The following is a 48,491-nucleotide window of genomic DNA, read 5'->3' on the forward strand; positions in this document are numbered from 1 at the left end:
CGACTCCACCGCCCACCCCGCCAAAATGCTGCCCGCCGTCGCCGCCACCGCCATCACCGCCTACACCCAGCCCGGCGAACTCGTGCTGGACCCGATGTGCGGCATCGGCACCACGCTCGTCGAAGCCGTTCACGCCGGCCGCGACGCGATCGGGATCGAACTCGAACCCCGGTGGGCCGCACTGGCGCGCGACAACCTCGACCACGCCCAAGAGCAGGGCGCCACCGGTAGCGGCGCCGTCATCATCGGCGACGCCCGACACGCCCACTCCCTGGTCACCGACCCACAGCTGGCCGGGCGGGTCGCGCTGCTGCTCACCTCACCGCCCTACGGACAATCCGTCCACGGGCAGGTCCGCTCCACCCGCGACTCCGGCCAACCCGGCGTCCACAAGTCCGACTACTCCTACGGCAAGACACCCGGGAATCTGGCCCGCGGCAGCCACCAGCGGCTGCTGACGGGCTTCGCCGACATCCTGGCCGGCTGCGTGCCGCTGCTGCGGCCCGGCGGCATCGTGGCCATCACCACCCGCCCGTTCCGCCGCCACGGGCACCTGGTCGACTTCCCCGGCCAAATCTGGGCCGCCGCCCAAGACGCCGGGCTGGAACCCGTGCAGCGGCTGGTGGCGCTGCTGTGTGGCATCAAGGACGAGCGGCTGGTCACCCGGGCGTCGTTCTTCGCCGCCCACGAGACCCGCAAGGCCCGCGCCGCCGGGCTCCCTCTCCACGTCACCGCCCACGAAGACGTGCTCGTCCTTCGCAAATCGCCGCATGCACCTGTTGACCATACGGGCGAGGGCGGCACGCCGGGTAGCGAGCGGTGATGCGGCACGTGGTGATGTTTTCCGGCGGGATCAGCAGCTGGGCCGCCGCCCGCCGCGTCGCCGACGAACACGGCACCAGCAACCTGCAGTTGCTGTTCGCCGACACCTACGCCGAGGACGAGGACCTCTACCGGTTCCTGGAGGAAGCTGCGGCACAGATCGGTGCACCGTTGATCCGCATCGCGGACGGCCGGACGCCGTGGCAGGTGTTCGACGACGAGCATTACATCGGAAATGCACGGGTGGCGCCGTGCTCCCGGCGACTCAAGCAGATCCCCTGCGTACGGTGGCTAGCTCAGCACACCGACCCGGCCGACACGGTGATCCATGTCGGAATCGACTGGAGCGAACTCCACCGCTTGCCGGCCATCGAACGCGGCTACCAGCCCTGGCTTGCCCACGCCCCGCTGTGCGACCCGCCGTGGACCAGCAAGGACGAACTCCTGGATCAGGCGCGTGCCTGCGGCCTGGAACCACCTCGGTTGTATGCGCTGGGATTTCCGCACAACAACTGCGGCGGCGCATGCGTCCGCGGCGGCCAGGCCGCCTGGGCGCACCTGTGGGGAGTCTTCCCCGACCGGTACCTCGACCACGAACGACGCGAGCAGGCATTCCAGAACCGGCTCGGCAAGAACGTCGCGGTCCTGCGTGAACGCCGCGGCGGGACCACACAGCCACTGACCCTCCGGCAACTTCGCCAACGCCTAGAGCGCCGGGCAGGAACAACCGAAGATCCGGACGGGCAGCGCGCCGCCCATGACGGGCTCGACTGGGGCGGGTGCGGCTGCCTGCCAGTCCCCGACTCATCCGCACGCAGCGAATCCTCCTCACCGACCCGCATCCAGCCGGTAACCGACAGGCGGCGGCCCGATGACCGCCGTTCACGCTGTACGGCACGCGAGACGGACGGGGACCAACAACGATGACGCCTCCCTCCGCGCTTGTGCACGTGCAGTTGCCCGGCGAATCCGCCAACGGAGCCCTGGGCGCGCGCGCCAACCGTTGTGCAGGCCCGGCAAGGGCGCCGCGCTGGTGGAGACGAGACCTCGCCACTACAGACTCCGTGTCCATAGCCGTCCTGCCGAACCCCACTCCCCCAACCCCTGACACACGGAAAGCGCCGGGTGCGATCGAGGCGCTCGACTTGACCACAGCCGCGCAGCCGAGCATCGATCGACCCCCTGGGTCGCGGTCTCGGCATGGGAGACGCGAGGGGGGTCTCCCACCAGCCACGCCCAGGGGCCTGGCCGGGGCGTCTCAGGTCGCGGTCGGTCTGTGATGGCAGGCCGCACCGGACGTCCCGGCGACCGCCCCTGCCCACCCGGCAGCGGCAGTCCGGACCACTACGCCGAACCGCTCAAGGTGCGCGTGGAAATCATCACCGTCGGCGGCCAGGAAGGCGCCGCGCTACGGGCGGCGCAAGCCAAGGTCATCCGCGAACTCTTGCTGTGGGTAGCCGATGAAGAAACCAACACCACATGACCCCCACCAGGGCAGCGTCACTCCAAACGAGCGGCGGATCATATTTGAGATCCTTCGACAAGCACAGCTGTGGGTGTACTTGCTCATCCTCGCGCCCTGCCTCCAGTTGGCATTGCGCCCAGGAGCAGCGCGATGAGTTCCCGGACCAGCGGATCGTCCCACCCGAGCGGCGCGCTTCGGTCCGTAACGCCAGTGACGGTGATCTCTCGCCCAGGGCTGGCAGCCACACCCGTGGCAGGCGTGGTCGACCCGTTCGACGGGCTACGAGTGGCCTGGTGCGGACGCACGTCCACCGACGACGTGCAGGACCCCACCCTGTCGCTGCCCCGCCAACTGGACAACAGCCGCCACGCTCTCCCCGCAGGGGCCCTGATCGTCGCCCACTTCTACGACATCGAATCGGGCCGCAAGAACCTCGAAGAACGTGGACGCGGCACCGCCCACGACCAGTTCCAGATCCCCATCCCGCGAGACGGCGGTATCCAGGACCTGCTCGCCGAAGCCACCCGGTCCGACCGGCGCTTCGACGCGGTGGTGTGCGAGTCGATCGACCGGATCTCGCGCCGCACCTTCTACGGCACCAAGATCGAACACGAGCTGGAACAAGCCGGCATCCCGCTGTTCGCCGCCGACGAGCCCATCACCCTGACCGGCAAGCGCGCCACTGCGATCCTCACCCGCCGCGTGAAACAGGGCATCGCCGAGTGGTACGCGATCCAGATGCTCGAGCAGTCCTGGGACGGGCTGCGCACCCACACCCGGCAAGGCTGGAACGTCGGCCACCCACCCTACGGATACCTCGCCGACAAGGTCCCCCACCCCGTCCCGGCCAAGGCCGCCGAGGGCAAGACCAAAACCCGGCTGGTCCCCGACCCGGTCCGCGGCCCCGCAGTCACTCAAATCTTCCACTGGCGCGCGGTGGACAAGCTCGGATACGGCGACATCACCGATCTCCTCAACGCCGACCAGGACCGTTATCCACCACCGATGTCCCTCAACCCCCGCTACCGCGACCGCAACGCCTGGAGCCGATCCGGTGTCCGCGAGATCCTCCGTAACCCCAAGTACACCGGCTACATGGTGTACAACCGGCGCGCCACCACAAGCGCCCGCGGCAAGGTCAACCCACCCAGCGCCTGGGTCTGGTCCGACCAGCCCACCCACGAACCCCTCGTCACCCGCGAAACGTTCGACGCCGCCCAAGCCATAGCCCAAGCCCGCCAACGCTCCCGACGCGCCCCCGGCCCCAACCGCCACCGGCAAACCCGCCACAGCTACCTACTGCGCTCCTACATCGTCTGCGGCCTGTGCGAGCGGAGAATGGCCGGAAAAACCGACCACCCACGGACCTACCCAGCCGTCTACTACTACTGCCAGCCCGACCGGAACCACAAAGGCCGCCCAGACCGCTTTCCCGACCACCCACCCACGGTGCGCCTCCGCGAAGAACCCCTGCTAGACGCCGTGCACACCTTCTTCGCCGACCGCATCTTCGGGCCGCACCGCCGGACGCTCCTGGAAGCCGACCTACCCGTCAGCGACCAACGCGCCCACGACGACTGGCAAGCCCGACGCCAGGCACTCCAGAAGACCATCGACGACCTCACCCGACGCCGCGACCGCCTCATCGCCCGCTTCGACCAACTCGACGAAGACAACATCGACCTCGACCCCGAAACCGAACGCGAACTCACCCGCCAACTCCAAATCCGGTTCGCGGAACTGGAAACCCAGCGCCGCACCAAACTCGCCGAGCTGCACACCCAGGACGCCGAACCGCCTCCTAACGAGCACCACACCGAGCTACTCGACCGACTCCCCCACCTTCAAGCACACCTGGCCGAACTACCCGAACACCTCCAACGACACCTCTACGACGCCTTCCACCTGCAAATCCGCTACCACCCGAACGAACACGCCATCACCATCCGCATCACGATCAGTGACGACACCGTCGAGACCCTCGCCCACGCCAGCCAAACCATCCTCGCCCCCGCACTCAACGAATCCCGCGACCCTCAACCACCCGTAACGATCTCCCCGACCAACACTGCTAGCCGCACCAGATCCACGCAGTCACCGGCCATGGCGCAATCGAGCCGTTTGGGCGTCGAGGTACAAATCCGTTTCTAGCCGCAGAATGCAGTCTCGGGTTCTTTTTGGCTACCCACCTGCTCATAATTCTGAGGGGACATGTTATCCATAGCCGGGGGGGCAGGACCCCTCTGCCTACCATCGGCCGCCTTAAACGCCATGCCATGCGAGACGGCGCAGGCTGTCCCCTTGGGTCCCGGATTGGCCGTGATCCTATGCCGAGACCGCGTTCATCTTCGATGACAGTCACCACAAACCCGAGGGACCTCGCGGCGCAGCCGGGCCGCACCTCGTCCTTCTCCGCGCTGGTCGGCCCGTCGGTCCTGCGGCCGTCATCGCGGTCGGCCTGGACCACCCGGTTCCGGATCGGCCGGAGGTTCGAACTTCCCTGCCGGCTCCTTCGTCTCCGACCGGCCCGCACCAACTCCGCTGGCTCCCATCGTCCCAAGCGATCAGGTGTCTACAAGGCACGGGCGCCCTCCATCCCGAACGGCGCGACGGGCACTCTCGTCGCCCCTGCTGACACCGGATCGGACTCTGATCCGGATTAACTACGCGCCGAAGTCAGCTACGGTCGAGATAATCAGAAGAACGGCAACGTAGGGGGAACAGGCATGGCTCAGAAGGTAATCGTCCAGATGACGGACGACATCGACGGCTCGGAGGCCAACGAGACCGTACGGTTCTCCATCGACGGTTCGGCCTATGAAATCGACCTGAACGAAGGCAATGCGGACAAGCTTCGCGGTGCTTTGCACGCCTACATGCAGAGCGGTCGACGGCTCAAGGCCACCAGGGGCGGCAAGGCCCCGGCCCGTAGCACCAATAGCCGTGAGCGCAGCGCCGAGATCCGCGAATGGGCGAAGGCCAACGGCATCAAGGTCAACGAGCGTGGGCGCATCCCAGCCACCGTCATCGAGCAGTACGAGGCCGCGCACTAGCCAGCCCGCACAGCCGTGTACGCAGCGCCCGAGGGACTCATCGGCTCCGGCCGGCGGCCCCCTGCTTGTCGCACTGGGAAGGAACGATCGCCCGTTGGCCACCACATGGGAGTGGTCATCGGAAGGTACCAAGGGCCACCCAACAGCAATGGCTACCCGGCTAATCGAGCTTGTACTTTGCCGACAACCTCGTCCGCGCGGGTCGAGCAGCACGCCATGCCGGGGTGTTTTCTGAGTACGGCCTCTGACGCCGGGGCGCGTGTGGGTCAGTGCCCGGTGCGGTAGACGGGTGGTAGCCAGAGGTATCCGCAGGTGCGGGTTTCCTTGTGGCGGACGCTGATGGGCCGGTAGGCGGCGGCGTTGATGAGGCCGGATGCGGCGGCGTGCTGGTAGAGCTGCTGGGAGACCAGCATGGCGAGGTCGGTGTCGGCGGCCGCGAGGTGCTGTTTGAAGGCGGGGGCCTCCAGTAGCCGGAACAGGTGCGTCAGTGGCTGGCCGAGCACACCGTACTCGTCGCGCTCGATGTCGCCGGTGTGCACGGCCATTCGGAGCCGGAGCCGGCCGAGGTCGTTGGCGAGTCGGTTGGAGCGGCGCAGCAGCGCGGTGAGGTGGTGGGCCAGCGGGTCCAGGGCGGCGGTGGGACGTACCTCGGCCGGGGTGACGATCAGGGCGCCGTCGCCGCGGTCCTCGCGGTGGCATGCCCCCCAGGGCAGCCTGGACATCTCGAAGGCTTCCTGCAGGTGACGATACAGGTGCGTGCGCAGGAATCTTTGGGCGTCGGCGTCGCGTCGTTGGTCACCGAAGCTGGGGATATCGACGGCGATGAGAGTGGTGTGCATCTTGGGGTTTCTCGCTTGGTTGGTGGGAGGCGGCGGGAAGGGGCGCCCGGCCGGATGGGCGGTCGGGACGACGGGGCTCACCGGCGGTCGAGGCGGGGCCGAGGGGCGAGGCGGAAGTCGAGCATGGAGTCATCAGCCCAGAAGTCCTCAAGCTGGCGGGCGGTGAGCTGCTCGATCGGCACCGCGGGGAGGGTCTTGCCCGTCTGGATCGACCACATGGTGATCAGCGCCAGCGCGGCCCGTGCGTCGTCCAGGCAGGTGGCGCCCGTACCCGGCCCGGCCGACCTGGCCGGATCCGAGCAGCTGATCAGGCGCTGAAGTGGTGATGCGGCGCACCGCAGCATCGCGTTCCTTTCGTGTGATGGCACCCCATGCCGGCCCCGGGGGGCCCGGGACGGCCTGGTGTGAGGTGAGATCACACTGACTGCCGCCTTCGAAATGACGCGACCTAAACGCCGTTTCCCGGACGTTCCTCGGATATACCGACCGGTATCCGAGACGCATCCGGAATTCACCACAATCTGAACGTTCGCTCGAAATCAGCTGAGTGCCGAGTTAGGTCAGAGCTCAACCAGGTCGACTGATTTGTGTCATGTGACCGGCTTTCCATCAGGGGGCTGCCACTATGTTCAATGACATCGGCGGACAGGCAGCTGAGATCGATCGGAACACAGGCATGGCAAAACGTGATCGTGTGGAGCAGTTCTCCGCAGTGGTTGCCCTACTGAACCGAGATCATCTTGCGGCCAACAAACCGACATTTGCTCACATTGCGCGCGTTTCAGGCGAGCTGGCGTCCGCGAAGCGGATAGTGCACGGCGTTTACGTCGAGCACCTGCCCCGCTCAACGGCCAACGACGTAATGCGGGGCATCCATACCAACAGACTGCGCTGGGCACTGGTGGAGAGCCTGTGGGCGGTGATCCACCACATCGCCGAGCAGCGAGGACTCGACACCCGCGCCATGACCTCCCGCCAAGAGCTCCATCGCCGCTTCCACCGCCCGGCCCCGTCCAAGGCCGCAGACGAGGCACCTGGGCTGCCCGCGGCAGAGCCCGCGCACCCCTCTCCCGCTCGGCCAGAACCCGCGCCACCGCACCTGCGCCCCAGGCCACCAGCGCGTGAAAGGCGGCCGGGCCCGGAGTTGCCGCACTCGGGGCAAGCAGACGACCCGCTCAACGACACACCCGGTCGCGGCATCGGTCTCATCTCCCCCGACCCACTCGCCTCCGGACTAGCACCCTTGGCTTTCGGAACCCCCGTCGACGGTAACGACCCACACGATGCCGCCCGGCGACTTCTGGCCCACGCTCGGCAACATGACGACGATGCCTGGTGGCGCGACCACCGCCGAGTAGTGCCCGCCTGGTTTGGTCCCTACCTCACCTTGGAACCCGAACTCGACCTCATCCGCGTCTATGCGCCACGCCGCGTCCCCGGACTGCTGCAGACCCCCGACTACGCGCGGCATGTGCTCACCGAGGACCTGCCCGGCATTCCCGCAGACGAACTGGCGCAACGAATCGAACTACGCCAACTCCGCCAGCAGCTGCTGCACCGCCCGGACGCCCCCCGCTACTGGGCCATCATCGACCCGCGGGCCCTAGCCCGGCGCACCGCCCCGCCCACGGTACTGCGTGGACAACTGCGACACCTGATCGCCATGGCCGCCTACCCGCACATCACCCTGCAGCTCGTCCGCAGCACCGACGCCGAACGCGTCGTTCCCGCCGGGCCGATCACACTGATGCGATTCCCCGAACCCGACGTGGGCGACATCGTCTACCTCGAACAAAACGATCACGGCATCTATGTGGACGACAGCGAGGCCGTCGACTACTTCGCGTTGCGCTACCAGCAACTGGCGCTCAAGGCCATGGAACCCCACGCCAGCGTCAGCCTGCTGCTGAAAATGCTTGACCGGCTCCAGCCATAACCACGCCGTCCCGTGCAATACCGCACCAGGTCTGGTCTGATAGAAGGAAAGGATAAGCAAGCACGCGGGCTGGGGTTCACCTATGGGCAGCGAGAACCGGGACTTTTGGGCCGGCCACGACGATGACCCCGACGGCAGAATCGACACCAGCATCCCGCACTCGGCACGGATCTGGAACTACTGGCTCGGCGGCAAAGACAACTTCCCTGCCGACCAGCAGGCCGGCGAAGAATACGCACGTACCTTCCCCGGCATCATCCCGCTGGCCCGCGCCTCCCGCGACTTCATCGGCCGTGCCGTGACCTACCTCGCCGCCGACAAAGGCGTCCGGCAGTTCCTGGACATCGGCACCGGCCTCCCCACCGAGAACAACACCCACCAGGTCGCCCAGCGCGCCGCCCCCGCCTCCCGCATCGTCTACGTCGACAACGACCCCCTGGTGCTGGTGCACGCGCGCGCCCTGCTGACCAGCAAACCCGAAGGCGCCGCCCACTACCTCGAAGCCGACCTGCACCAACCCGACCAGATCCTCACCGGCGCCCGGCAACTGCTCGACTTCACCCGGCCGATCGCACTGATGCTGATGGGCATCATCGGCCACGTCCCCGACGACGCCACCGCCACCCGGATCATCACCACCCTGATCGCCGCGCTTCCACCGGGCAGTTACCTGGCCCTCTACGACGGCACCTCCACCGACCAGGCATTCCTGGAAGCCCAGCAAGGCTACGACGACACCGGTGCCGCCCCCTACCGGCTGCGCAGCCCCGACCAGATCCGCGCCTTCTTCACGGGCCTCGAGTTCGTCGACCCCGGCGTCGTCTCCCTGCCACACTGGCGCCCTGACCCCTCCCCACTCCCCCCCGGCACCGTCGAGGCCTACTGCGGCGTCGCCCGCAAACCCTGAGGCACCGGTCGGTTCTCGCCGGCGAACCGGCCCGAGCGGGACCAGGTCGACGCGGCCGTCGGCAGGCGCCCCTGCAGGACCAGCTCGGCTCGACCTCGCTATGAGCGCTGCGGTCGCGAGAGTCCACCAGGTCTCGTGACCACCACACAGGCGGCAGGACTATAGCTGCCGGGTGCGCAGAACGCTCCCGCGGTGGGGCTTCCAACCCCGTACGATCTTGACCTGCAGCAGGCCGACGGTGAGTAGCCTTTGGGCGCGTCAGCAAGTGACAGGAAAACAGCGTGAAGCGATTGGGCCCTGCCGTGTTGGATGGGACACGTTTCCAGCGCCGTACTCCCTGAAGGGTCCTGCGAAATGACCGTGCCTGGCGCACCAGCCATCCCGCCCGCATACCAACTCACCCTCGAACGAGCGGTCGGGATCACGGACGAGGCGTGGAAGGTCATCGAGGAGACGCAGCGGCGTCTGGCCCGCGCCCTCGAAGCCGCTGACCATCCTCTCGCACTGGGCGTCGCGAAGGAGATGGTGGAGACGATCGCCAAGATCGTCCTCGCGACGCGCGGCGAGGTCGCCGGATCACAGATGGACTACGACAAGTGCGTGACGGCAGCTCATAAGGCGCTGGTGCGCCTCCCCGGCCAGCACTTGAGCAATGAGCCCGTGCTCAAGCAATTGGTGCAGAGCGCGAAGGGCATCGCTACGCAGCTCGCGCCGGTCCGCAACGCTTACGGGACAGGGCACGGGCGGGCGGAGCAGCCTGATATCCCGGAAGAGATGCTTCACCTGTGCTTGGACGGCGCGCTGCTGTGGTCGCGGTGGGCACTGCGGCGACTCGGCGTCCTCACACTCGCAATGCCCGAGCCCCTCATCCGGGACCTTAAAAGCGGGACCTTCTATGGCGGGACCTTGGCTCCGGGTCTGAAGGCAGCGCTGCAGACGGAAGGCGACGACGCGGTGCTGCGTCGGCTTGGTATGGCCGTCGGTCAGCGGGCCATGAGGGACACCCATGTCGTTCAGATGGAGGGCGTGCAGGCTTGTGCCGAAAGTAATGACCTACACGTCTGGCCTGCGACCTACCGGGCCGCTCTCTTCGAGGGGTTGTTCATCGATGCCACCGGGCGGCCCACCGTCAGCACGTGGTCGGCCGAGTGGGCATCCCGGGTGATCGCACCCCTCGACGAGGACGAGGCCGGCGCGGTTATTAAAGATCTTGAGACCAAGCTCGCCGATACCAATATCGATGACCTCACAGCCGCCTTCGAGAACGGAGCATTCTGCCGCCTGCTCCACCACAGCTACCGTTACCTGCCGCCCCGGGCACAAGAAGCCTGGACCCTCCTACTCGATTACATCGTGCTGGCAGTCGGCCTGACCGAACCGCCACAAGACTTCGAGTAGGCGCTCCGCGGCCACAGACGCAGCGCAGGCTGGGCTTCACGGTCCGGGCGCCGGGTCGGGTTTCGAGGAACCGCCGGCGTTGAGCGTGCCCCTTTGCGACTCAACTCACCGAGGCATCCATCCAGTTAATCGTCCCGCTCACGGTGTCAGGCGCGGGTCACAGTCACGTGACCCGCAGCGAGAACCGCTGACGCAACCAGGCGACCAGACGTCGGCGCAGCGGCACGCGGGTACTCTCCACGCCGAGTGCGAGCAGCGGGACCTGGGAGTTCTTCTTCCACGCCACCGGAATGAAGACCGGGCCGGCGACCACGTAGAACCGGGCGCCATGGTGCCTGGCGTGACCGCTCGGAGGATGCCACTCCAACCTGCCGTGCAACGCGATCGTCTCGGTGAACCGCGACGCCGTGCTCCCCTCGCCGGGATACAGCCGGTCGAAGGCCGCCAGCACCTCCTTGGAGAAAGCGACTCGTCGCGCCAACTCTGCCGATGACAGCCCGAACAAGGGCATGCTGCGGTGCAGCAACGTCAGCGCCTCGAACGGCTTCGCGCCCCCGCCCTGCCGGGAGATCGGCAGGCAGAACTCCTCCTCGCCGTCGTTCCCACCCGCGATCAGGAAGAAGTCCGCGGTGTTGCTGGAGTTGGTCCACCGCGGCCGACGCCGTACCGCCCTGGCATCACGCCCCAGCACCCAGCGCATCTGCTCCTCAGCCGCCTTCGGATCTGCACGGCCACCGGTCCTCTGCTGGTAACGCTCCACCGCGTGCTCGGTCAGCCGCACCTGGCCCATCAACTCCGCACCGCTCAACGCGAACGGATCGATGTGACGTTTACCGCGCCCGTTGGCCCGCAGGTAGGTATCGAGGACCACACAACCAGTCGCGGCGAAGCCACTGGCATCCCGCCTGTCCACGGCCAAGGGCAGGAGCAGCACGCCGTCGACGAGCAGGAACCTGCCGGTCTTACTGCGCCTTCCCTTGTACGGCGCGGGCAACTGATCCGAACTCACCACCCGACCGGCACCGCGCACCTGCTTCTCCAAGAAGGCCCGAGCCTGGACCGGCGTCCACCCCAGATCAGCCGCCGCCTGCCTGGCCGCCGCGTCCGTGATGCCCACACTCGGCGCCATCCCCAACCGCCTTTCGATTCCGCCCCAAGACTCACGGATCGCCCGAAACAACCGGAGTATCCAAACGGTGAGATTCCTAGTGCAGCCCTGGCCTGTCCTGGATCCGCTGCTTCCCACCCCTCATGGATCTTCTTGATCGATGCCGACCATCGGGCGATCGTCTGACGCCAGCGTCGGCACAGCGCCGGGAACCTGCAACTCGTCGCGCCCACGGGCGTAGTAATCGGTCCGTGCTCTTCGAAACGCCTGGTAGGCGTTATCCCACCCAGCCTCGTCCACATGCACGAGCCCACGTACGCACCATTCCAGATGCCACAGCTTCCGGTTCAGATCATGAGCGGCCTCGACCGTCGCCGCATCCCCGAGAACTTCGATGACCTGGAACGCCACTCCTCGTCTGGCCTCTCCCTCAGTCAGCAGATCACGCCCATCAGCGATGGCTGGCCGCAGGCAATCGGTGACCAAAGCCGCGAGTTGCCGCAAGCCGACGGGTGAGCATGCCCTGGTCGCTCACCGCGTTCAGGTACACAACGTGCGCATCCAGGCGTCGCTCATCCCAGCGCACCGCGCGTTCGCGTCGAGTCAGGCGGCGCTCATGAAGCCAGGTCACAAGGTAGGACATCGCGCCGCCGACAATGACTGCGATCAAGCACGAACCCGGCGAGCACGTCGGTCTCGAATGCCTCGATCTCATCCGCAGAGCCCGGCCCGCGTCTCTCCCTCAGGTCAGCGACCGCTGTCAGAGCCACGAACCCACCGCCCTCTCCTTCACTGCTATTCTAGTGCAGGGCGATCACTCTAATCGACGTTGCTTCAGAATTTCTGAGATTCGATCGATTGCCCGGCCCTGATACCACGTGAAGGCATAGGCGCTGAACAGCGCGACCTGCAGCCTCCAGCAGGCGGCACCGTCAGCCGCGGAACTCCAGTGGACTCCTACTGAGGGGTGGAGTCCAGCCTGGGGCCCTTCCGCTTGAAAGAACCTAAGAGGGCGTTTGATTTGAGACTTTCGTCCCGTGTGCCCTAATAGGTCCATCGCCAGTTTGGGGTGGTTTCGCCGGTTATGCGTTTGGTGAGGTTGTCGATCGAGGCGATGTGGATCATGGCTTCGGAGCTGGCCGGCAGTGTTTCGTAGTCGCGGGCGAGGCGGCGATGGAGCATGATCCACCCCAGGCTTCTTTCTACTACCCACCGGCGTTTGACGACGTGGAAACCAGGCGTTTTGGTGCTTCTGGGGACGACCTCGACGTCGATATCCAGCTTGGCCCCGTATTCGACGGCGGCGTTCTTGAATCCGGTGTCGACCCAGGTTTTAGAAATGCTTGGATAGGTCTTCTTTGTCTGGTCGAGCAACTGCCTGCCGATGGCGTTGTCGGACTGGCTCGCGGCGGTCACGATCACGGCGAGGATCAGCCCGAGCGTATCGGTGACGATGCCTCTTTTGCGGCCTACGATCTTCTTGCCGGCGTCTGTTCCCTGGCTGGTCACGGGGACGTTGGTGGAGGTCTTCACGCTCTGGGTGTCGACCACGCCGGCGGTCGGTTCGGGCTTTCGGCCTTCCTTGATGCGGGCGAGGCTGGTCAGTTCATATCCAAGCTTGGTGAAGATTCCCTCGTCCCGCCAGGCCGCATAGTAGGCGTAGACGGTGGCATGCGGTGGGAAGTCGTGGGGCAGGTATCGCCAGGCGATTCCCGTCCGGTTGACATACAGGATCGCGTTGAAGATTTCTCGTAGGTCGGTGAGGGCCGGTTTTCCGGTGGGTCGACGATCGAGCCGGTTCTGGCGCCATGCGCTGAGCGTCGACTCGATCAATTCCCAGCGGGCGTCGGAGATGTCGGAGGGGTATGCGCGTCGGGGGGTCACGCCAGAGCCTTACCTTATGCGCGGTCGTCACCGCCAAGAGGAATTGAGTACGGCGTTTCTATGGCAAGTTCAAACCAGACAGAAATCGGAGCGCATATCAGAATGAAACGGGCCCGACGACTTGCGGCCGCGGAAGCGCAAGTGGCCCCATGGTGCCCATATCGACACAAAGAGTCGGACAGGCATAAGCCTGCATTGTGGACACGCCACACCTAAACGCCCTCTAAGGCCGTTGAGCTTCTGCCGAGGGCCGCCGGAGAACGCCAGAAAGACCATGCCGTCATCAATCAGCGCCATGTTGATCAGATCGGCCGCTGCCGTCCACCGCAGCACGTTCGCCTCGTCGTTGAGGATGTGCTTGGTGCCTGCATAGTGCTCCCCAGCCCACTCCAAGACGTCCGGATCGGAGAGTCCGTCCTGTTCTGGTATGCCGATGATGCGTCGCACACAGCGTTCGTCTTCGCTTTCCTCCGAGGCCCAACGCAGTACTGAATCGAAATAGTCGGCGGAGGCGCGGGTGGCGAAAGCAGTCGGCGGGTAGCGCCGGGCATAGGTGAGCCGGATTTCGGAACGCGCCTGGTTGACCTGTTCGGTGGCGGCTTCGTAGAACTCGCGATTGTCGCGGTACCACTGGACGCTGAGCATCGCGGTGCCCGTGACGCCGGGCACACCGGGAAGCGGGTCCTTCTTCGCTGCGCTCTGACGCTGCTCGTCAATCCGCCTTCTGGCCTCCAGCCAGCGTTCTCGCCACAGCGCGGGATCGTCACCACATGCCCTGACCAGAGCCTGTGTGTGCTCCCAGGAGGGAAACCGGCGGCCGTTCAGGATGGCGGAGACGGTGGAGCGTGCGCATCCCACTTTCCGGGCAAGAGCCTCCTCCGTTGGCATGTGCAGAGTGCTGCGCCGAAGCTCACGAAGGTGGGCGGCGAACCACTCTCGAGGGTCGGACGGTACCGGCTGCCGAAGCCCGCTGGTGGACATCTCTCATCGCTCCTGACACAGAACGCTACCGAGTGACACTCATTGTCCGCCATCGCTCCCTGCCGTCGCAGCCGTTCGTCCGCGAACGGTCACAACATGCCGGCGAAGGACCTCCTATGTCTGGATTCATTGCGGTCCAGAATCCAGCGTCTGACACTTTGGCTATCCGAGTCTCGTCGACCGGATCCATAAAGAAGGGAGTCGCTCATGTGATCGAGCCGTAGCCCTTGAACTGGGCATCACGACGAAGACCGGTAACGACCCAAGGCCGCCCCCTGGTCCTTCTGGCTGGAAGAAGGGAGCGGCCTTCTCCGAACACAAGGAATCCTCATGCTCGTCGAATCCAGCATACGTTCTTCACGCAGGGTGCGAGCAGGTATCGCTGTGCCGGAACCGGCCAGCGCGCCCCTACCCTCCCGACCCCGGGGCTGTACAGGAAAGAGTGCGGCCGCGCGCCGGAACAGGCGTTGGGGAGGCGGTCGATGATCACGCTTCAGGGCATCGTCGTCCTGATCGCCACATTGCTCGCTGAGACGATCTTCTGCGCACTCACCCTTGCGGCCGGGGCCGGCTGGCCTGCCGCGCTGCTCAGCGCCGGTGGCGCCGGAGGCGGTGTACTCAGTGTGCTGCCCCGGCTCTTGGAGCGCGGTTCCCCATCATAGTTTTCGTGACCTGGACGATGCCCGTGGTCAGAGACCCCGGCAAACGCGGACATTCGCCGATGGGCGCCCCTCTGTAGTGACTCTTCGCAGTGGGGCGCCCGTGCGGCACCTAGGGATCATCGCGGATGACCGGTGAGCTGCGGGATGCGGGCTGGGAGGTATCGGTCAACACTGTGGTGGCGCGGAGGGCCGAACTCCGCTTGGCCGCGTGTCCGCCCAGAAGTGACGGTCGCTGACCCGCAGCGCGGTCGTATCACCATGATCAGCCGCTAGACCGCCCCCCATCATGATGGCGGCGGCGACTTTAACCAGCTCATGGATCGGCTCAGGCAGACTGAACCCTTGATCGCTCGCCTCACCCCTCCACCGGAGGCGCCTTGCCGATCAGGTCGTGGCCGTCAGGACCAGCCCCTATGAAGGAGGTGGCCGCGCAGACCGCGGCGGCGATCAACTTCGACCACGCGCCCCGCCCCGGCAGCATCTGGACCGCCAGTTTCGGGCCGATGACCGTCAGCAGCGCGGAGCAGATCCAGGGCAGATAGACCGCGATCCACGGGCGGCGCTGTTATCGTTCAGCAGGGTCAGCAGGGACTGTTCCTCGTCCCTGCTCGGGTCGCGGGCCTCCAGCTGGTTCGGACCCTTGGGGAGCAACTCGCGCATCATCTCGACCGCGCGGTCGGCGGCCATGCTCGTCGGCCGGTAGGTGTCGCTTCGTCTCTGCTCGTCGGCGGATGACCCGTCCTTGTCCCAGAGCCGGTGCTTCTGAGAAACAGATAATCGAGGTATTTTCTTGGTTGTGGGAATGGGTCTTGCGATCGTGCTGGTAATAGTCACCACGGTGGACGTGGTCACCACGAGGAAGAGGAAAGCGACAGCAGTTCACGTACCCACCGGCCCGGCCCAAGAGCGTGACACTGTACGCTCGATCCGCTTGCGGTAGTGCCCTGACTTCAATATCATACTGAGTATGAAAGTGACGTCTCCTCCTCGGGTCAATAGGCAGCGTTGGTTGTCGAGGAAACCGGACCCTTCGGCTGCGGCGCGGCTGTTCTGCTTCCCCTACTCCGGATGTAGTGCGTCGATGTACAGTCAGTGGCCGCGTTGGATCGGCCAGATCGAGATTTGCCTCATTCAGCCGCCTGCTCGGCAGAAGCGGATTCGTGAGCCGCACTACGAGACCTATGAGGCATTGGCGGCGGCTCTGGTCGAGTACCTGCCGCCGTATCTTGACAGGCCGTTCGCGTTCTTCGGGCATTGTGGAGGAGCTTTACCTGGGGTGGAACTGACGCGCCAACTGGCTGCGGCCGGACTTCCTCTGCCGAGACGGGTGTTCGTGTCGTCGCAGGTCGCCCCGCATGACGGGCCGTACGGCCGGTTACTCGACCTGAACGCCGACCAGCTTGGCGAGGAGCTGGGCAAGATCATGACCAATCTCGGCGTCGAGCCGACCGCGGAATTGATCGAAATGAGCCTTGAACTGCTGATCCAGGATCTCGAGGCAAATAAGCGCTACAAGGTCGCGAAACCCTTTTATTTGCCAACTGGAATCACCGCCATCGGCTGGTACGATGATTCGGAGATACCGATGGATCGGATGAACGGCTGGCGAGAGGTGTCCGAGGACTGTCGCTATGCCCTGCTCGAAGGTGATCACTTCCGGTTTCTTGACGCACCGCGTGCGCTACTGGACGAATTCGAGCGCGACCTGGCCTCGTCCGCGTAAGGGAATCGGCAGGCCAGGTCACACGTGCCACTTTCAAAGGAGCTTATACATCCAGCCGTGCGTGTCGTCGGCAGCACCCGCCTGGATAGCCAGGAGTCGCTGACGTAAGCGCATGGTGATCGGCCCTGCTTCGTTGGAATTGACAAGGAACTCACCCGTCGCGTGCTTGACCCTGCCCACCGGAGTAATCACCGCTGCGGTGCCGCAGGCGAAGACCTCCGTGAGTTCCCCGGAGACTGCCGCTGCCTCCCATTCCTCGACGGAGACGCGACGTTCTTCGACGCGGTAACCGAGGTCGCTCGCCACACGCAGGAGGGAATCACGCGTGACCCCGGGGAGAAGTGAGCCGCTGAGCCGCGGAGTGACCACCCGGGCCTCAACACCCGAGCCAAGCACAAAGAAGAGATTCATCGCCCCCATCTCTTCGACCCAGCGGTGCTCGACCGGATCCAGCCACACGACCTGATCGCAACCCTCCCCATGAGCCTTTTCCTGAGCAAGAAAGGTTCCGGCATAGTTTCCGGCGCATTTGGCCGCACCAGTGCCGCCCGGTGCCGCCCGGGAGTACTCCCGCGACAACCAAACGCTGACCGGCCTGAGCCCGTCGGAAAAATAGGAGGCGACGGGCATTGCCATCAGTACATAAAGGTACTCGGTCGCTGGTGTCACCTTGAGATGCGTCGACGTAGCGATCATCAACGGCCGCAAATAGAGCGCTTTCTCTTTCCCCTCCGGAACCCACCGCTCGTCCATAGCAACCAACTCGCCCAACGATGTCAGAAACAACTCCCCGGGAAGCTCCGGCATCGCCAGCCGTCGTGCGGAACTACGGAATCGCAGCGCGTTCATGCTGGGACGAAAGGAGGCCACCGACCCGTCGCGCTGCCGGTAGGCCTTCAAGCCCTCGAAGATAGCCTGCCCGTAGTGAAGCGCGGAGGCGCAGGGGGACAGTGTCAACGGTGCAAATGGACGCACCGCGGCGTTGTGCCATCCCCGTTCGGGGTTAAAATCTGTCGTCACCATGTGGTCTGTGCCATACCGGCCGAACCCTGGGTCAGTCAGCACCTTGGCGATCTGCTCGCCGGTCGCGGGATTTTCGTTCGGTATTCTGTCGAACGGCGTGGTCATCGCGCCTTTCGCACCTCACCGATCGTGGACGTCTTCGTCGGGGAGCGCCGGATCGCGACGAGAGGAAGATGCTTGATGCCCGCGATGAAGTTGGAATGCAGGTGTTCCGGTTCGTCGGCGAGTTCGAACTTCTCGAACTGGCCGAAGAGTTCCTGGAAGAATTCGTTCAGGGTTATGCGAGCAACCGCGTGTCCGACGCAGTAGTGCGGTCCGATGCCGAAGGCGAGGTGGCGCCCTGCGTCGCGCCGAATGTCGAACTTGTATGGCTCAGGGAACACGTCGCTGTCGCGGTTCGCCGAACCGAGCCAGACGACGACCGGCTCGTTCTCCCGAATCGTCACGCCGCTCAGCTGGACATCTCGCTTCGCGTAGCGCATGAAGTGACTGGCTGGTGAGCTCCAGCGCAGCGCTTCGTTGATACCGCGTTCGAGCAATTCTGGGTGGTCAGCCCAATCGTCATACTTGCCGCCCTGGACCAGCTCGATCACGGCCGCGTTGGGCACGTGCGGCGTGGTGACGTTCGCGCCCAGCAGAAGGCTGTAGCAGTTGGAGACAATCTCCCCGGGGCGCAGCTTGCGACCGTTCTCGAACTCCATCGTGCGCAGCACGTCGATGAGGTCGCCGTTCCCGGTGCCCTTGCGCCGGTTGAGTGCCTCCTCGAAGGTGGCGAACAGTTCGCGGTGAGCGCGCCTCAACGTGGCCTGGCCGCCCTCGGGCCTGATGAACTCTGGGTCGTCAGGCGCAATGGCCTGGCTGGTCAGGTAGGTCAACCGAGGCCAGTCCTCGCGGTCGAGACCCATCAGCGTGCCAGTGACCGCCATCGGCAGCTTCCCGGTGAGCTCGGCGAAGTCGAACCGTTCTCCGTCGACGATGCCGGCGAAGAGGCGTTCGACCTCGCCGCGGATCAGACCACGATGGCGCTCGAGCATCCTGAGGTTGAGCGCTCGCTGGACGGGTGAGCGCATCCTGGTATGCCGCGGTGGGTCCGTTGCGGGCATTTGCTGCCCACTGGCCGGGTCCTTCTTGCCGAGCAGGTTCAGCAGGGTTCCATGCTCGGAAGTGAACACCTGGTGGTCTCTCAGTACCCTCGCGACGTCGTCGTACTTGGTGGCGGACCAGAAACCCAGATCCGGGCTGACTTGTTGCCAGTGCACCGGCTCGCGCTCGCGCATGGCGTGCCAGATGGCGTGAGGATCGCCTTCGGCATGGACGGCGGGATCCACCAGGTCGACCTGTTTCAGGTCGACGGGCTCCAGCCCGGTAGGGCGCGTCAGTTTCATTGACTCTCCTCCCTGAAGCCGAGATCGACGAATTCGGCCAGGCCTGCAACCGTCGCGTTTTCGTAGAAAAACCGAGCCGCCGGAACCTCGGCCGACAGCGCATTGCGAATACGAAGAAGAAGGTCCGTGGCGCTCAGCGAGGTTCCACCGAGATCGAAGAAGTCATCGTAGATGCCGACTTCCTTGACGGCGAGCGCGTCGGCCCAGATGTCGGCCAGTAGAGCCTCAATCGGGGTGCGCGGAGCCACATATTCGATGTCCGATTCCCGAGGCGACTGTTCTGGTACCGGAAGTGCGGCCCGGTCGATCTTTCCGTTGCGGGTCAACGGAAAGCTGTCCATCATCGTGATCGCGGCCGGGTTCATGTGCCTCGGTAGGCGTTTATGCAATGCGATGCGCAGTTCTGACAACAGGTTTTCATCCTGCCGCTCAGGAACGACATACGCCACAAGAGTCTTTTCCTGAGATGAGAGATCGTCTCTGGCGACTACCACGACCTCCTTCACACCGGGCTGCCCGGCCAGCACCGCCACGATCTCACCGAGCTCGACACGGTAACCGCCCACCTTGACCTGGTCATCTACGCGACCACGAAACTCGAGAGTGCCGTCTGCGTCGCGCCGAACCACGTCGCCGACGTCGTACATCCGCTCGCCCGCGTGAAACGGGTCTGGCAAGAACCGCTCTGCGGTAAGGCCCGGGCGGCCCAGGTATCCGCGGGCGAGCCCGGTGCCGGCGGTGAACAGTTGGCCCCAGTCACCGTCAAGGACAGGCCGCAGACTCTCGTCCAATACGTAGACGCGAGTGCCCGTGATCGGCCGTCCGATGGGAACTGTGTCACCGACGGGATCGGTCACCTGATGGCAGGTCGTAAAGCAGCTGTTCTCCGTCGGCCCGTAACCGTTGACAAGACGTAGCTGGGGATACAAGCGGCGCACTCTGTTGATGTGCGCGGGCGACAGCACGTCGCCACCGGCGAGGAGCTGGCGCAAGCCCCCGAGGTCAGCGAGGTGGCTGTCGACCACACGGTGGAACAGCCCGGTTGTCAGCCAGAGCGTGGTGACTTTGTCGCGCTCCAGACACTCGACCAGTTCCGCCAGCGAGAGCGTGCCTGGTGGATAGATGACCAGGCGTCCGCCATGGAGTAGCGCTCCCCAGATCTCGAACGCGGCCGGGTCGAAGGTCAGCGCGCAGAGTTGCAGGAATGTCTCGTCCGGACCGAACTCGGCGTAATCGCCATCTTGCACGAGCCGGGTGACGCCGCGATGGGGCGCGCAGACACCCTTTGGCCGGCCCGTCGAGCCCGACGTGTAACACACATACGCGAGGTTGTCGGGTGTGGTGGCCGCCGAGAGCGGTTCAGGACCGGACAGCTCCGGGTCCTTTTCGTCGTCCAGGGTCACCACGGTCGAGCCGACCTCGGGCAACCGGTTGATCAGCTGTTTGTGGGTGAGCAGGACCTGGGCTTCCGCCTGATCGAGCATGTACCGGAAGCGCTCCGCGGGTTCGTCCGGGTGCAGGGGCAGGTAAGCGCCTCCTGCCTTCAGGATCCCGACCAGGGCGATCACCATCTCGAAAGAGCGCTCGACGCAAACCCCGACGATGCTTTCCGCGCCGATGCCGAGTTCCCTCAGCCTGCGCGCCAGCCGGTCCGCCTGCTCGTTGAGTTCCCGGTAAGTCATGTCCTCGCCGCAGAACCGTAGGGCCGTGGCATCGGGACGGCGGCGTACCTGCTCCTCGAACAACTCGGTGATCGTCGCGTCCGGCCAGTCTTTCCCGGCACCCATCAGTTCTCATCTCCTATCGGCCGACAACAGGTCGGCGTCGCGTCTTCCAGGTGCTCATGTCCTCGTAAACGACCATCAGATGGCGTCATCGTGCCTACACCGACGGTGCGGTGTGGCCACGCCGGACCGAGGCCGGACGGATGTCGGTCCACACCGTGGCGATATGGTCCAGGCATTCCTCTCTTGTCCCGCTGAAGCCGGTGGGCAGCCATCCGGCCGGCAGTTCGCGGGATTCTGGCCACAGGGAGTGTTGTTCTTCGTGATTGACGACGACGAGGTAGGTCACGACCTGCTCCTAGGGGTTCGATGGGTTGCCCACAGTGCATTCGCGTAGGCGTCGGCCAGCGTTTGGATTCGGTCGGCGCCGAGCACGTTCTTGCTGTACGACCAGGAAATCGAGAGCCGATCGGCAGTGAAGGACGCGTAGCATTCGATCGCGACCTCCCTTGGCATGCCGGGATCTCTGTCCATGCCGGTATTGAAGGTCTGGACATTGTCGAGAACGACCGGAGAGTGCTTGTCGACGCTGGTTGAGAGGTAGGAGGGCGTGCCCCAGAAGTTGAACGCGATCCGTGGCACGGGAAGCGCAGCCAGTCGGACCCGCAACGCGGGATCGGGGTGCAGATAACGCGCCGCTTCGAAGTCGAATCCGCGGCCGGGTAGCTCGCGATACCGCTTCGCGACTTCTCTGGTGTGAGCGTCCGAGCCGCTCGTGCCCGGCAGCGGGAGCGCGAACGGATATGCGGAACTGAAATAGCCCACAATGCCGCTCAGATCGATATCCAACACGTCTTCCCTGCCGTGCCCGCCGAGCTGCACCAGTGCGTCACCACCGGGCAGGCCAGCCCACTGCTGTAGGGCGGTGCCGAGTGCCGCGAGCAGACGTTCGTAGACGGTGACCCCGCTCGCGCGGCTGGCGTTGACGAACACGCGGCCCCAGTCTTCGTCGAACTCCGTGAGGATCCCGCCGGTCGCGTCTTCAACGCCGGTCACACGTTCCGGCACCACCGCTGCGCAGCGGTCCCAATCCCGCTCAAGCCAGTACGCCACGTCGAGCCGAGCCGGATCGTGCCGGACGTGGTCGGCCAGGTGAGCCGCCCAGGACAGGTACGACGGACCGGGCTTCGGGCATGCTCTCGCGTCGCCCTCACGAAGAAGCGCCGAGAGCTCCTCGGTGATCACGTCCCAGGAGAGCAGGTCAACGACCAGGTGGTGGATCACCGCGACGAGCTTGTCCGGGACGTGTTCGGCAAGCCGGAACAGGCCGAATCGCGCGACCGGCCCGCTACGCAGGTCAAGGCTCTCGTGCAGGCCCGTGGCCAGTGTGTGCACCTGTTCTGCCACGTCGCGGTCGGGTACATCGCGCAGGTCGAACTCGGTGACGGGCGGCGGTTCGATCACCGTGCGTTGCGTCGGGGACGCGGCCTCCAGGTCGAATCTGGTGCGCAGCGCCGGATGCCGTTGGCTGAGCAAATCGACCGCGGAGACGACATCGGTGAGCTCGTAGGTGCGTAGTAGGTCATAGCGAACGCTCTGGTTCCAGTGGTGCGGATTCGGGACGTCTCGCGCCAGGAACGCCAACTGCGGGGGCGTCAGCGGGGCGCCGGACTCGAAGGCGCTGTCGTCTCCGCTTTCGACACCGATCACCCGAGTGTTCTCCGCCCGAACGGCGACTCGTGCCAGTTCTTCGATCGTCGGGTTCGCCAGTATCTCGCGGGGCTTCAGCGTGATGCCGCGCTGCTTGGCATCATGGGCGATCCTGATGGCGACGATCGATTCGCCACCCAGCGCGAAAAAGCTGTGCCGGACACCTATGCGTTCCGTTCTCAGATAGGTGGACCACAGTTCGCACAGCATCTGTTCTATCTCGGTGCGAGGGGAGACGAATTCCGCGCCTGACACCATCTCGATGGCGTATTCCCGCAACGCGAGCTGGTCGATCTTGCCGCTCGTGTCGAACGGCAACTGATCGAGCACTAGCACGTCATGGGGCACCATGTGGTCGGGCAGTCGCTGGGCGGCGAAATCGAGCAGCTCCGCTTCGTCCAGCCAGCCGCCAGCGGCCTCGGTGACGAACGCGACCAGACGGGCCGATTCCCAGGTACCGACCGTTTCGACGGCGGCCCGCCCCACGTCCGGCGAGTTTTCCAGCAGATTTTCGATTCTTCTGAGTTCGACCCGACGCCCGCGAATCTTGACCTGGTCGCCGGCGTGGCCGACCAGGACGACCACGCCGTCTTCGCGCCAAAGCCCGCGATCTCCGGTTCTGTAGAGACGGCGGCCCGGCAAGGACGTGAAGGGGTCCGGCAGGAACGCCGATGCCGTCAGGGCGGGATCGTCGAGGTAGCCTCGCCCGACGCTCCGACCCCCGATGTGGATCTCCCCGACAACACCGGGCGGGACGAGCTGCATGTCCTCGTCGAGGATGTAGACCCGCACGTTGGGTAACACGCGACCGATCGGTGTGTGCTGGATTTCCCCCGCCGACACAGGGCCACCCGTGGTGGTGTCCGCGGTTTCCGCGGGGCCGTAGGCGGTTAGTAGTGGCACGCCCGGCATCACGGAGTGCCAGCGGGCCGCCAGTGCGGGACTGAGCACCTCGCCGGTCGAGATCAACCTTTCCAGGCTTCGGCCCAGCCGCATGGCCTGTTCATCGTCGGACTCGAGCTCGTCTAGCAGCATCGCGAGAGATGTCGGCGCCATGGCCAAGCAGGCGTGGCGGTGCGTTATCGCCAACGTGGCCAATTTGGACGGGGCCCCAACCGTGTCGTCTGGGACGACACAAACCGTGGCTCCCCCCGTGAAGGCCGCGAACATCTGCCAGATGGACAAATCGAGCGTCAGCGGTGCGGTCTGTGGTATCTCCACACCTGGACGGAGCCCATAGTCGCGTATTCTCGTCGCCAGCAGGTTGAGAAATGCACCGTGTTCGATGCAAACAGCCTTCGGGGTGTCAGTCGAGTCGGAGGTGAAGATCGTATAGGCCAGTTCTCCTGTGCCGGGAGGTGCGCCCAGAAGCGTGTGCGCGGCGGCGATGGTGACGTCCGCCGACTCGGCCACCTGACGCAACTCGGCCAGATCGAACCGGACGGGAGGGTCGTCCGATGTTTCCACGCCGTCCTCGACGATCAGAGCCTGTGTTCCGCGGACCATGCCTGCCCGCCGGGCCAGCGGCGTGGCGAGGTCGACCGGGACGTAGGCGGCGCCGGCAAACAATATGCCGACGGCCATCACCGGGAACCAAGCGCTGCGCCGCGCGATGAGGGCGACGGAGGTCTCGCGGCCCACCCCGGCCGCTCGCAGCCGCCGCGCGATGGCGATCGCGTGACGGCACAATTCCGCGTAGCTGATCGAACTCACGTCATCGTGGACGGCGACGGCGTCCGGTCGCATTTCTGCCTGTGTCAGCAGCAACTCACGGTAGGGGCGGGTGCTGTCCAGCTCTGCGGTTTGGTTGAAGGTGACCAGCACCTGCTCCCGGGTTCCGGCGTTGAGTACCGCGAGATCAGCCAGGCTCCGTCCCGGATCTGCGAGGCCCTGCCGGAGCACCTCAACCACGCCGGTGACCAAGTGTTGTAACGGGATGGACAATCGTGCCGCAGAGCGTGCGCTGATCCGGGTGCCGTCCGTTGTCAGAACGACATCCGCTTTCCCCGGGCTGCTGTCGGTCCAGCTGACTTTGAGCATCGCTTCCGACGCATCGTCATCTGTGACCGATTCGTCCGGGATACCGTGCGCGGTCGCTTCGGCTATCGCGCCGCGCACCTGGGTCAGCCAAACGCGGAAACTGAACTCGGGTTGGGGCCACAGCAAGAGAGGGAGGCTGTCCCTGCCCGGCGGACTCGCCAGGAATGCGATCCGGTGGGAGGCGCCGAACCTGCGGAGGGCCACCGCGGTGGCCGCGACGACGACGGCCCAAGAAAGGATGGGTTCTCCGCCGGTGATTTCCGCGAGACGTGCTGCTGTGGCCTCGTCCAGGCTGACCGAGACGGTGGGGTTGTGCTCCGACTGGCCATCGGCCGCGCTGAGTAGATCGGAGACGGCCGCGTATCCGTCCCGGAGGTCGTCCCGCAGGCCGAGCCAGTATTCTCTGCTGGCCAGTGACCGAGTGCTGATGCTCACGTAGCGCTCCGGTTAGAACGTGAAGTCGGGCAGCGCTACCGCACCGGTCGGAGCGGCCTCGTCGCCGAACAGTTCGATCAGGTTGCTGTGCCCGCCATCCCGGGCGATGTGCTCCAGCAGGGTAAGGAATTCATGGAACCAGCCGGTGACGGTCTCTGGCCGGAACAATTCGGTGGAGTATTTGACCAGTGCTATCATCTCGGCTGCGTATTCCATGACCGAGACACTGAGAGGGAAAGTGGGCTCGGCCGGGTCGATGTCCACCAAGAACTCGTTTTCGTACGCAGGGACACCTCCAAAGGAGGTGAACGGTTCGACGCCGGCCTGGAAGCTGAAGTTCGTCGGAGCCAGCATCGTTGTCGAGCCCGGGTTTGCGAGCCGGACGAGCTGGTCGGTCGGCAGATCCGCGTGCGCGAGGGCGGCCAGTTGAGCCTGGCGCACATCTGTCAGGCAAGCGGAGAACGACTCGTGCGGCCGCAGCGGGGTGCGGACGGCAATCGTGTTGACGAAGCAGCCGACCACATCCTCGTCCTGCGGTTTGCGGCCGTTGACCGCAATCGCCACACACTGGTCGCGAACGCCGCTGATCTTCCACAGCAGGACCATCCACGCGGCCAGCAGCACCATGTTCGTGGTCGCGCGCTCACGCCGCGCGAACGCCAGGAGACCGCGCACCACTTCGGGTTCGAGGTGAAAGGTAAGGGCTGATCCCCGCTGGGGCGCCGAGACGTCGCCCGCACCGATGGCCGATGGCAGCGCCATCATGGGCCTTTTTTCGAGGTATTCCGACCAGAACCGGCTCAGCGTTCGTCCTCGTTCGCCGGACAGCAGCTGTCGCTGATCGCGGACGAAGTCGAGATAGTGGCGAGACGAGGCGGGTTGCCGCCGACCGCTCAGTTCGGCGAGCAGAAGCTGCCAGGACCAGCCGTCGCAGAACAGGTGGTGGACGGTGAGCGCCAGCGCGTGCTGTTCACGGTCGGCGAACCGGACCAGCACGAGTTGAGCTCTCATCGTGCTCTTGTACGGCGACAACGGCTGCCCGACCAGATCCGTCAGTGCGGCGATCAGGGTGGGGCGCCCCTCGCTGGAAGTCTTGGTAGCCAGGTCGAGTTCCAGCCGTTCGATGTCCACTGTCGCCGTTTCGGCTGGGCGCACAACCTGCCTGGTTCCATCAGAGGCCTCCCGCAGCACACACCGGAGCATGGGATGCCTGCGGACCAGGGAATCCAGTCGCTCCCGCAGCGGTCCGGCATCGATGACCCGGTCGAACAGGAAGACTCCCGGAACGTTGTAGGCGCCGGATCCCGGCTCCAGCTGCTCCGCGGCCCAGATGGCGGACTGCTGCCCGGACAGCGGGCCCTCTTCGGCGGCATGGACGTCGGGCCTGGCCCGGGCGCCCGCCCGCACCGGCACGTTCGTGATCGCTTGGTCGACCCGGTCGGCAAGCGCGGCGATATTCAGCTGATCGAACAGGTCGGCAAGGTCCATTTCAATGTTGAAGCATTCGTTGAACCGGTGTACGAGCTGGGCGCCCTTAAGCGAGTCGCCCCCACGGGCGAGGAAATGGTCGTCGGCGGCGACGCCCGGCTCCTTCAGTACCGTCCTCACCATGTCGAGTACGATTTCGATGGTCGGCTTCGCTTTGGTCGCAGCGGCGTTATCGGTCTCGTCTGACACGGAAGCAGTCCTCAATGAACGGAATTACGAAGGGATGAGTTCGTCGGCAAGCTGGTAGGGGAGTGGGTGACGCGCACAGAGTGCTGCGATCTCGGCGCGCACGTCGTCGCGAACGCTCTCGGGCAGTCGCCACCGGGTGGGATCGGCCGTTTCGATGCTGCGGAGCACCTGGTCGACCAGGCGGGCGCTTTTCCTGATGGCTTGCGAGTCCATGCCCCGCGCCGCCATCGTGTTGCTTCCGAATCGCAGTCCGCTAGTGACTCGAGGACCACGTGGATCATTGGGAATCTTGTTCTTGTTCACGATGATCCGACAGGTCTCCAGGGCCTCCTCGGCGACCGAGCCGGTGATGCCGATCTCTCGGAGATCGATGAGCACCATGTGGGTGTCCGTGCCGCCCGTGATCACTCGATGGCCGAGCACGGCGAACTCCTGGGCCAGGGCGCGGGCACCCTCGACGATGCGCTCGGCCAGCGCCCTGAAGGCCGGTTTCGCGGCCAGGGCGAACGCGTGGCCCTTGGCGGCGACGGCCTCCAAGTGAGGAGTCCCCTGGAGCCGTGGAAAAACCGCGGTCTGGAGGGTCTCGGCCATTGTCCGGCCAGTGTCGGAGAACACCGTGTCGGCGTCCCTGCCCATGAGAATGAGACCACCACGCGGCCCGTAGAGCTGTTTGTAGGTGCTGGTCGTGGTGACGTGGGCCACGTCCACCGGGCTGGGGTGCAGGCCGGCGGCGACCAGTCCCGAAACATGGGAGATGTCGGCGAGCAGGACCGCCCCGACCTCGTCGGCCAGGGTACGGAACCGCGAGAAGTCGATCAGGCGGGGATAGGCGCTCGCCCCGCAGACGATCAGACGCGGCCGGTGCTCCCTGGCGAGCCGTGCGACCTCGTCATAGTCGAGGAAGCCGGCGTCGTCGACGCCGTAGCCCACCGCCGTGAAGTGATGGCTGGAGACAGACGCTCGCGAACCGTGCGTGAGGTGCCCGCCCGAGCTGAGCTCCATACCGAGAATGACGTCTCCGGGCCGGAGGAGGCCGAACATGACCGCCTGGTTGGCGGTGCTGCCGGAATGCGGCTGGACGTTGGCGTAGCGCGCTCCGAACAGGTCTCGGGCCCGCTGGACGGCGAGTCGTTCGACCTCATCCACGACCTCGCAGCCCGCGTGGAAACGGGCGCCCGGATATCCCTCGGTGGTGACGTTCCCCAGCGGGGTTCCCGCACAGGCGTGGACGGCCGGGTCGGCCACGCTGGACGCGGCGATCATCGCGAGCGTCCGTGACTGTCGTCGGTGTTCGTCTTCGAGCAGGCGATAGAGATCAGGGTCGCTGATCCGCAGGCGTCTCAGCCCGAGGTCGGCGTAGGCGGCAAGAGGTGACTCGGCCATGGGTGCTCGTTTCTGTGGCTCAGCCGTGGAGCGGAAGGGGGCGGACAACAACGGTGTCGGTCATGGTCATTCCGTCTCTCTGGGTGCCGGGTCACGGGATCGGATCGGCGTGCAGCAACCGGAAGTGCGTATCGGTGAGCTCGCGCGCACGGTCGGCGGGGAACGCCTCGCCGCTGAAGCGCCACAGCATGGTCAAATGGCCGTCGGCAAGGCTTCCGTAGATCTCGATCGGGAACGGCCGGGGCGTGTTGGCGGGCTGGCTCTGTCCGGCGCCTTTGACGCGGGCCTCGCCGAGGAGACTTGTGCCATCGTCCTGCTCAACGGCCAGGTAGGCGGGCTCACCCCAGAAGTTGAACAGGACCTGCGGGCGGGGAATGGCGGCCAGGGCCGTGCGAACTCCGGGGTCGGGATGCAGGTAACGGCCGGCCTCGTAGTCGAGTCCCCACCGGGGGACGCGTCGGAACTCGGCCGCGACCTCGGCGAGGTACTCCCGGTGCCCCGTCCGCCCGGGAAGAGGAAGCGCGAACGGGTACGCCGTGTTGAAGTAGCCGACCGTGCGGTCCAGGACGGCGATGTCGAAGATCTCTTCCCGGCCGTGGCCGCCGAGTTGAAGCGGCAGCGTTCCACCCGGTACGCCCAGCCACTCTTGGAAGGCGGGGCCCAGCCCGGTCAGCAGTCGCTCGTACACGGTGGTCCCGGTGGCCGTTCCGGAGGTGACGAACCGCCTGGTCCACTCTGGGGCAAAACGTGTGGTGATCTCCAGGGTGCGGCCTTCGACGCCCGGCGTCGACAGTTCGGTCACCGGTACGGTCCGCAGTGTGTCCCAGCCGTCCCAGTACCCCAGCTCCAACTTCTCGGGATGGTCCGCGACGTGCCGGGCCAGGCCGATCGCCCACTGCCGGTAGGAGGTGCCGGTGGAGGGCAGCGTCCGGTCGTCACCGTCGCGCAACAGCGCCACCAGTTCCTGGGTGATGATGCTCCACGAGTACAGGTCGATGACGAGGTGGTGGCACACGACGACCAATGCGTCCGGCCGGTCTCCAGGAAGGCGAAAAACCCCGACGCGGCAGACGGGGCCAGAGGTGAGGTCGAGTGAGGTGTGCAGTTCGGTCGCTCGCTCGTGGACGGCCGCTGAAACCTGCTCCGGGGCGAGGCCGCGCAGGTCGAACTCGCTGACGGGTGGCACGGTGTCGGCGATGGTCTGGCCGTCCCGCGCTGGTGTGATTCGAGCGCGGAGCATGGTGTGGCGCCGGGCGAGCAGGTCCACGACGGTGGTGATTAGCGCCAGTTTCGTCTCCCGCCGCAGCGAGTACAGCACCGCGTGATTCCAGTGGTCGGGCCGCGGCGTGCGCCGTTCGAAGAACGCCCGCTGGGCGGGGGTGAGCGGGACGGTCTCGCCGGGAGCGGGCTCGGGGGCGAGCCGCTCCCCGCCCCACTCGCTCTTCTCCCGCTCGGCCACGGCGGCGAGCGCGGCGACCGTGCGATGCCGGAGAACGTGGCGTGGCCTCAGGTGCAGGCCCTGACGCGCGGCCTGCTGGACGATGCGGATGCCGAGGATCGAGTCTCCTCCCAGGGCGAAGAAGTCGTCGTGCACTCCGACCCGGTCCAGCTTGAGGTGCTCGGCCCAGATCTGGCACAGAATCCGTTCACCGGGCGTCCGGGGCGGGTGGCGGTCGCCGGACGCCTTCCTGGCGGCGGATTCCAGTGCGCGCAACGCCTTACGGTCGATCTTGCCGTTGTTGTTGCGGGGCAGCGTGTCCAAGAAGATGATCTTGCTCGGCACCATATAGTCCGGCAGCCGCTCTTCCGCGAACCTCCCCAGAACCCCGGAGTCGCCGGTCGCGGCGGTCACGAAGGCCGTCAGCCGCTCCACTCCGTCGTCCCGGATGAGTTCGAGGACGGCCCGGGAGACGTCGTCGTGCTGCTCCAGGACATGCTCGACCTCCCCGAGCTCCACCCGCCGCCCGCGGATCTTCACCTGGTTGTCGGCGCGGCCCAGCAGCTCGACGCCGCCGTCCGGCCGCCAGCGGCCCCGGTCCCTGGTCCGGTACATGCGCCGTCCCGGCACGTCATCGAACGGATCGGGCAGGAAGGCCGCCGCCGTCAGGGCGGGCTCGCCGTGGTAGCCGCGCCCCACGCTGACACCGCCGATGTAGATCTCGCCGACGACCTCCGGCGGGACCGGCTGGAGGTCGCGATCCAGCACGTAGACCCGGACGTTGGGCAGGACGCGGCCGATCGTCGTGAGCGGTCCGGCCTCGCGTCCGACGGGGCCGCCGGTGCTGTCGTCGGCGACTTCGGCCGGGCCGTAGGCGTTGAGCAGCTCCACCCCGGGCATGACCGCGTGCCAGCGCCGGGCGAGCTGGCCGGTGAGGATCTCACCCGTCGAGATCATGATGTTCAGCGCCGCACGCAGCTCCCGCGCCTGCCGCTCATCGGCCTCCAGCTGGTCCAGTAGTACCGCGATGAACGTCGGGACCAGCGCCATGCAGGAGAATCGCTGTTCGATGGCCAGCGCGGCGAGTTCGGCCGGATCGCGCACCGTCTCGTCGGAAACGACCCAGACCGTCGCACCGCAGGTGAGACCCGCGAACAGCTGCCAGATCGACAGGTCGAACGTGAGCGGGGCAGTCTGCGGCACCCGGGTGCCGGCCCGCAACCCGTAGTCGCGCACGCGCGTGGCCAGCAGGTTGAGAAAGGACCGGTGCTCCACCGAGGCGCCCTTCGGCACTCCCGTGGACCCCGAAGTGAACATCACGTAGGCCAGATCGCCGGAGTCCGGAGCGTCCCCGAGGCGGTCGACGGCACCGCTCTGGGGGGCTGGCAGGTCCCGTAGTTCGCCGGGGTGGATCCAGATGGTGTCCAGTGGTTCCGTTTCCGCCAGCCCCGGGTCGCCGATCACTATCCGTGCTCCGCGCATGAGCTGCTCGCGGCGCTTGGCCGGCATCGCCGGGTCGATGGGGACGTAGGCGCCGTTGGCGAACAGCACACCAACGGCGACCACGAGGAACCACGCGTCGCGCGGAAGGGCGACGGCGACCAGTTCCTCCTTGGCGAGCCCCGCCTCGCGCAGCCGGAGCGCGATCGCCGTCGCTCGCGCGCACAACTGCGCGTAGTCGAAGGTTTCCACCTCGTCACGGACCGCGACGGCCTCGGGACGTTCGGAGGCCCGCGCGAGGACCAAGTCGCGGAAGGGCACGGAGGCGTCCAGCTCGGAGGTCTCGTTGAACGAGACCAGGACCCTTCGCCTCATCTCCTCGTCGAGGATGCCGATGTCGGCCAGGGACCGGTCCGGGGCTGCCAGACCCTGTTCCAGGACGGTCGCGGCCGCCGAGGCGAACATCTCCACGACGTCGGGGCCCAGAACTGCCGAGCCCACACTGACCTGGCCCTCGGCGACCGCGACGTCCAGCAGGGAGCCGGTCGACCTCGTCCCCGAAGGGCAGGCGTCCACGACGATCGGTGGTGTTTCGCAGAAGCACCGCGCCAGCAGGGCGTCGTCGGCGCCGGCGTGTGCCAGGACCTCCACAACGGCGTGGCGCACTGTGCCCAGCCATTGGCGAAACGTCGCGCCCGGGGTGAGCTCCAGCAGTACCGGCAGCCCCGCGTGCAACGGAGCGCCGGAGGTGATCACGACGGCGTCGTCGGCCCCGAGCCTGCGCAGTACCAGCGCGGTCGCCGCCGTCGCGGCCGTCCAGCACAACGTCGCGTTCCCCGCCGTCACCCGGTCGAGGGCGGTCGCGGTCTCTGGAGTGAGCGTGCGGGTGGCGGCCCGGTACCGACCGGAGCCCGCCGCCTCCGCCGCGCCGAGGACTTCTGCGGTCGCCGCGGCGCCAGCGGCGATGCGAGCCGCACGCTGGAGCCAGAAGTCGCGGGTCGCCAGCCCCGCGGAGGTGTTCGCGCGGCCGTCGACGTCCTCGGCAGTTGCCACATCCACGCCTTTCAGAAATCGAAGTCGGGAACGGAAGGGACACGTGCGGCCGGTGCTTCGGGCTCGAAGAGCTCGTACAGCATGGAGCCGGTGCCGAGTTCCGCCAGCCGGGTGAGCAGGAGCCGGTAGTCCGCCAGCCATCCGCGAGCCGTCGCCGGGCGGAACAGCTCGGTGGAGTACTTCAGGACCGCGGTCAGCCGGTCGTCGAACCCCAGGACCGACATGTTGAGCGCGAACGTCGGAGCGGACGGGTCCACGTCCAGGAGCTCGAAGGCGGATCCCGATGCGCCCAGCCGGCCAGAGAGGAAGGGGGTGCGCTGGAAGCCGAAGTTCGTCGTGGCGACCGGTTCCGCCGCTGTCGGCCGGGCGAGGCGGATGATCCGGTCTCCGGGCAGATCGCCGTGCTGTAGCGCCTCCGCCTGTGCCGTGCGCACGCATTCCAGCAGGTCGGCGAAGGGCGCGGACGGATTGAGCAGCACCCGGACCGCGACGGTGTTGGCATAGCAGCCGATGATGTCCTGGTCCTGCGCGCCGCGGTTCTCCACCGGTGTCGCCACGCACACGTCGCGGTCGCCGCCGATCTTCCAGAGCAGCGCCGTCCACACCGCGAGAAGCAGCATGTTCACGGTGACGCGTTCACCGCGGGCCAGACCCCGCAGGCGCCTGGTCAGGTCCGTGGAGAGGTCCAGTGGCAGGCTGGCGCCCTCCCCGGGCGGTCGGCTGGGCTCCCCTGGTCCGTCGACGGGCAGGTGCGTCAGCGGCACGTCCGCGAGCAGCTCGGCCCAGAACTCGGTGAGCCGCGCACCGCGCTCTCCGGACAGCATCCGTCGCTGGTCGCGAACGAAGTCTAGGAACGTGCGTTCCGGCGGCGGCGGTGGTTCCTCGGCACACAGGTCGGCCAGCAACACGTCCCAGGAGTGGCCGTCGAAGAAGAGATGGTGGAAGGTCAGCACCAGAACATGGAAGGACGAGTCGACCGTGCGCACGTGGACCAGTTCGTAGCGCGCGGGCGGGGCGCCATACGCGCGCAGTGGTTTGTCCACCAGTTCCCGCAGCCCGTCCAGAAGCGCCGCCTCAGGCTCGGCCGAGCGGGTCAGGTCGAACTCGACGAGGGTCAGCTCGGGGTCGGCGGTCTCGGGCGGGCCGACCGTTTGGCGCGGCCCGTCAGGCCCCTCTCGCAGCCGTGCCCGCATCATGGGATGGCGGCGTGCCACCCTCGCCAGGCGGCGGGTGACGTCGTCCCGGTCGATCTCCGTGTCGAACTTCAGCGCGGTAGACACGTTGTAGGCACTGGAGCCCGGCATGAACTGCAAGGCGGCCCAGATGGCGGACTGCTGCCCAGACAGCGGATCCTGGTCGCCGTCTCCTGGCGATGTGCTGCCCTCGCCGTCCTCCGCACACTCGCTCGCGGCCGTGGCGGGCACCGCGGGCGCGGTCGACTCGACGGCTTCCGCCAGGTCGTGCAGCGTCGCGAAGTCGAAGAGGTCGAGCACCTCGAAACCGGTGCCGAAACGCTCGTTGACGCGGGTGACAAGCTGAACACCGTTCAGGGAGTCGCCGCCCACGTCGAAGAAGTCGTCGGCGAGGGTCAGTCCGGGTTCCTTCAGGACCTCACAAGCCATCTCCAGGACCAGTTCGGCGGCCATCGCCGGTTCGGCGGCCGCGTCGTCAGGGGGCGGTCCGGCCGTCCGATGGATCGGATCGGACGCGGGCAGGCTCGGCCAGCAGCGTTCTTCGGCGAACGGCGTGACGGGTAATTCGAGACGGCCGTGATCCAGGTGGCCAAGACCGGCTCTCCAGTCGATGTCGATGCCGCGGAGGTAGGCCAGACGCAGTGCGTCCTGGAGCGAGTCGGTGCCGGGACGCGTCCCGAGGAGGCCGGACAGGGCGCTTCCGGGGGCCAGATCGAGGACGACGGGAGCCGCGTCGAGCTCTGCGAGCGCGGCCTCCAGCGCGTCGAGGTCAGGTGCGGTCGTGGCCGCGGCCGCGTCACACCGTGTGAGCGCCGCGGCCAAGTCCTCCGTCCCGTGTACCACGGCCGCGGCGGCCTTCCCCGTTCCGTGCGCGAGCACGAGGTCGGGGACGATGCCGAAGCGGGTGAGCACCGCGTGCTCGCCGATGAGACGGATGGCGTGCCGTTGGGCTCCCGTCCATTGCTCGGCCGCGACCACGGCGGCGGCGGCCCGCACGATCTCGGCAAAGGCGGGATGCGCGCGGGCGCGATCGCGGAGCAGATCAAGCGAGCAGGCGCCGTGGTCCGCGAGATCGCCCATGCCAAGGACGACCGACCGGGTACCCTCGACCGCCGTCACCGCCTTCGCGCCACCGGTGCGGACGAATTCGTCGAGCGCGGCGCTCAGTCCGGCGGCATCCTCGACCACCCACGCCGTCCGACAGGGGGCATGGTCACGCCCCATCGCCTGCGTCGCCGCCGCGGCGTCGAGGGGGAAGGCCGCCGGGTCGGCGGCGATCTGGGCGCGCAGGCGGTTCGCCAGGACGAGTAACTCCTGGCGCCCAGGGGCCGACAGCGCGCATAGTCGCGGGCCTCCCGGGGCCGGCGCCGCCGGGACGCTCCGCCCCTCTTCCACGATCATGTGGACGTTGGTCCCGCTCAGGCCGAAGGCGCTGATGCCCGCCCTGCGCGGGACGCGGTCGGGCGGCCACGGCTCGGCGCGGTCGGCGATCCGCAGCCCCGTGCCCTCCAGGCCGAGCAGCGAACCGGCGCGCCGGAAGCCGGACGTCGGGAAGATCTCCTCCTCGCGGAACTGGGCGACCACCCGAACCAGGCCCGCGAAGCCCGCCATCCCGTTCAGGTGGCCGAGGTTGCCCTTGACGGAGGAAATCGGGATCGGACGGGTGCCGGGCGCACGCCCGAACGCGGCCGTCAGCCCCTCCACCTCGATCGGGTCACCGATCTTCGTTCCGGTGCCGTGCGCCTCGACGTATCCGATGTCACGGGGCTCGACCCCGGCGTCGGCCAGGGCTAGGCGGATCACGTCCGCCTGGGCCGCCGGGCTCGGCGCGGTAAGCCCGTTGGAGCGGGCGGCGTCCTGGTTGACGGCGCTGCCCCGGATCACGGCATGCACCACGTCACGATCGCGTAGCGCGTCGCGGTGTCGTTTCAGGAGGACGAAGCCGCCGCCCTCCCCGAAGGTCGCGCCATCGGCCGACTCGTCAAAGGGGCGGCAGCGTCCTTGCGGGGACAGCACCCCCAGACCGTCGGCGGCGGTCGCTCGAGGGGGTGGTGGTCCCAGCACCATCTCGTAGCCGCCGACCAGGGCGAGGTCGGCTTCCCCGCGCACCAGTTTCTGCCGAGCCTCGTGCAGGGCGGCCAGAAACGACGAACACGCCGTGTCGATGACAAGTGCGCTGCCTCGCAGATCGAGCAGGTACGAGACGCGTCCGGCAGCGAAGGCCGGGACGCTGCCGGTGATCGCCGCGCCATGCCGGCGGTCCCGCTCGTCGAGCAGATGGTACAGCGAGGGTTCGGGACCGCCATGGCCCGCCACCAGCACCGCAGCGGTACGGCCGCGCAGTTCGCCAGGCGCGTATCCGGCGTTCTCAACGGCATGCACGGCCAGTTGCAGCGACCTTCGTTGCCGTGGGTCCATGAGTTCGGCGTCGGCGCGCGCCAGACCGAAGTGCCGATGGTCGAACCCGGCGACGTCCTCCATCCAACCGCCTTCCTGGTTCTTTTCGGAGGGGGTGGCTCCGACCAGTTCGGCGCGGGAGGGGGGCATGGGGCCGGTGACCGTCTCCCCAGTTCTGAGTAACGCGACGAGGGAGTCCCAGTCGCGGCAGCGGGGGAACTCGAAGGCCAGGCCGATCACTGCCGCCGCGTCATCGTCCCGGGATGAGCTGTCCCGGGTCACAGTTGCACCACCTTCGCGGCGACGTCCCCGTCTGTCGTGTGCTCTTCCCGAGACGCAGCCTGTGATCGTTCCAGGGCAGTGGCGAGTTCGGCGATGGTCGGGTGCTCGAACAGTGTGCCGATGGTCAACTGGGGGTGGTGGCGACGGAGCAGCGCGAACACCCGCAGGGCCTTCAGGGAGTCGCCGCCGATCTCCATGAACCGGGCCGACCTGCTCAACTCCTGGTCACCGAGGACCGAACGCCAGACGTTGGCCACCATGACCTCGTTCTCCGAACGCGGTGGATCGGTCACCGTCGCGGGACCGGCGCGATCGGCCACCATGGTGCGCAGCGCTGCGAGGTCCGCCTTGCCGTTGGTCGTGGTGGGGATGGCCGCGACTGCGTGAAGACGACCGGGGACCATGGACGGGGGCAGGGTCAGGCTCAGTGCTCGCCGGACATCGCCCGCCTCGACCGGAGGGTCGGCGACGAAGTAGCCGACGAGGTCAAGTCCGGCGTCGTCGCCGGTTCGCTCGCCCGTCACCAGGGCCTGTCGAACTCGGGGGAGAGCGAGGAGATGGGTCTCGACCTCGTTCGGCTCGACCCGGTGTCCTCTAATCTTCAGCTGCCGGTCGACCCTTCTCAGAAACTCGTGGGAGCCGTTCTCGTCGCGGACCATCAGGTCCCCGGTGGCGTACAGGCGTGTTCCGTCGGCTGCGACCCAGAACCTGTCGGCCGTCGCCTTGGGGTTTCCTCGGTAGCCCTTGGCCAGACAAAGGCCTCCGATATGTAATTCGCCAGCGGTCCCCGGAGGCACGGGCTTCCTCTCCGAGTCGAGGAGGCGGGCTTCGGTCCCGTCGAGGGGTGTGCCCACCGGAACCCGTGAACGGGACGCGTCCCCAGGCGTCACGCGATGCATCATCATCTCGATGGTGGCTTCCGAGGGGCCGTAGGCATTGAATACCGCCAAATCGGGTGCCGCCCGAAGCAACGCTGTCACCAGTCGAGGCGGAAACGGCTCTCCTCCCACGAACAACATCTGATCCGGCAGAAGTTCGACCAAGTCGTGCTGGGCGGCCAGGGCCTCTACCAGAGAGGGGGTGTAGTTGAGGTGGTCGACGGGGTATTCACGCAGTTCCGCGGCCAGTGCCACGGCGTCCAGTACCACGTGGGTGTCGTAGATGTCCAGGCGGGCTCCGCTCAACAGCGCACCGCAGACTGAGTGCAAGCTGAGGTCGGCGGCGAACGTCGTCGCGAGGCCGAAACTGTCGGCGGTGAGCGGCTCAACGAAGCGCCAGAAGGCGTCGCGCTGATTGAGCAGGGCTCGGTGTTGGACCTCGACGATCTTCGGAACGCCGGTGGAACCGGAGGTGTGCACGAGATAGGCGAGGTCGTCCAGGTCCGCTCGCGGCGTGACCGTGTAGCGGGCGGCGGGGCGCGCCTGGTCCAGCAGGAGCGAGCTGGAGCGATCCATCGAGAGCCGTTGCCAATTGCGGAGGTCGGTCAGCACAGCGTCAGGACGCAGGTTGGCCAACAGCGAGGCGATGCGCTCATCGGGGTCGGCGGGGTCGAGGTGGACGTAGGCGGCCCCGGCCGCCCAGGCGCCGAGCGAAGCGGCCGCGCACCAGGGCGAGCGGTCCAGGAGAGTGGCCACGATCCCGCCTCGTTCGACCCCGCGGGAACGTAGCCACGCCGCCACGCCACCGGCTGCCTCCGCCAACTCCTCGTAGGTGAGCAGCGTCGCGAGGTGTCGGACCGCGGGACGATGCGCTACCGCGAGGGCCACCTCCCGAAAGAGGTGTGCCGAGGACATATGCGGAGTTCTCTGCCGGAACGTACTCGCCAACGAATCCCCGAACATGGACTGTCTCCCTGAGGCGGACCTTCGTGCTGATAACGCGTTGCCTTGCGACCGGTGACGGATTGAGAAGAGGGCGCCGACAGCCGCGTCGGCAACTCTCATCGCTTTGATACTGCCATGAGATGGTATGGCATTTGAGTTTCTGTCAGTCAAGCCCCTAAAAACGAAAATCTGTCTCTTGACAGAGGTGTCTATTCGTGATAGATGATCAAACCCTCCTGGATAGCGGTTGGCCAAGTTATCTGAGCAAAGGGTAGACAGAATAGGGATTGACCCTCTTCTGACCAGCCTGGTAAGGTGATCATGGTCACTTGAGAGGGAGCGGGAGTTAGTTTTAGCAGGTCAGAGTAACTGTGCGACAGCCTGGCGCGATCGGCACTCACTATTGAATCCTGCGTCTTGGTGCGTACACCCTGAGTTGCGGCGTGGAGTCGCGGCGTATGAAAGCCAAGGTCGGGAGGCTTTAATGATTGACGCGGTGAGAGCGTCTGCATTTCCACTGGGGGAGAAGTTCACTCGCCGGGCCCGGGAGCGCCCCCACCGGACGGCGGTCCGGGGAGAAGGGGGCGAACTCACCTATGCGGAACTGGCGAAACGCAGTGATCAGCTCGCCCGCCATATCCAGGATCTCGGTGTTGGACCGGGTGACGTGGTGGCCGTGGACCCGGTCCGCCGGCTTTCGACCGTCGTCGCTCTGCTCGCGGTAGTGAAGGCCGGAGCGGCCTACCTCGCGCTGGAACGACGTCATCCCGAGGCGCGTCAGGCGGAGATAATGCGGGACGCGGGAGTCCGGCTCCTGCTCGCCCATTCCGACAGACCGCCGTCCGCACCCACTGGCATCAGGGTTGACTCCCTTGAGGGAGAGTGGCCCGATCTCCCGCCCCACGAGGTCGAGGTGTCCGCCGAGCACATCGCCTACCTCGCCTACACCTCCGGGTCGACGGGCAAGCCGAAGGGTGTGTGCGTGCCGCACCGCGCGGTGTCAAGGCTCGTCATCGACTCCGACTTCCTGGCCATCGGTCCCGACGACCTGTTTCTGCACTTCGCTCCCGTCGCCTTCGACGCCTCCACGCTGGAGATCTGGGGTCCCCTCCTCAATGGGGGCTGTCTGGTCCTGGCGCCGCCGCAAGACCTGTCCGCGAGGGAACTGACGCGCTACGTCAGAGAGCAGGGCGTGACGGCGCTGTGGCTCACCGCCGGTCTCTTCCAGCAGGTGGTCGATGCCGGAACCGACGACCTGAGGGGGGTGCGCCACCTCCTGGCGGGAGGGGACGTGCTGTCGGCGTCCCATGTCAGGCGCGCGCTGGAGCGGTTACCCAACACCGTGCTGATCAACGGATATGGTCCGACCGAGAACACCACCTTCACCTGCTGCCACCGCATCACCGAGTCCGTTGACGCGATCGTGCCCATCGGCCGTCCCATTCGCGGGACGACCGTTCGTGTGCTGGATGAGCGGCTGGAACCGGTTCCCGACGGCGAAGTGGGCGAACTATACGCCGCCGGAGAGGGCCTGGCTCACGGCTACCTGGGAGACGCGCGGCTCACCGCGGCGCGTTTCGTCCCAGATCCCTTCGGCGACAGCCCCGGACAGACGATGTACCGGACTGGCGACCTTGTGCGACGCCGTCCTGACGGCGTGCTGGAGTTCCATGGTCGGGTGGATCAGCAGGTGAAGATCCGAGGATTCCGGGTGGAACCGGGTGAGGTCGAGGCGGCGCTGACGCGGATGCCCGACATCGCCGAAGCCGCCGTGGTCGCGCAGGCTGAACCCGGAGGCGGGCGGCGGCTGGTGGCGTTCGTGACGTGCGTGGGTCAGGACCCACCTCCACCACTACGCGTGCGCTCGGAGCTGAGCGAGATCCTGCCCTCGTACGCTGTGCCCGCCCTCATCCGCTGGGTAGACGAACTCCCCCTGACCGCCAACGGGAAGTGGGACCGTGCCAAGTTGGCTGCCGACCCAAGCGGTGCGCGGCCGGAATTGTCGGTGGAGTTCCGTGAACCGACCACGCCGCTGGAGAAGGCCGTGGCCACGCTATGGAGCGACCGCCTGGGGATCTTCCCTGTCGGCGCTGACGACGACTTCTTCGAACTGGGCGGACACTCCCTGATCGGAGTACAGATCATCAACGACCTGCACGGAGAGTACGGAGTGGAGGTCTCCCCGGTCGACTTCTACCTGAGGCCGACACCGGCGGGCCTGGCCGCGTCGATGGAGTTCGCCGACGGAGAAGACCGGTGAGCGGAGGAACAAACGCCGCCCTCGGTCCGGACCTGGGCGAGATCGACCTGTTCGATCCGGGGTTCCACGCCACCGGCGACCCCCACGCGGTGTGGGCGTTACTCCGTCGGCGAGCTCCCTTGTACCGCCAGACGACGGTGGACAGCCGAGCCTTCTGGTCGGTCACCCGATACCACGACGTCTGCCGCGTGCTGGGGGATCATCGGGCGTTCACGTCCGAACGTGGCAGCATCCTCACCCAGCTCGGCCATGACGACGTGTCGGCCGGGCAGATGCTGGTCTCCACAGACCCGCCGCGCCATGGTGAGCTTCGCCGCCCATTGAACCGCCGGCTTTCTCCCCGGTTGCTGGCCGCCTGGGAGGACAGGATCAGGCGAGCGATGCGGGAGTTCCTGCGCCCCGGCCTGGACGGCGGAGTCTGGGACATCGCCGAGCGTTCCCGTCGCCTGCCGATGACCGTCGCGGGCGCCTTGATGGGACTGCCCGAGGACGACTGGAACGATCTGACCCAGTGGACCGGGATGGCGGCCGCGCCGGACGACTGTGCGTTTCGGGTCGGCAGTGAAGGGGCGACCCTGGCGATCGCCCACCACCGGCTATTCGAGTACTTCGCTCGGCACCTGCGACGTCGCCGCCCCGACGAACCGAGCGACGACCTCATCGGCCACTTGATGACCATGACGGCGGGAGATGCCCCACTGACCGACGAAGAGGTCATCTACAACTGCTACAGCATCCTGCTGGGAGCGAACGCCACCACGCCCCACACGGTGTCCGGAACACTGCTGGCCCTGATGGAGAACCCCGAGGGGTTCCGCCGTGTCGCCGCCGACCGTGCGCTGATCCCGTCGCTGGTCGAGGAGGGACTGCGCTGGACGTCCCCGGCCAGCAGTTTCCTCCGGCACGCGGTCTCCGATGTGGAGATCGCCGGGGGGGTGGTGAGGGCCGGTGAGGCGATCACCGCCTGGGTCGGCTCCGCCAACAGGGACGAGGACGTCTTCGCCGATGCCCAGCGGTTCGATGTCGGACGGGCCGACAACCGCCACGTCTCCTTCGGATATGGGCCGCACTACTGCCTCGGTGCGGGGCTGGCGCGGATGACCTTCCGACTGTTGTTCGAGGAGTTCTTCTCCTCCTTCTCCGCGGTCGAGGCCGCCGGATCGGCCGAAAGGCTCCGTTCGGTCTTCATCTCAGGGTTGCGTCACCTACCCGTTCGCGCCTACCGACAGTGACCCCCGGGCCGCCAGCGGCACCTGACCACAGGAAGATGATTCATGACGCCAACCCATGCCGACACATCTCGTTGGCTGCTCCGCAAGCCTTCCGATGACGCGGTCGCACGTGTCTTCTGCTTTCCGTACTCGGGAGTCGGCGCCTCCATGTTCAACCGCTGGCCGCGAATGATCGGGGACGTCGAGGTCTGCCCCATTCAACTTCCCGGCCGGGAGAACCGGATGCGGGAGCCCCACTACGGCACCTACGAGCGTCTTGCGGTCGACGTCGCGGACGCGCTGATCCCCCACCTCGATCGTCCCTTCGTCTTCTTCGGACATTGCGCCGGATCGCTGCCGGCCTTCGAGACTGCGGTGCTGCTGGCCCGGGACGGCGGACCACTACCGCGCCAGGTGTTCGTTTCGGCGCAGGTGGCTCCGCACGACTGCCCGCGTGATCGCTTTCTCGACATGACCGAGGAGCAACTCCGCGGTGAGCTGGAACAGCTGGTGATCTCCCAGGGAGGCAAGATACACGCCTTGATGATTGACCTGACGCTGGCGGTTCTACGGGAGGACCTGTACGCCAACCGCGTCTACAAGAGACACGAGCCGGTTCAGGCACCTTTTGGCCTGAGTGTGGTCCACTGGAGCGACGATCCGGAGGTGACCGAGGCTGAGCTGAAGGGTTGGGAGCACTACAGCGACGACGTCCGGTTCCTCGTGCTCAACGGCGGCCATTACGAGTTTCTGTCGGCCCCCCCGAGCCTGCTCGAACATCTCGCCGGTGCCATCTGATGGAAACCATCCTCACCAGCCCCGGCTTCCGGCGACTGCTGGTCGGCCGCACGTCTTCATTCCTTGCCACCGCTCTGATCCCGACCGCCCTGACCCTGGTGGTGATCCAGGCCACCGGTAGTGCCTCGGACCTTGGCCTGGTGCTGGCGGCCGAACTGGTCCCCCAGTTGCTGCTGCTTCCCGTCGGAGGAGCGATCGCCGACCGGTTCTCCGCCCAACGCGTCGCGCTGGGCGCGGACCTGGTTCGTGGGATTGCCCAACTTGTCATCGGTGTGGAACTGATACTCGGCTCGGTGCGTGTCGTCGACCTGGCGCTGCTTTCCGCCGTTACCGGCGCGGCCATCGCCTTCAGCATCCCCACCATGTCACCGCTGGTGAACGCCACGGTGCCCGCTGCGTCCCGGCTGCGGGCCAACAGCCATCTGGGCGTGGTGCGCGGCGTCGCGTTCGTGGCTGGTCCGGGCATCGCCGGAACCTTTGTGATCACGGTGGGGGGCGGCTGGTCCTTCGTGGTGACCGCGCTGCTCTGCGTCATCGCCGCCGTCGCCCTGGGCGGGATACGAGCCCCCGCCCGCGAGCAGGCTCCCGAGGACACGTCCTTCTTCAGGGACCTGGCCGATGGCTGGAGCGAGGTGCGCAGCCGGCCCTGGTTCTGGAGCAACCTCCTCGGACACGGGGCCGCCAACCTGGCCGCCGGCGTGCTCATGACGCTCGGACCGCTGATCGCGGTGCGGGACCTCGGCGGCGAGGGATCCTGGGTGGTGATCTACCAGGTCGGAATGGCAGGCATGATCGGCGGTGCGCTGGTGGCGCCACGGCTGCCGGTACGGCGTCCCCTGGTGGCGACCTCGGTCTGCGGCGCACTGCTGGCACTACCGCTGATCACTTTCGTGGCACCCGCGCCGACCTGGGTCAACGCCGCCGCCTATGGGATCGCCATGCTCGGAATCGGCGCGCTCAACACACTGTGGATGACCGCGCTGCAACTGAACTTCCCGCCCCACACGCTTGCCCGAGCCGACTCCTACGACCAGTTGCTCTCACTGTCGGCTCGACCGCTCGGTCTGGCGGTCGCCGCCCCCATGGCGACCCTGGCCGGTACGGCGACACCGCTGCTGGCGTCGGCGGCGTTAGTGGTCATTGTTAACCTCGCCATCATCGCCCTGCCCGATGTCCGCTCCATGCGGATCGAACGCTCACAGGACCAGCAGAGCGCGCCCTCACCGGCGTGAGCCGCCGGCCAGGGCGTTTGCCGCACCCCCTCCTGAAGGAGACCTCTGTGAGCCGCCCCCAGATCCGCCCAGAGCCGGCGATCCAACGGAGAAGATCCCATGAAGAGACCCACGATTCTCGTCGTCTACGATGACGGAGCCGCGCGTCCGGCCGACATCGCCGTCGGCCTCGCCGAATGGGCGAACTGCGTGTTCGTCGTCGAGCCCAACGACCACAACCTCACGATGCGGCCCCTGCTCACCCAGTTCGGCCAGGTGGTGGTCGTCGACCGCATCGACCGGGCGGTCGAGGGGCTGCGAGCGCTCGAACCCGACGGCCTGGTCACCTACAGCGAGCGGACGATCGTTCTCGCCGCCCGGCTCGCCCTGGAACTCGACCTTCCCTTTCACTCCCTGGACCTCTGCGAACGCCTCACTGACAAGTGGCAACAGCGCGCCGCGCTCAACGCCGCCAACGTTGACGTAGTGCGGTGCCACCGGGTCGGGCACCTCTCGGATTGGGACGCGGCGGTCGCCGAGACCGGGCTGCCCGCCGTCCTCAAACCCGCGCAGGGGGGAGGCAGCCGCAACACCTTCTTGATCACCGATGCGGAGGAGGGACGGCGCGGTGCCGCCGAACTCCTGGCGCTCGAACGTCCCGGATTGCTCGCCGGCGGAACCCTTGTGCTTGAGGAATACCTCCGAGGCCGCGACTGCGGACCGTTCGGCGATTATGTCTCGGTGGAAAGCCTGGTGCTGGACGGCCACGTACACGACGTGGCCGTGACCGGAAAGCTTCCCATGGTCCCGCCATTCCGGGAGACGGGCCGTTTCTGGCCCTCCCCGCTGGCGGAGGAAGAGGAGGACCGCGTTCGGGACCTGGCCCGTCGCGCGGTAACGGCGCTCGGCATCACTCTCGGCATCACCCACACCGAGATCAAGCTGACCCCGGATGGGCCGCGGATCATCGAGGTCAACGGCAGGCTCGGTGGCGGGATGAATTATCTGGCCGAGCGGGCCATGGGCGTCAACCTGATCGAGCTGGCCGCTCGGGCGGCACTCGGCCTCCCGGTCCAGGTCCCTCCTTTCTACCGGGGCCGGACTCATTTCCACATCTTCCACTCGACACCGCGCCGACCGGGCACGCTGCTCGGCGTCGATGGCGTCAACGTACTCAAAACGATCCCTGGTGTCACGCTGTACCGGCCGTATGTACGAGCGGGGTACCGGTTTACCGGTGAGGTGCAGACCCAGGAGATCGACATTGTGCTCGGCGCGGTGGACGACCTCGCGGACCTGCCTCCGATCGTGGAGAAGGTCGAGTCCACACTGCGTTATCGCTTCGCCTTCTCCACTGGAGAAATTGAGGTGAACGGAAGAGAACTGGGACAGCTATGACCGGACAGACCGACCCCGTGCGGGAGAACGAACGAACCATGACCGATTCCGAGGACATACTCGCCCAGATCTGGAAAGAGGTCCTGAAAGTCGAACAGGTCAATCCCGACGACGACTTCTTCTCCCTGGGCGGCGATTCCCTGCTCGCGATCACCGTGGTCGGTGCCGCGGCCGAGCGCGACATCCCCTTGACGCTGCTGGACCTGTTCAAGAACCCGACCCTGCGCGGATGTCGTCAGGTCGTGGCGCGTGCCGGAGATCCGCAGCCGTCTGTCGAACTGCTGTCCCCGCTGGACCAGGCCCGGGTGCCCGAAGGAGTGGAGCGGGCGTGGCCGGCGGCCCGGCTCCAGCTCGGTCTGATCTACGAGAGCCTCCTCAGCGCCGGAGGCGCCTACGTCGATGTGATCTCCCGCAGGGTCAACCGTCCGCTCGACCCGTCGGCGCTGCGTGCGGCGCTCGACCTGATGGCACGGCGCCACCCCGTCCTACGCAGCCGGTTCGACCTGGCCTCCTTCAGCGAACCGATGCAGCTCGTGGAGACCGCGACGGTCATCCCGCTGGAGCTGGCGGATGCCGACGAGCACGAGGAGGTGATGCGGCGGCTGGCCGAACCGTTCGACCCGGAGACCGCGCCACTGCTCCGGGTGCACGCGGTACCGTCCGGACCGGACGCGTTCAGGTTCTCCTACGCCTTCCACCACGCCATCCTGGACGGCTGGAGCGAGGCGGTGTTCTTCAACGAACTGGTCCGCTCCTATGCAGGGCTGCTGGAGGGAGATGTGCCGGAGTTCCCCCAGCCCATCTCCTATGCCGAGTTCGTGCGCCTGGAACGCGCGGCACTCGCCGACGAGGAGACCGTCCGCTACTTCCACCACCTTTGGGGGGAGCCGTCGGAGCGGCAGGAGACCGCCCCCAAGCGTACGGTCCGGTGCACTGCCGGTCTCGCGCTCCCCGAGACTTACTCCCGCACGCTCACAGAGCATGCCGCCGCGTGGGGCCTGCCTGTCAAGAGCCTGCTGCTGACGGTGTGCTGTGCCGCGGTCGGAGCCGTGGAGGGCACGACCACCCCGGTCGTCAGCATGGTGGTAAACGGACGTCCGGAGATGACCGGCTCGGAGGCGACGCTGGGACTGTTCCTGAACCAGCTACCGCTGCGTCTCGACCTGCGGGGGACGACCTGGAGGGAAGCGGCACGGCGGGCGCTGGACGCGGAGAGGGGACTGCTACCCCACCGCCGCTTCCCGCACTCGGAACTGAGACGTGTCTTGGGCCCCGAACCCTTCACCGCGAACTTCAATTACGTCCATTTCCACCCTCGTGATGACCTCCTCGCCGCCGGTCTCGTGGCATCCGAGGAGGACATGAGGGACTACACCAGCCTGGCGATCAGCGTGGAAGCACTCAACGATCCGCTGGCCGGAGGGCTGGGCCTCCGGGTGACGGCGGATGCCGAGAGATTCGGAGAGGACTTCGCCCAGCGATTGCTCCACGCGATGCGCACCGCCGTCAGCGCAATGGTCGAAAACCCCGACGAACAGTTACTCACCATAAACGCCGAGCCCTGAGTGTCGGCCAGTCCGGGGCCGGTGTCGGGCGGGAGCCGGGATGTGCCGATCCGTCAGCTGCTGGGCGACGATGTGCTGGATGTGCTGCTGGAGCGTTCGAAGGACGAGGCGGGGCAGCTGCGGCTGACCGGTGAGGGCTCGATCCTGGGGCAGCTGGTCAAGGCAGTGCTGGAGCGGGCGTTGGAGGGCGAGCTGACCGCGCACCTGGGCTATGGCAAGCACGACCAGTCCGGGAACAACTCGGGGAGCTCTCGCAACGGGCGGGGGCAAGGGCAAGACGGTGCAGACCGGGGTCGGTTCGGTCCGCCCGTCGGTGCCCCGCGACCAGGCGGGCACGTTCGAGCCGGTGTTGGTGCCCAAGCGGGCGGGCCGGGTCGCCGGCGGACTGGACGACATGATCATCAGCCTGTACACGCACGGCATGAGCTTGCGCGACATCCTGCACCACCTGGGGCAGGTCTACGGCACGAACTCTCCCACGAGCAGGTCTCGCGGATCACCGACCAGGTGATGGACGAGGTCAAGGTCTGGCAGACCCGCCCGATGGAAACCGCCCCGTCTACGCCGTCGTCTTCCTGGACGCCCTGGTGGTCAAGGTGCGCGACAACCATGTCGTCACCAACAAGCCCGCCTACGCCGCGGTCGGGATCGACGCCGACGGGGAAAAACACGTGCTGGGGATCTGGCTCGCGCGGACCCCGCCGGAGTCGGCCACCGCCGCCGAGGGGGCCCGGTTCTGGGGGCAGGTGATGACCGACCTGCGCAACCGCGGCGTCCGCGACATCCTCATCGCCTGCTGCGACTGTGAAGATCATGGGGTGCCGTCCCGGGCCGCAGCCTGACCCGTGCTGCGACTGACCGTGGTGTCTTGAGCGCCGATCTGTCGGCCGTGGTTTGGGGCGGTCCTCGCTGCCGCCGGACCGGCCAGAGCGTGTCCCGATAGGGGCCTTCGCGACAGGCACCGTCACAGTCCTGACCGCCCGAGCCGGTCCGACGTCGGCCATCCAGCCCCCGTGATCGAGCCGATCGGAAACCGAATGAGCCCCTCCAGCCTGCCCGATACCGCCTCCTCCTGCGGCCTTGAGGTCGTTCTGGGAGTGGACACCCATCGCGACACCCACAGCGCCGCCGTGGTCAGCGCGCTTGGCGTGCTTCTGGACACCCGCACCTTCCCCGCCACCACTAAGGGCTATCGCGCGATGCTCGGCTGGGCCCGCCGGTACGGCATGGTGAGACGGGCCGGGGTGGAGTGCACCGGCTCGTACGGGGCGGGGCCGAGCCGGATGCTGCAGGGCCAGGACGTCGAGGTGTTCGACGTCAACCAGCCCGACAAGCGGGCCCGCCGCACCCGCGGCAAGACCGACATCTTCGATGCCGAGGGCGCCGCCCGCACTGTTCTGTCGGGCCGGGCGACGGTAGTCGCCAAGACCGGGACCGGGCTGGTCGAGGCGATGCGGCTGCTCAAGCTCGCTCGCGACTCGGCGGTTAACGCCCGCACCAAGGCGATCAACCAGCTCAAGGCAGTGATCGTCGGCGCCGACCCGCAACTACGCGAATCGCTGGCGGGGCTGGGCCCGGCCACCTTGATCCGCCGCTGCGCGGGCCTGGCCGGACCGGAGAACGCCACCGCCGTCGAGCAGACCGTCATCTACACACTCCGGCTGCTGGCCGAGCGGATCCTGCGGCTCAAGGCCGAGCCTTACGAGCTGCACGACTCAAGACACTGATCAGCCAGCACAACCCCGACCTGCTGGAGCTGCCCGGCGTCGGACCCGACAGCGCCGCAGCACTGCTGATCGCAGCCGGCGACAACCCCGAGCGGCTCCGCCACGAAGCCTCGTTCGCAGCGCTATGCGGCGTCAGCCCGGTCGAGGCGTCTTCGGGCAAGACCCAACGGCGCCGACTCAACCGCGGCGGCGACCGCCAGGCCAACGCCGCCCTGTTCCGCATCGTCATCTCCCGCCTGCGCTACGACCCCCGCACCAGCGCCTACCTGCAACGACGCACCGCCGAAGGCAAGACCAAACGCGAGGTCATCCGCTGCCTCAAGCGCTACATCGCGCGCGAGATCTTCAACTTGATCCACCCCATCCGACAACCACAAGACATCACGTCCGCGGCTTGACATCTATAGGGGCATCTGTGCGGCCTCGACGGCCGCCTGGGCGATGACCGCGGCCTTCTTGATCTTCCGGCCTCGCAGCCACGCCTCGAGCCGCTTGGTGCCGCTGCGGCGGATCGCAGCCGGCGTCTGGTAGCCGCTCAGC

The 48,491-nt window shown here is 66.7% G+C and carries 36 protein-coding genes and 1 pseudogene; 19 read left to right on the top strand and 18 right to left on the bottom strand.

Annotation, left to right across the window (positions count from 1 at the left end; genetic code table 11):
* The 4 genes from E1289_RS14210 to E1289_RS14225 all read left to right on the top strand — a co-directional run.
* The coding region (locus tag E1289_RS14210) for a DNA methyltransferase (RefSeq protein ID WP_131980142.1) at nt 1-823 on the top strand (823 nt) is incomplete at its 5' end.
* Nucleotides 823-1,749 (top strand): hypothetical protein, encoded by a 927-nt coding sequence (locus E1289_RS14215; RefSeq protein WP_207928960.1) that lies wholly within the window; start codon nt 823-825, stop codon nt 1,747-1,749. The genes E1289_RS14210 and E1289_RS14215, both read left to right, overlap by 1 nt.
* Nucleotides 1,750-2,536: 787 nt before the next feature.
* The gene (locus E1289_RS14220) at nt 2,537-4,438 is read left to right on the top strand and encodes a recombinase family protein (RefSeq protein WP_165970464.1); all 1,902 of its coding nucleotides are present in this window, start codon (nt 2,537-2,539) and stop codon (nt 4,436-4,438) included.
* Between the two features lie 575 nt (nt 4,439-5,013).
* Nucleotides 5,014-5,340: an Lsr2 family protein gene (locus E1289_RS14225; RefSeq protein WP_131980146.1), complete on the top strand. Its 327-nt coding sequence runs from the start codon at nt 5,014-5,016 to the stop codon at nt 5,338-5,340.
* 266 nt (nt 5,341-5,606) lie between these two features.
* Here E1289_RS14225 and E1289_RS14230 read toward each other — a convergent pair whose 3' ends face one another.
* Together E1289_RS14230 and E1289_RS14235 are read right to left on the bottom strand one after the other, a co-directional pair.
* Nucleotides 5,607-6,179: a hypothetical protein gene (locus tag E1289_RS14230; protein ID WP_131980148.1), complete on the bottom strand. Its 573-nt coding sequence runs from the start codon at nt 6,177-6,179 to the stop codon at nt 5,607-5,609.
* 77 nt (nt 6,180-6,256) lie between these two features.
* A complete protein-coding gene (locus E1289_RS14235; protein ID WP_131980150.1) occupies nt 6,257-6,523 on the bottom strand; it encodes a hypothetical protein in 267 nt (88 codons plus the stop codon).
* Between the two features lie 281 nt (nt 6,524-6,804).
* On the opposite strand from E1289_RS14235, the gene E1289_RS14240 reads away from it, so the two are divergent.
* The 3 genes from E1289_RS14240 (at nt 6,805) to E1289_RS14250 (ending at nt 10,420) form a co-directional block, all read left to right on the top strand.
* Nucleotides 6,805-8,115, top strand: a complete 1,311-nt coding sequence (locus tag E1289_RS14240; RefSeq protein ID WP_131980152.1) for a DUF5753 domain-containing protein — start codon at nt 6,805-6,807, stop codon at nt 8,113-8,115.
* Between the two features lie 82 nt (nt 8,116-8,197).
* Nucleotides 8,198-9,022 (top strand): SAM-dependent methyltransferase, encoded by an 825-nt coding sequence (locus tag E1289_RS14245; RefSeq protein ID WP_131980154.1) that lies wholly within the window; start codon nt 8,198-8,200, stop codon nt 9,020-9,022.
* A gap of 354 nt (nt 9,023-9,376) precedes the next feature.
* Nucleotides 9,377-10,420: an abortive infection family protein gene (locus tag E1289_RS14250; RefSeq protein ID WP_165970465.1), complete on the top strand. Its 1,044-nt coding sequence runs from the start codon at nt 9,377-9,379 to the stop codon at nt 10,418-10,420.
* 163 nt (nt 10,421-10,583) lie between these two features.
* On the opposite strand, the gene E1289_RS14255 is transcribed toward E1289_RS14250, so the two are convergent.
* From E1289_RS14255 to E1289_RS14275, 5 genes are all read right to left on the bottom strand, one after another.
* Nucleotides 10,584-11,537 (bottom strand): hypothetical protein, encoded by a 954-nt coding sequence (locus E1289_RS14255; RefSeq protein WP_131980158.1) that lies wholly within the window; start codon nt 11,535-11,537, stop codon nt 10,584-10,586.
* 132 nt (nt 11,538-11,669) lie between these two features.
* Complete coding sequence (locus E1289_RS14260) at nt 11,670-11,939, bottom strand: hypothetical protein (RefSeq protein ID WP_131980160.1); 270 nt, start codon at nt 11,937-11,939, stop codon at nt 11,670-11,672.
* A 40-nt stretch (nt 11,940-11,979) separates the two neighbouring features.
* Nucleotides 11,980-12,198: a hypothetical protein gene (locus E1289_RS38200; protein WP_165970466.1), complete on the bottom strand. Its 219-nt coding sequence runs from the start codon at nt 12,196-12,198 to the stop codon at nt 11,980-11,982.
* A gap of 374 nt (nt 12,199-12,572) precedes the next feature.
* On the bottom strand, nt 12,573-13,412 hold the full coding sequence (locus tag E1289_RS14270; protein ID WP_131980162.1) for an IS5 family transposase: 840 nt from the start codon (nt 13,410-13,412) through the stop codon (nt 12,573-12,575).
* Between the two features lie 69 nt (nt 13,413-13,481).
* A complete protein-coding gene (locus tag E1289_RS14275) occupies nt 13,482-14,393 on the bottom strand; it encodes a helix-turn-helix transcriptional regulator (protein WP_131980164.1) in 912 nt (303 codons plus the stop codon).
* Nucleotides 14,394-14,875: 482 nt separating this feature from the next.
* On the opposite strand from E1289_RS14275, the gene E1289_RS14280 reads away from it, so the two are divergent.
* Entirely contained in the window at nt 14,876-15,055 is a 180-nt protein-coding gene (locus E1289_RS14280; protein WP_131980166.1) for a hypothetical protein, read from the top strand.
* Nucleotides 15,056-15,468: 413 nt separating this feature from the next.
* On the top strand, nt 15,469-15,597 hold the full coding sequence (locus E1289_RS40125; RefSeq protein WP_279487342.1) for a hypothetical protein: 129 nt from the start codon (nt 15,469-15,471) through the stop codon (nt 15,595-15,597).
* Here E1289_RS40125 and E1289_RS14285 read toward each other — a convergent pair.
* On the bottom strand, nt 15,566-15,907 hold the full coding sequence (locus tag E1289_RS14285) for a hypothetical protein (RefSeq protein WP_131980169.1): 342 nt from the start codon (nt 15,905-15,907) through the stop codon (nt 15,566-15,568). The two genes, E1289_RS40125 and E1289_RS14285, sit on opposite strands and share 32 nt — an antisense overlap.
* Nucleotides 15,908-16,022: 115 nt before the next feature.
* Between E1289_RS14285 and E1289_RS14290 the strand changes: the two genes are divergently transcribed.
* Complete coding sequence (locus E1289_RS14290) at nt 16,023-16,778, top strand: thioesterase domain-containing protein (RefSeq protein WP_131980171.1); 756 nt, start codon at nt 16,023-16,025, stop codon at nt 16,776-16,778.
* 33 nt (nt 16,779-16,811) lie between these two features.
* Here E1289_RS14290 and E1289_RS14295 read toward each other — a convergent pair whose 3' ends face one another.
* The 10 genes from E1289_RS14295 to E1289_RS14340 form a co-directional block, all read right to left on the bottom strand.
* Complete coding sequence (locus E1289_RS14295) at nt 16,812-17,906, bottom strand: branched-chain amino acid aminotransferase (protein ID WP_131980173.1); 1,095 nt, start codon at nt 17,904-17,906, stop codon at nt 16,812-16,814.
* On the bottom strand, nt 17,903-19,186 hold the full coding sequence (locus tag E1289_RS14300; protein ID WP_131980175.1) for a cytochrome P450: 1,284 nt from the start codon (nt 19,184-19,186) through the stop codon (nt 17,903-17,905). Before E1289_RS14300 ends, E1289_RS14295 begins: the two co-directional genes overlap by 4 nt.
* Nucleotides 19,183-20,973, bottom strand: a complete 1,791-nt coding sequence (locus E1289_RS14305; protein WP_131980177.1) for a non-ribosomal peptide synthetase — start codon at nt 20,971-20,973, stop codon at nt 19,183-19,185. The genes E1289_RS14300 and E1289_RS14305 overlap by 4 nt, the downstream gene beginning before the upstream one ends.
* A gap of 94 nt (nt 20,974-21,067) precedes the next feature.
* Nucleotides 21,068-21,259 (bottom strand): MbtH family protein, encoded by a 192-nt coding sequence (locus tag E1289_RS14310; RefSeq protein WP_131980179.1) that lies wholly within the window; start codon nt 21,257-21,259, stop codon nt 21,068-21,070.
* The gene (locus tag E1289_RS14315; RefSeq protein WP_131980181.1) at nt 21,256-25,095 is read right to left on the bottom strand and encodes a non-ribosomal peptide synthetase; all 3,840 of its coding nucleotides are present in this window, start codon (nt 25,093-25,095) and stop codon (nt 21,256-21,258) included. Before E1289_RS14315 ends, E1289_RS14310 begins: the two co-directional genes overlap by 4 nt.
* A gap of 12 nt (nt 25,096-25,107) precedes the next feature.
* On the bottom strand, nt 25,108-26,772 hold the full coding sequence (locus tag E1289_RS14320) for a condensation domain-containing protein (protein ID WP_131980183.1): 1,665 nt from the start codon (nt 26,770-26,772) through the stop codon (nt 25,108-25,110).
* Nucleotides 26,773-26,796: 24 nt separating this feature from the next.
* Nucleotides 26,797-28,155, bottom strand: a complete 1,359-nt coding sequence (gene glyA / locus E1289_RS14325) for a serine hydroxymethyltransferase (RefSeq protein WP_131980185.1) — start codon at nt 28,153-28,155, stop codon at nt 26,797-26,799.
* Between the two features lie 91 nt (nt 28,156-28,246).
* Nucleotides 28,247-32,086, bottom strand: a complete 3,840-nt coding sequence (locus tag E1289_RS14330; protein WP_165970467.1) for a non-ribosomal peptide synthetase — start codon at nt 32,084-32,086, stop codon at nt 28,247-28,249.
* Nucleotides 32,087-32,097: 11 nt separating this feature from the next.
* Nucleotides 32,098-35,958 (bottom strand): beta-ketoacyl synthase N-terminal-like domain-containing protein, encoded by a 3,861-nt coding sequence (locus E1289_RS14335; RefSeq protein ID WP_131980189.1) that lies wholly within the window; start codon nt 35,956-35,958, stop codon nt 32,098-32,100.
* Entirely contained in the window at nt 35,955-37,901 is a 1,947-nt protein-coding gene (locus tag E1289_RS14340; RefSeq protein ID WP_347813574.1) for a non-ribosomal peptide synthetase, read from the bottom strand. The genes E1289_RS14335 and E1289_RS14340 overlap by 4 nt, the downstream gene beginning before the upstream one ends.
* Before the next feature lie 364 nt (nt 37,902-38,265).
* Here E1289_RS14340 and E1289_RS14345 point away from each other — a divergent pair, with 364 nt between their 5' ends.
* The 9 genes and pseudogenes from E1289_RS14345 to E1289_RS14380 all read left to right on the top strand — a co-directional run bounded on the left by E1289_RS14345 (nt 38,266) and on the right by E1289_RS14380 (nt 48,349).
* Nucleotides 38,266-40,041, top strand: a complete 1,776-nt coding sequence (locus E1289_RS14345) for a non-ribosomal peptide synthetase (protein ID WP_131980193.1) — start codon at nt 38,266-38,268, stop codon at nt 40,039-40,041.
* Nucleotides 40,038-41,273 carry a cytochrome P450 gene (locus tag E1289_RS14350; protein WP_131980195.1) on the top strand — a complete coding sequence of 412 codons (1,236 nt, stop codon included), beginning with the start codon at nt 40,038-40,040 and terminating at the stop codon, nt 41,271-41,273. The genes E1289_RS14345 and E1289_RS14350 overlap by 4 nt, the downstream gene beginning before the upstream one ends.
* Before the next feature lie 42 nt (nt 41,274-41,315).
* Nucleotides 41,316-42,050, top strand: coding sequence for an alpha/beta fold hydrolase (locus E1289_RS14355; RefSeq protein ID WP_131980197.1), 735 nt, complete (start codon nt 41,316-41,318; stop codon nt 42,048-42,050).
* Nucleotides 42,050-43,282: an MFS transporter gene (locus E1289_RS14360; RefSeq protein ID WP_207928962.1), complete on the top strand. Its 1,233-nt coding sequence runs from the start codon at nt 42,050-42,052 to the stop codon at nt 43,280-43,282. Before E1289_RS14355 ends, E1289_RS14360 begins: the two co-directional genes overlap by 1 nt.
* A 99-nt stretch (nt 43,283-43,381) precedes the next feature.
* Complete coding sequence (locus E1289_RS14365; RefSeq protein WP_131980199.1) at nt 43,382-44,659, top strand: ATP-grasp domain-containing protein; 1,278 nt, start codon at nt 43,382-43,384, stop codon at nt 44,657-44,659.
* 38 nt (nt 44,660-44,697) lie between these two features.
* On the top strand, nt 44,698-46,224 hold the full coding sequence (locus E1289_RS14370) for a condensation domain-containing protein (RefSeq protein ID WP_131980201.1): 1,527 nt from the start codon (nt 44,698-44,700) through the stop codon (nt 46,222-46,224).
* A 211-nt stretch (nt 46,225-46,435) separates the two neighbouring features.
* Nucleotides 46,436-46,735 carry a transposase gene (locus tag E1289_RS40130; RefSeq protein ID WP_279487343.1) on the top strand — a complete coding sequence of 100 codons (300 nt, stop codon included), beginning with the start codon at nt 46,436-46,438 and terminating at the stop codon, nt 46,733-46,735.
* A gap of 16 nt (nt 46,736-46,751) precedes the next feature.
* Nucleotides 46,752-47,066, top strand: coding sequence for a transposase (locus E1289_RS40135; RefSeq protein WP_279487344.1), 315 nt, complete (start codon nt 46,752-46,754; stop codon nt 47,064-47,066).
* A gap of 195 nt (nt 47,067-47,261) precedes the next feature.
* Nucleotides 47,262-48,349, top strand: a pseudogene (locus E1289_RS14380) (IS110 family transposase).
* Nucleotides 48,350-48,491: the final 142 nt, after the last annotated feature.

Source organism: Actinomadura sp. 6K520 (assembly GCF_004349245.1).
Lineage (GTDB): Bacteria > Actinomycetota > Actinomycetes > Streptosporangiales > Streptosporangiaceae > Spirillospora.

Excerpts from the sequence above, each read along its gene's own strand:
- E1289_RS14355 (WP_131980197.1), top strand. The coding sequence starts at position 41,316 with ATGACGCCAACCCATGCCGACACATCTCGTTGGCTGCTCCGCAAGCCT.
- E1289_RS14225 (WP_131980146.1), top strand. The coding sequence starts at position 5,014 with ATGGCTCAGAAGGTAATCGTCCAGATGACGGACGACATCGACGGCTCG.
- E1289_RS14280 (WP_131980166.1), top strand. The coding sequence starts at position 14,876 with ATGATCACGCTTCAGGGCATCGTCGTCCTGATCGCCACATTGCTCGCT.
- E1289_RS14370 (WP_131980201.1), top strand. The coding sequence starts at position 44,698 with ATGACCGATTCCGAGGACATACTCGCCCAGATCTGGAAAGAGGTCCTG.
- E1289_RS14235 (WP_131980150.1), bottom strand. The coding sequence starts at position 6,523 with ATGCTGCGGTGCGCCGCATCACCACTTCAGCGCCTGATCAGCTGCTCG.
- E1289_RS14230 (WP_131980148.1), bottom strand. The coding sequence starts at position 6,179 with ATGCACACCACTCTCATCGCCGTCGATATCCCCAGCTTCGGTGACCAA.
- E1289_RS14245 (WP_131980154.1), top strand. The coding sequence starts at position 8,198 with ATGGGCAGCGAGAACCGGGACTTTTGGGCCGGCCACGACGATGACCCC.
- E1289_RS40125 (WP_279487342.1), top strand. The coding sequence starts at position 15,469 with ATGAAGGAGGTGGCCGCGCAGACCGCGGCGGCGATCAACTTCGACCAC.
- E1289_RS14240 (WP_131980152.1), top strand. The coding sequence starts at position 6,805 with ATGTTCAATGACATCGGCGGACAGGCAGCTGAGATCGATCGGAACACA.
- E1289_RS14360 (WP_207928962.1), top strand. The coding sequence starts at position 42,050 with ATGGAAACCATCCTCACCAGCCCCGGCTTCCGGCGACTGCTGGTCGGC.
- E1289_RS14305 (WP_131980177.1), bottom strand. The coding sequence starts at position 20,973 with ATGGGTGCCGGGAAAGACTGGCCGGACGCGACGATCACCGAGTTGTTC.
- E1289_RS14290 (WP_131980171.1), top strand. The coding sequence starts at position 16,023 with ATGAAAGTGACGTCTCCTCCTCGGGTCAATAGGCAGCGTTGGTTGTCG.
- E1289_RS14275 (WP_131980164.1), bottom strand. The coding sequence starts at position 14,393 with ATGTCCACCAGCGGGCTTCGGCAGCCGGTACCGTCCGACCCTCGAGAG.
- E1289_RS14215 (WP_207928960.1), top strand. The coding sequence starts at position 823 with ATGCGGCACGTGGTGATGTTTTCCGGCGGGATCAGCAGCTGGGCCGCC.
- E1289_RS14300 (WP_131980175.1), bottom strand. The coding sequence starts at position 19,186 with ATGAAACTGACGCGCCCTACCGGGCTGGAGCCCGTCGACCTGAAACAG.
- glyA (WP_131980185.1), bottom strand. The coding sequence starts at position 28,155 with ATGGCCGAGTCACCTCTTGCCGCCTACGCCGACCTCGGGCTGAGACGC.
- E1289_RS14365 (WP_131980199.1), top strand. The coding sequence starts at position 43,382 with ATGAAGAGACCCACGATTCTCGTCGTCTACGATGACGGAGCCGCGCGT.
- E1289_RS14250 (WP_165970465.1), top strand. The coding sequence starts at position 9,377 with ATGACCGTGCCTGGCGCACCAGCCATCCCGCCCGCATACCAACTCACC.
- E1289_RS14340 (WP_347813574.1), bottom strand. The coding sequence starts at position 37,901 with ATGAGAGTTGCCGACGCGGCTGTCGGCGCCCTCTTCTCAATCCGTCAC.
- E1289_RS40130 (WP_279487343.1), top strand. The coding sequence starts at position 46,436 with ATGGCAAGCACGACCAGTCCGGGAACAACTCGGGGAGCTCTCGCAACG.
- E1289_RS14345 (WP_131980193.1), top strand. The coding sequence starts at position 38,266 with ATGATTGACGCGGTGAGAGCGTCTGCATTTCCACTGGGGGAGAAGTTC.
- E1289_RS14295 (WP_131980173.1), bottom strand. The coding sequence starts at position 17,906 with ATGACCACGCCGTTCGACAGAATACCGAACGAAAATCCCGCGACCGGC.